This window comes from Agrobacterium sp. CCNWLW155 (genome assembly GCF_036888815.1).
Classification (GTDB): domain Bacteria; phylum Pseudomonadota; class Alphaproteobacteria; order Rhizobiales; family Rhizobiaceae; genus Agrobacterium; species Agrobacterium radiobacter.
In genome coordinates this window covers 1-56951 of record NZ_JBAKFW010000005.1, presented here as the reverse complement: position 1 = coordinate 56951, position 56951 = coordinate 1, and the positions used below count along the sequence as shown (strand labels likewise).

The following is a 56951-nucleotide window of genomic DNA, read 5'->3' as shown; positions in this document are numbered from 1 at the left end:
CGCTGGCGCAGCCAGACATCGAAAACATAATGATAACGCGCACCATAGGGCACAGCCCAATAGTTTCGTTTTGCCGGGCCGTTCTTCTTGAAATCACGCGCCAGTTCCGCCAGCGCCTTCCAGGTGATCTGATCCTGCGGCACGGAAACGCCGGCTTCCTTCAGCGTATCGGCGTCATACATCATGCAGAAGGAATTCAGCCCGAGGCCGACGCCGTAAAGCTTGCCATCGATACGGCAGAGATCGACCTCGCTTTTGCCGAAGGTGGAAAGATCAAGCGACTTGCCGACGAACTGGTCCAGCTCCATGCAGGCGCCACGGCCGGAATAATCGGCAATGGTGGAAGGTTCGAGCTGGAAGATGTCGGCGACGTTCCGTCCCGCCATCGATGTCGCGAGCTTGGTCCAGTAATCGGAACCGGCGATCATTTCACCGCTGATCTCCGTCTGCGGGTTCGCCTTCTGGTAAAGGGCGATCACGTCGTTGGTGCGCTTGCTGCGGTCGGCAGATCCCCACCATACGCAGCGAAGCCTCGTCTCAGCCGCAGCCGCGCGAAAACCGCCCGCCGCCACGCCGAGACCGGCCAGCGCCGCCGTCACCAAAAATCCACGTCTGTCGATAGTTTGCATCTGCTCCTCCCGCGTTTTGCAAATTTTTCACTGACTACTTAAATTCTTGCAAATTTTCTTAGTTTGCAATATTTGCATCATAATAGATTTTTTTGCAAGCGCAGGAGACGATATGAACGATACGCCCGACATCAGCCGCCCGCGCCAGTCGGATATCGCCCAGCGCGCCGGCGTTTCCATCAGCACCGTTTCGCGGGTTCTCGCAGGGGAAAAGGGCATCAGCGCATCCATCCAGACCAAGGTTCTGGGGGTGGCGGCGGAGCTTGGTTATCCATTGCGACCAGTCACGACCCAGACCGGGGGCGTGCCGCTGGAGGGCAAGAAAATCCTTGCGCTCATGTCCGCCGAAAGGGCGACCGGCGATATCGGCGCTTTTTATCACGATATTTTCGACATGCTGCGCAGCCTTGCCCAGACGGATGGCTTCGAACTCGATATCAGGCTTCTGCACCAGAAGCAGATCGACGACGCCCTGACCCAGCGGGTCTGCGAGGTGGACGGTCTTCTCGCCATCGGCCTCGATCCCGAGGACGAAATCATCCACCGCATCACGCAGGGTGTGCTGCAACCGGTTCTGGTCAACAGCGCCGATCCCTCGATGATGCTGGATTGCGTCTCGCCTTCCAATTTTTACGGCGGTGCGCTGGCGGCGCGGCGGCTTCTGGAACTCGGCCATCGCAAGGTCGCCTATATCGGCCCGCATCATCGCCACACCATAAGGGAGCGTATGCGCGGCTTTCGCCATACGATCCTCGAGGAAGGGGGCGCGACCTATGAGGAGTTTCTGCTTTCGACGGCGGATAGCGGTTTCGGACAGGCAGGCGATGCGGTTCGTCAGCTATTGGCCAAAAACCCTGAACTCACCGGCATTTTCTGCATGAATGACGCGATTGCGCTGGGTGCGCTTGGGGCGGCGCAGGAGCTTGGGCTCGGCGTGCCGGATGATCTTTCCATCATCGGCTTCGACGACCTGCCCTTTGCCGAACTCTCCACGCCCCGTCTCAGCACAATCCGGGTCGATCGTCGCGAAATCGCCCGTGAGGCGGTGGAACTGATGCGCCGCCGGCTGACGGAACCTTCCGCCAATGCCCGCCAGGTGCAGCTTGGCGTGCAGCTGGTGGAAGGACAGACGGCCGGCAAAGCGAAAAAGACGGGAAAGGCGACACGCGATGCATGACACCATGACCAGGCTCAATATGGCCAGATTTAATCCGCTGCATGGTAATCCGCTCAAAAGCCGCGCCGATGTCCGGCGGGCGCTGGATGACAGTTTCGCGCCGCTTCTTCCCTATTTTTCGCAGGGCGGCGCAAGAGTGACGCTCAGCGGGGCCGCCGCGCATTTCGACCGGGCGGCGGCGGATCTGGAAGGTTTCGCCCGTCCGCTCTGGGGCATCGCCCCGCTTGCGCTCAGCGGCGATCATTTCGACCATTGGCCGCTTCTGGCGCAGGGAATAGCCAACGGCACCGATCCCTCCCATCCCGAATATTGGGGTGACGTGCGCCAGAAGGACCAGCGGTTGGTGGAGCTTGCCGCAATCGGGTTTGCGCTGCGGCTTGCGCCTCAACACCTGTGGGAACCGCTGTCCGACGTGCAGAAAGACAATGTGCGCCGTTATCTGCTGACGGCGCGCGAACGCAATTACGCCGATAATAACTGGAAGTTTTTCCGGGTGATGGTCGATATGGCCCTTGATCATCTCGGCATCGATTTCGACCGCAGCCTGACCGAGACATTCCAGAAGGAACTGGACGAGTTTTATATCGCTGACGGCTGGTATCGCGATGGCAACTACCGCCGCATCGATCACTACATCGCCTTCGCCATGCATTTTTACGGCCTGATCTACGCGAAGCTCAGCAAGCCTGATGATGCCTATGCCGAACGCTACCGCGAGCGCGCTCGCCTCTTCGCCGGCGATTTCGCCAGCTGGTTCGATGAGGATGGCGGCACACTCGCCTTCGGGCGCTCCATGACCTATCGTTTCGCCTGCGGCGGCTTCTGGGCCGGCCTTGCCTTTGCCGATGAGGAGGCGCTGCCCTGGGGCGAGATCAAGGGGCTTTATCTGCAGCATCTGCGCTGGTGGGCGAAAAAGCCGATTGCCGACCGCGACGGCGTGCTCTCCATCGGTTATGCCTATCCGCAGCTCACCATGTCTGAGAGCTATAATTCGGCGGGCTCGCCCTACTGGGCCTTCAAGGCCTTTCTGCCGCTGGCCCTGCCGGAAAGCCACCCCTTCTGGCAGGCGGAGGAAAAACTGCCTGACACATCCGCAAGACCAAGGCCGCTCGTTCATCCCGGCATGGTGATGATGCGGGCGACAGGCAATGTCACGGCGCTTTCCAGCGGTCAGGAAAACCTTTCCATGCGCGGTGGGCCGGAAAAATATGCCAAATTCGCCTATTCCTCGCGTTATGGTTTCGGCGTGGAAGTGGATGAGCGCGGCTTCCGCACCAATGGTTTCGACAATATGCTGGCCTTTTCCGAAGACGGCCTGCATTACCGCGTGCGCGAGACCAACGAAAAGGTTCTGCTGGCGGGAGAAAGCCTGCGGGCGACATGGAAGCCGTTCCCCGATGTCGACGTTGAAACCACGCTGGTTGCGGCCGGTGACTGGCATGTCAGGCTGCACCGGATCACGTCGACCCGCCCCCTTTCGGTGACCGAAGGCGGCTTCGCCATCAACCGCAACGACGGCGACCGCGACGTCGTGAGCGAAGAGACCGGCCGGGCGACAGCCGATTGCGGCACCGACATATCCGCCATCATCGATATCGGCTCCAGCATGACCCGTCACGGCGTGGCGCTGAAGGCGCTGCCCAACACAAATCTCATCAACGCCAAGACCACGGTGCCGCAATTGCGGGGCGAGATTCCGGCGGGCGAAACCCTGCTTGCCTGCGCGGTCTTTGCCGGGGTGGCCGGGCCAGAAAGCGAAAAAGCGTTGGCGATGGTTCCGGCACTTCCGGATATGGGGGCGCTCGACCGCCTGTTTGCGGAACAGGGTGTTCCGGTCAGCAGCATGGCGGCCACGGGAGAGCCGCAATGACGAGCCCGCTTCCGCGTCTCAGCCTCGCCATGGACCCGGAGCGAACCCAGCATGTGCTGACACCGCAGGCGTTCGAAAGGCTGTCACAGAGCGTCGAGATTCTCGACACAGGGCGAATCTGCGATTTCCACGCCGCTTCAGTAAAGGAGCAGCTGGCGCGGACGGATATTCTTCTGACCGGCTGGGGCTGTCCGGATATCGGCGCGCGGGAACTGGCGCTGATGCCGCGTCTCAGGCTGATCTCCCATGCCGCCGGCACGGTCAAATATTTCCTGTCGCAAGCGGTGTTTGATCGCGGCATTACCGTGTGCAGCGCGGCGGAGGCGAATGCGCAGCCGGTCGCCGAATTTTCGCTGGCAATGATCCTGCTGGCCGGCAAGCGCACTTTCGGCTTCCGACGTCTTTATCTGGAGCATCGCGACCGCGCGCCTGTCGAGCGATTGCAGGCGCAGGCCATCGGCAATCTCGGCCTGACGGTCGGCATCGTCGGCGCATCGCGCATCGGACGCCGCGTCATCAATCTGTTGCAACCGTTCGATCTCAACCTCATCCTTTTCGATCCGCTCCTGAGCGTCGCGGAGGCGGAAAAGCTCGGTGTGCGTCTTGTCTCGCTCGAGGAACTGATGGCGGTGAGTGATGTCATCTCCCTGCATGCGCCCTCCCTGCCGCAGACACGGCATATGATCGGCGCGGCAGCGCTTGCCCGCATGAAGGACGGCGCAACCCTGATCAACACGGCGCGCGGCGCACTGGTGGATGAAGACGCGCTTCTGGCCGAACTGAAAACCGGACGCATCGAAGCCGTCATCGACGTCACCGACCCGGAAGTGCCGCCACCGGAGTCACCCTTTTACAGCCTGCCGAACGTCTTTCTGACGCCGCATATCGCCGGCGCCACCGGCCTTGAACGTGCAAGGCTCGGCGACATGGCAATTGCCGAAATCGAACGCTTCTGCCGCGCAGCGCCATTGCAACAGCAGGTGCGGCCGGAACATCTGGAACTGATCGCATGAGAATGTTTGAGCCGGGCCTCTGCTCCGTCACCTTCCGCTCCCTGTCGGTGCAGGCCGTCATCGACCTTGCCGCCGCAAATGGCATCAGGGCAATCGAATGGGGCGCGGATATCCATGTGCCGTCAGGCGACCTTGCCAATGCAAGGGATGTGGCGGCGCGGACGGCGAAAGCGGGCCTCGTCGTCTCTTCCTACGGCTCCTACATTTTCGCACCCGATTTTTCGCCCGAGGACATGACCGCCGTGCTGGAAACAGCAAAGGCGCTCGGCACCGGCCATATCCGCATCTGGCCGGGCCAGCGCAAACGCCCCTCCACGGATTATTCGCCCTCGGAACGCCGCGCGGCAACGGAGGCGCTGGCGTCAATCGCCCGCCGGGCGGAAGACTATGGCATGACGATCGGCCTCGAATATCACCCCAATTCGCTGACCGACACCCTGCCCTCGGCCCTGCAGCTGGCGCAGGATCTGGCCGCACCCAACCTTTTCTTCTACTGGCAACCCGCACCCGGCCTGCCGCTGGACGATGCACTTGCGGAAATATCCGCACTCGGCTCGCGCATCTGTCATCTTCACGTCTTCGCCTGGCTTGCCGACGCCAGCCGCCTGCCGCTTGCCGAGCGCACGGACTACTGGCGGGCCTGCATTGATGCGCTGCCGGAAAGCGCTTGGAAAAAGACGGGCTATGCGATGCTGGAATTCGTCAAAGGTGACGACGTCGGGCAGTTTTCGGCAGATGCGGTGATGCTGCGGCGAATTCTTGCCGGTTCGTAGAACCGCTTTTTCCCTTATCAAAAACCAATGCGGCGAACTAAAAACTCGCTGTCCGTCACAGAGCGTCCTGCGGTCCTCATCCCTGTGCCCGTCACAGGAATGAGGGGAGGGTTTGCCTCCCCCATCCGGTTCTGCACCTTATATCCGCCGCCCATCCGCCCCGAACAGATGCGTCTTCGAAAGATCAAAGGCAAAGGGAATTGTCTCACCGATGCGGATTTGGCGCTGGCCGTCCAGCAGCACAGTGGCGGGCTGGCCGTCGGGGGTGTTGGTGTAAACCACCGTCGAGCCGCCGAGATGTTCCACGAGCTGGATAGAAGCTTCGCCGAGCGAGGATTGCGCCTGCGGGTTCACATGTTCGGGACGCACACCGAAGGTGAGCGGCTCGCCCTGCGCAGCCGCGACGGGCTTTTCCAGCACGATGCGCTGGCCGGCCACCTCGATGGTGCGGTTGGAACTGTCCCCTGCAGCCACTTTTGCGGAGAGGAAATTCATTTTCGGCGAACCGATGAAGCCTGCCACGAACTGGTTGGCCGGATTGTTGTAGAGATCGAGCGGGCGGCCGACCTGCATGATGCGGCCGTCACGCAGCACCACGATCTTGTCGGCCATGGTCATGGCCTCCACCTGGTCATGCGTCACATAGATCATGGTACTGCCCAGCGTCTGGTGCAACTTGGCGATTTCGACGCGCATCTGCACGCGCAGTTCGGCATCGAGGTTGGACAAAGGCTCGTCGAAGAGGAAGATTTTCGGCTCGCGCACGATGGCGCGGCCGATGGCCACACGCTGGCGCTGACCGCCCGAAAGCGCCTTCGGCTTGCGCTGCAACAGCGGGCCGATCTGCAGGATATCGGCGGCCTTCTGCACCCGCGCCTCGACTTCCGGTTTCTTGTAGCCTGCCGTTTCGAGACCGAAGGCGAGGTTCTTGTAGACGCTCATATGCGGATAGAGCGCATAGGACTGGAAGACCATGGCGATGCCGCGCTTGGAGGCGGCTGTTTCGTTGACCCTTTCGCCGTCGATACGAAGATCACCTTCCGAGATTTCCTCCAGACCGGCGATCATGCGCAGAAGCGTGGACTTGCCGCAGCCCGAGGGGCCGACGAAGACGGTGAACTCACCCGGCTCGATCTTGAGGTCGATGCCGTGAACGACCGGAAAGGCGCCGAACCGCTTGACGATTTTTTCCAGAGTAATGCTGCTTGCCATGCTGTTTCTCCCGACTGCCGCGCCGCATTCAGGGCGGCAGCGACAGTGTTGATTGTCTTAAAATGCGTTCCCGATCCGGGTTCCGTTCAGCGTTTCATGCCCGTGGTGGCGATGCCTTCGATCAGCAGCCTCTGGAAGAACAGGAAGAACAGGAAGACCGGCACCAGTGACAGGTTGGACATAGCGAAAAGCGAGGTCCAGTCCGAGCTGCCGGTGGAATCCACGAAGGATCTGAGACCGAGCTGCACGGTGTAGGTGTTGATGTCGTTCAGATAGATCAGCGGCCCGAAGAAATCGTCCCAGGTCCAGATGAAGGAAAAGATGGCGGCGGTGGCCAGCACCGGCAGCGACAAAGGCAGCATGATCTTCCAGTAGATGCGGAAGGGTGAGCAACCGTCCATGACAGCCGCCTCATCCAGCTCACGCGGGATGCCACGGAAGAACTGCACCATCAGGAAAATGAAGAAGGCGTCCGTCGCCAGATATTTCGGCACGATCAGCGGCAGCGAGGTGTTCACCCAGCCCATTTCCAGAAACAGGATATATTGCGGGATGAGCACGACGTGATAGGGCAGCATAAGCGTGCCGAGCATCAGCGCGAACCAGAAATTGCGCCCGCCGAAGCGGAGGCGGGCGAAAGCGAAGGCGGCAAGCGAGCAGCCGACGACATTACCGATGGTGGCGAGTATCGAGATGAAGAAGGAGTTCCAGAAGAACTGCCCGAAGCTCACCTGCAGCCCCGTCCAGCCGCGAATATAACCGCCGAAATCGACTGCCGAGGGAATGAGCGAGGAAGAGCCGAAAAGCTCGTCCTGCGGCCGGAAGGAACCTGATATCATCCACAGGATCGGATAGAGCATCGCGAAGGACGCGATGATCAGAGCCGTGTGGAGCATCACCGATTTCAGCGGTGAACGTTGCGGGCCTTGTCCCGGCCGGGGGGCGGTAACAGCATCAGTCATCGTAGTGCACCCAGTATTTCGCGCTGAGGAACGAGAAGGCCGTGAACAGCGAGATGATGATCACCAAAATCCAGGCAAGCGCCGAGGCATAACCCATGCGGAAGAAACCGAAGGCTTCCTGGTAGAGATAAAGCGTATAAAACAGCGTCGAGTTGATCGGCCCGCCGGTGCCTTCGGAAATGATGAAGGCGGGGGTGAAGGCCTTGAAGGCGTCGATCGTCTGGATGACCGCGTTAAAGAAGATGACAGGCGTCAAAAGCGGCAGCGTAATGCGGAAGAATTGCCGCACCTTGCTAGCACCGTCGATTTCGGCGGCCTCGTACATATCCTGCGGGATCTGTCTCAGACCCGCGAGAAAGATGATCATCGGAGAACCGAACTGCCAGACGGACAGGATGACCAGCGTGTAGATCGAGTAATCCGGATTGGAAATCCAGCTCGGCCCTTCATAACCGAAAGCCTGCCACAGGATCATGTTGACGAGACCATCAGAGGCGAAAAGCTGGCGCCAGAGCACGGCAATCGCGACGCTCGAACCCAGCAGCGATGGCAGATAGAAGATCGCCCGATAAAGCGTCAGGCCCTTGATGCCGCGATTGAAGGCGAGCGCCACCAGAAGCGCGAAGATCAGCTTCAGCGGCACCGACAGCAGCACATAGGTAAAGGTGACCTGCATGGCGGCGGCGAATTTGGGGTCGGCGGTAGCGATGCGCACATAATTGGCCGCCCCCACCCAGTCCGGCGACTGCAACAGGTCGTAATTGGTGAACGACAGATAAAGCGACGCGAGCGCGGGGCCGAGGGTGAGGCCGAAGAAGCCAATCAGCCAGGGCAGGAGAAACAGATAGGCGTGAACGTTGCGGTCGAAAATCCGCTTCACACCGCCCCGTTTCGGGAGAGCCGCGCCACGGCTCTCCTCTACAAGAGTTTCAGATCGAAAGGCCATAAACCATCACTTCCGTTTGATAACGGTTTCGGATTCCTTGACGAGGCGGTCACCGCCCTCTTCCGGCGTGATCTTGCCGAAACCGACTTCCTCCGCCGTGCGTTTGAGGACAAAGGCGAATTCGCCCGCGCCCGGAGGCGGTGCCGGCGGCAGATCGCCGACGCCGGGGGTAATCTCGGCGATATAGTCCACCATGATCTTGCTGACCTCGTCGAGCTTGCTGCTCAGCTGGTTGCGCATGGATTCCGATGCCGGAACGCCGCGCTCGACGCCGAGAATGTCGATACCCTGCGGTTCCGCAACGAGGAAATTAATGAAGCCGACAGCCTGCTCAATGCCGGGGCTGCCATTGGCGACACTGATGAGCATGGAAGGTTTCAGGTAATGGCCGGAAGGGCCATCCTTCGTGCTCTTCGGATAGGAGCTTATGGCAAGCTTGGACTTGTTGAGCTTCTGATAACCGACAAACTGGTTGGAATGGGCAAATGCGGTTGCCGCCTTGCCCGTCGTCAGCGGGTTCGTTTCGATGTTGAGCTGGTCAAGCGCCTGCACATCGGCGGGCACACAGGCGCCGCTCTTGCGCAGATCCGCCCACAGGGTGAACCACTTGGTCGCATCGGTCGGATCAAAGCCAATGCCGCCATCCTGCGTGTAGAGCGACTTGCCGTTCTGGCGCAGCCAGTTTTCAAAGCTCGGCTCCACGCCGCTGGCGTCGGCCGTCGCGTAATAACCGGGCTTCGGCTTGTTCTTGCTGAGCTTGGCGGCGTTTTCGGCAAACTCTTCCCAGGTCTGGCCGATCGCTGGCGGCGTTGCGCCTGATTTCTCCCAGGCTGCCTTATCGAAGAAGACAGCGCTGGAATTGACACCGAGATTGATGCCGTAGAGCTTGCCATCAACCCGGCCGGAATCGATGTTCATCTTGCCGAAATCTTCGATCTTCAGGTCCTTGCCGATATAGTCATCCAGCGGCGCAAGCGCGCCGCGGCGGCCATATTCGAAGATGTAGCGATAATCCATCTGGATCAGGTCAGGCGCATTGCGGCCGGCAACCTGCGTTGCAAGGCGCGGCCAGTAATCGCTCCAGCCCGCGAATTCACCGGCAATGTCGAGATCCGGCTTGACCTGCTTATAGGCTGCTATCGCCTTGTTGGTGCGATCGGCGCGCTCCTGCGAACCCCACCACAACATGCGAAGGCGCGCGGCCTGAGCCTGCGCCGAACCCCCTCCCAATGTTGCAAGCGACAGGGCCGCAAGCCCTGCTGAAAGCACACCTCTCCTCTGAAGCATCACGGGCATTGGCAACTCCTCCCTATTGACTGCCAATTGATGATGAACGTAAACGACACTTGCCGTTTTATAACTAATTGGTTACATGGGAACACTGATCGCAAACATTGTCAAGCGGGTGCTGAAATGGAAGAAACGACAAAAAACCAGCCGCTCGATCCGGCCGCGGAGAACACACCGTCGCCCAAGCGCAAACGCGCGACGGCACAGGTGCGAAACCCGGAAAGAACGCGCGCCGCCATTCTCGAAGCCGCCCGCCGTGAGGTGGCCGCCAAGGGGCTGGCAGGGGCGCGAATCGATGTTGTCGCCCGGCGTGCCGGCACCAACAAGCGGATGATCTACCATTATTTCGGCGACAAGGATGCGCTTTATCTCGCCGTTCTGGAAGACGCCTATCGCCATATCCGCCATACTGAAAGACGGCTTGACCTGACCCGCAAGGCTCCGTCGGAGGGCTTGCGCGAGCTTGCGCTTTTCACCTGGCACTACTTCCTCGACCATCCCGAATTCCTGAGCATCCTCGCCACGGAAAACCTCAATAAAGCCCGCTATCTCAGGCAATCTCCGACGATTGCGGCGATGCATTCGAATTTTATTTCGGAACTCGAGGACGTGCTGCGGCGGGGCAGCGACGCGGGCGAATTTCGTGATGGCCTCGATCCGATCGACGTCTATCTGACGATCGCCTCGCTTGGCGCCTTTTACCTGTCGAACCGTTTCACGCTGTCGACGATCTTCCAGCGCGACCTCACCGACCCTGCCGAGCTGGAACGCTGGGGCCAGCATATCGTCGATACCCTGCTTGCTGCAGTGCGGCCGGTCTGAGTCGGACGAACCGAATTCCTCTTTAACAACAGCGACGACGCGCCATTCGCATCCGCGAAGCGCGTCGTTTTCTTTTGCGGCGCGGTGGCGATACGTAAACGAGACAGTTCGCACAAGACGAATTTTTCCTGTCGAAAACACCTTGACAGATCGCATCCTTCACGACCACAAATAACCAAATGGTTACAAATTGCCATGTTTGACGGAAGCGGTTTTTCGGGAGAAGGCCGCCTTGGGAGGAAATTCATGAAACGTATCGGCGTCATCATGCACGGCATCACCGGCCGTATGGGTTACAACCAGCATCTCGTGCGCTCCGTTCTCGCCATCCGCGATCAGGGCGGCGTGCTTTTGAAGAACGGTGAAAGGGTCATGCTCGACCCCATTCTGGTCGGCCGCAACGGCGCAAAGATCGAGGAAATCGCCAAAAAGCACAATGTCGCGCGCTGGACGACCGACATCGACGCTGCACTCGCAAACCCCGATGACACACTGTTCTTCGATGCCGGCACGACGCAGATGCGCGGCAGCCTGCTGGAGAAGGCCATCAAGGCCGGCAAGAATGTCTATTGCGAAAAACCGATTTCCGACACGATGGAAGAGGCATTGGCCATTGCCCGGCTCGCCGAAAGCGCTGGCATCAAACATGGAGTGGTGCAGGACAAGCTGTTCCTGCCCGGCCTGCGCAAGCTCGCCATGCTGCGCGACAGCGGCTTTTTCGGCAAAATCCTCTCGGTGCGCGGCGAATTCGGCTACTGGGTTTTTGAAGGCGACTGGCAGCCGGCGCAGCGGCCCTCCTGGAATTACCGCCTGAAAGATGGCGGCGGCATCATTCTCGATATGCTGTGCCACTGGCGTTATGTGCTCGACAATCTGTTCGGGCCGGTGAAGTCCGTAAGCTGCCTCGGCGCCACCCATATCCCTGAACGTTTCGATGAGCATGGCCGCGCCTATAAGGCAGATGCGGACGATGCCGCTTATGCGACCTTCGAGCTGGAAGGCGGCGCCATTGCCCATATCAACTCCTCATGGGCGGTGCGGGTACGCCGCGACGACCTCGTCACCTTCCAGGTGGACGGCACCCATGGTTCGGCGGTGGCGGGCCTGACCAAATGCTTTACCCAGCACCGCACCAATACGCCGAAGCCGGTGTGGAATCCGGACCAGCCGCAGACCATCGATTTCTACAAGACCTGGCAGGAAGTGCCGGACAATGTCGTCTACGACAACGGCTTCAAGGCGCAGTGGGAAATGTTCGTGCGCCACCTCGTCGACAATGATCCTTGGCCCTATGGCCTCATGGAAGGTGTGAAGGGCGTGCAGCTTGCCGAACTTGGGCTGAGATCGTGGAAGGAACGCCGCTGGCTCGACGTTCCCGACCTTTCCTGAGGAGGCTGATGTGAGCGAGCTCAAGCTTCCGAAAGACGACCGCAGCATCGAGGTCTACAAACTCTCAGGCACGCCGGTCGCCGTTGAAAAACGAAGTGCTGCGGATTTCAACCGCGTCGCTTTCGCCGCCGCCCATGTGGTGGCCGATCCGCTTGCCGATAATGATCCGTGGCTTACCCCCGCCATCGACTGGGACGCCACGCTGCGCTTCCGTCACCGCCTGTGGGACCTCGGTCTCGGTGTCGCCGAGGCGATGGATACGGCGCAGCGCGGCATGGGGCTGGCGTGGCCGCAGGCGCAGGAACTCATCTCCCGTTCGCTGAAGGAAGCCGCCAGCCGCAAGGATGCGCTGATTGCCTGCGGGGTGGGCACCGACCATCTCAATGGCAGTGGTTACGACCTCAACAAGATTGTCGACTCTTACCTCGAACAGCTTGATTTTGTTCAGGGAGAAGGTGGACGCGTGATCCTGATGGCCAGCCGTGCGCTGGCCGCTGCCGCCCGCTCGCCGGATGATTATCTGAGGGCTTATGCCAGGGTTCTCTCCCGTGTGGAAGGAAAAGTGGTGATCCACTGGCTGGGCGAAATGTTCGACCCGGCGCTGGAGGGCTATTGGGGTTCGGGCGACCATATGACGGCCATGGAAACCTGCCTTGCCATGATCGAGGAGAATGCCGACAAGATCGACGGCATCAAGATTTCGCTTCTTTCCAAGGAAAAAGAAATCGTCATGCGCCGTCGCCTGCCGGCTGGCGTGCGCATGTATACCGGCGACGATTTCAACTATGCCGAACTGATCGCCGGCGACGAACAGGGCCATTCGGATGCGCTGCTCGGCATTTTCGACGCCATTGCGCCGGCCGCCTCCAAAGCGCTGGCCAGCCTGAAGCGTGGCGCGGACAATGAATTCTTCGACATTCTGGAGCCGACGGTGGCGCTTTCGCGTCATATCTTCAAGGCCCCGACCCGCTTCTACAAGACCGGTGTAGTGTTTCTCGCCTACCTCAACGGGTTACAGGACCATTTCACCATGGTTGGCGGCCAGGAAAGCACCCGCTCCACGCAGCATTTCTCCGAGCTTTTCCGGCTGGCGGACAAGGCCAATGTGCTTGCAGAGCCGGATCTGGCGACGCAGCGCATGAACGCGTTTCTCGCCGTCCGGGGTATCAGCTGAAACAGAATGAGGGGAGATACCGACATGAGCCTTGAAGGCCTTTCCATCAATTTCGCCACCGTGCGGCAGGGTGGCGATTTCGGCGCTATTGTCGATGCCTGCCTTGCGCACGGCATCACCGCCATCTCGCCCTGGCGCGAGCAGGTGCACGGTGTCGGGCTTGCCGAAGCCACCCGCATCGTCGAACGGAACGGGCTGCGTCTCAGCGGCCATTGCCGTGGCGGCTTTTTCCCCGCCCACGATGCCGAAGGCCGCCGCATCGCCATTGAGGACAATAAACGCGCCGTCGATGAAGCCGCCGCAATGAAAGCCGATTGCCTTGTGCTTGTCGTGGGCGGCCTGCCCGCCGGCTCGCGCGATCTGAAAGGTGCGCGGCAGATGGTGGAGGACGGCATGGCCGAACTGCTCCCCTATGCCCGCGCTGCCGGCGTACCGCTGGCCATCGAACCGCTTCATCCCTTCTATGCCGCTGACCGCGCCTGCTTCAACACGCTGAAACAGTCGCTCGATCTCTGCGACAGGTTGGGTTCGGGAACAGGCGTCGCCATCGATGTCTACCACGTCTGGTGGGACCCTGAACTGGAGGAGCAAGTGGCGCGTGCGGGAAAGAACGAGCAAATTCTGGCGCATCACATCTGCGACTGGCTGGTGCCTACCACCGATCCGCTCAATGATCGCGGCATGATGGGCGACGGCGTGATTGACCTCAAGGCATTTCGCGCCATGATCGAGGCAGCCGGCTTCCACGGCCCGCAGGAAGTGGAAATCTTTTCGCATCGCTGGCAGGCGCGGCCGGTAGACGAGGTCCTCGCCACCGTGGTGGAGCGTTTCAAGACTGTTTGTTGATATATCCGGGAGAGAGCAAATGCCTGAAAAGGTGAAACGCAAACGCTATGCGCTGGTCGGCACCGGCAATCGCGGCACCACCATGTGGGGCCGCGAATTGCTGGCCGGCTGGAGCGACTATGTCGAACTGGTCGGCATTTGCGACCTGAACCTGATGCGCGCCGAACGCGCCCGCGCCATGATGGGATCAAGCGCGCCGCTTTACGACGATTTCGACCGGATGATGGAAGAGCAGCGCCCGGAACTCGTCATCGTCTGCACGCCTGACGATACTCACGACGACATCATCATCCGCGCGCTGGAAGGCGGGGCCGATGTCATCAGCGAAAAGCCCATGACCACCACCCCGGAAAAGATTGACCGTATTCGCGCCGCGGAGGCGAAAAGCGGCCGCCGTGTGGATGTCTCCTTCAACTATCGTTTTTCTCCCACCGCCGCACGCATCAAGGAGCTGATCGATGAGGGTGCAATCGGCACCGTCACCTCGGTCGATTTTCACTGGTATCTCGATAACCAGCACGGCGCGGATTATTTCCGCCGCTGGCACGCCTTCACCGAACATTCCGGCAGCCTGTTCGTGCACAAGGCCACGCACCATTTCGATCTTCTGAACTGGTATCTCGATTCCGACCCCGTGGAGGTAAAGGGGTTCGGACAGTTGCTGCATTATGGCAAGAACGGCCCGTTCCGGGGAACACGCTGTCGCACCTGTCCACACAAAAACGAGTGCGATTATTTCATGGATCTGGGCGCCGATCCTTTCCTCGATGCTCTCTATGAGGACCCTTCGGCGGTGGACGGCTATATGCGCGATGCCTGCGTCTTCCGCGAGGAAATCGACATTCCCGACACCATGAGCGCCTCGATCCGCTATGCCAGCGGCGTGCAGGTCTCCTATTCGCTCAACACCTATATGCCGATCGAGGGCCACCATATTGCCTTCAACGGCCATAAAGGCCGTATCGAAATGCGCCAATATGAAAAGCAGCCCTGGACGGAGCCGCCGGCGGACGAAATCCTGCTGGTGAAAAGCTTCGGCGGCGGTGTTGAACGCATATGGGTGCCGCATGAGCCGGGCGGCCACTATGGCGGCGACAACCGCATGCGCGACATGATCTTCAAGCCGGGCTCGAACGACCGGCTGCGGCAGCGGGCGGGTTCGCGCGCCGGCGCCATGTCCGTTCTGACAGGCGTGGCCGCGCTGAAAAGCGCCCGTGAGGGCGGCACAGCGGCGGTGAAATCGCTGCCAGTTTAGCCGCGGCAGCCTGCGGCCTCGTCGACAGATGGGCCGCAGACGGCAATTACCAAAAAAGAACGGACGATATTCCGCAGATTACGCGCTTCTTCCCTGCCGATAAAATGATCGCCGGGGGAAGAAAGAGTGATCATGTCCAGTTTTGAATCCTTCGTTCCGCTCATCATCATCGGCGTCAGCCTCGTCGTATTCTTCAAATGGGTGGGGCGAGATATGAACCGGGAAGAGAAAAAACCGCGTTCCCGCCGCTGATGGCGGAAAAACGCGCCCGCGCGGCGTGGAGGCGGAACCAGTACCTTTTCTCCGGGGTTTTCCCTGCAAGAAGGAGGACGCGATATGACGAAGAAAAAGAAATCGAAAACCGTTGAAAAAGGGCCTTCCAGCCCGAACGACATTCCCCCCGCCGGCCCGCATGCCAAACCCTCCCTCACCGACTATGACAAGACGCCGGGCGCGGGCAGCCTGCCGGATGACCGTGAGAAAGACGTGTCTCCCGGCGCGGGTTGATGCGCACGGGACGGAGGGCCGCGCCAAGCCCGAAGGACTCTGCGGCGATCGGGAAATAGTGTCCTGAACCAGATACTTACCCGCTGGGCAGTGGCTCGCCGGTGCTTTTTTGTTCTCCGCCCATTGCAAAATCAAAAATTGAGCCTATATTTTGGATATCGACCATTGCTTGTGACGTCGTTCTGGAACAGACTGTTCCCCGTCGGATTTCCTCTCAAATAATCGATCTTATCCCGCAAGGTATCGCGGGAACCACAACGATTCTACGAAAGGAAATCGTTATGAACACTGGTACTGTAAAGTGGTTCAACGCCACCAAGGGCTTCGGCTTCATTCAGCCTGACAACGGCGGCACGGACGTTTTCGTTCACATTTCCGCTGTTGAGCGCGCTGGCATGCGTTCGCTGAACGACGGCCAGAAGATCAGCTACGAGATCGTCCAGGACCGTCGGTCCGGCAAGAGCTCGGCTGACAACCTTCAGGCAGCTTGATATTCGTCATTTGACCCCGCAGACCACGGATGTACTGGCTGCAGGTTTAAGTGATTGTGAGAGGTCGGGTCAAAGCCCGGCCTTTTGTTTTTGGGCCATGGAGGTCCTCATGCGTAAAAATCCCTACCGATGCGGCGATGCCATATTCTTGAAGCCAGGCGTGCTGGGCAACAACCAGCCCGACGGTCCTGGCAGGGTCGTATCGATCCTGCCCGAAGCGCAGGGAACTGTTCGCTACAGGGTGCGTTTCCAGCATGAAAATTTCGAGCGCAACATCGCACTCGATGAAATAAGTGCGCCCACCTCGGCGCCATCGCCGTCGCGCAACAGCGAAAGCCCATCGGCGCGCGAAACGGGATCGAGCTGGATCAATCCGGACAGGATTAAAATCAGAAAATAGCAGCTGCGGCTGCATAAAGGAGATATTCGTGCAGGTACTCGTTCGAGACAATAATATAGAGCAGGCCCTTCGCGTTCTGAAAAAGAGAATGCAGCGTGAGGGCATTTTCCGCGAGATGCGGGCCCGGCAGTCCTATGAAAAGCCCTCGGAAAAGCGCGTCCGCGAAGAAGCAGAGGCCGTGCGCCGCCACCGCAAGCTGGCGAAGAAAAAAATGCAGCGCGAAGGGCTGTTGCCCGCCCCCAAAAAGGTTGCCCGCCCCCGCTAGCCGTTCGATACTGCTCTTCCGTAAAGGAGAATGCCATGGCTGCGACAAAAGAAGCTTTTTTCAAACCCGGCAAACTATCCGCGCAGGACAAGGCGTCACTGACGGATAGCGCCGCAAAGCAGATCATAAACGCCGAGGCCGCTCAGCGCGCCCGCAAAACGGAACGCCTTCGCCAGCTTCGCGAAGCCCAGGAAGCGACGATCATAACCGACACGCCCGTTTCCGCAAAAAAACGATCCAGCAAGAAATAGCCGGACGGGATTTCCAGCATCGACGATCGAACGGGTCTTGAACGGATTATCTCATACCCGCTCAAGGCCCCATCAATCCAACAGGAGGAGGACACCATGGCCAAGGGTCAATTGCGCAGTAACAAGGAAGTCCGAAAACCGAAGAAGGACAAGACGGCGAAAGTGGCTGCAGCGCCGCCAGCCGGTTCGCAGGTCAAGTTCGCAAATGCCACGACAGCGGACGGCAAAAAGAAGTAGTGCGACGCGCAGCCGGCAAGCCACGACGAATAAAAACATCGCGATAGGCGCCGGACTTGTTTTGGCCACATTGCCAGTTTAAATAGCTCCCATGGCAACTGCTGGTGAGCGCGAATGAAATCGATGTTCGCAGTTGTTTTAGTCGCTTCAGACTTTTGACCACGGATGTACTGGCACTGGTGTTGAGAGCGATATGAGGAAGGTCGGTGCAATATTGCCCCGGCCTTTTTTGTTGCCTGCGGCAGCGAATGCTGCATCTTCCCTGCGGTAACGGAATTAACTTGCCTATTCCCCATAAACGGCGCACGCTTCGTCATCGGTAATTAAAGGGCGTTGCCACCGTCAGGCCTGCTGCATTTCCAGCCCTGTCCCGCCTGCTGACCACCAGGGAAGCGATTCGGAATTCACGCGACATGCATGACGCCACGGGCCGGCAACGGTTTCCCTGGCGCTGCCCGCGTCTCAAGGCGTTGAAGCGTCCTCGCACCATCTCCGGATGGCAGCGCGACGCTCCGGCTTTTGTGAACCTCACAAGAAAGGAGGACGCCATGTCTTCCGCATATGAAAATTGCATCATCACATCGCAGGACCTCAAAATGCTCCAGTCCGTGCTGGAAGGTCTCGGTTATGATCGCCACACCATGGATGACGAAATCGTTCTCTACAACAATGCCGCCCGCAAGGTGATCCAGCTCTTTCAGGATGGCTTGACCGACCCCGCCGATATCTCGGAGGAAATGCTGTTTCTGTTCGGCGTTCACAAACATGAACGCGTAAGACCGTGGAGACCGCTGCCGCGTTATGCCATTCAGGGTCTGCCGCCTCTTTACCGGTGATACTGTTGCCGCCCTTTTCGTGGCAACCACGCGAAGCGGCCTTCAAAATCACCGATGAAAATAACGGCTTGGCAAAAGCCGTATATCAGGCAACACTGAAATTGAGCGTCCCGCGCGCGATCAGGCGCATCCGGGAAGCTTGGGTATGGAATGTGCATCAGGTGAGTTGCGGGACCATGACCGGCCTGCGCCGGGTCCCGACTGTCCCCATGCCGGTAAGTTTTGCGTCTGCGTGGAGGTGAGTATGACGTATGACTGGAGCGGCCGCAAAATGCGCCGCATGCGAGCGGCGAAACTGACGATCATCAGCCTCGTCGCAGCTTTCGTGCTGACAGCCCCGATTTTCGCCCATTATTGAGGTTCGCAGCCGCAAGGCAGGATCATACCGGCTGGCGGATTTCACTCCGCTTTCTCAACCGGTTCTTCAGCCATTTCTGAACGGGCTGGTCATAATAGACCGTCAGCCACCATGGCAGGCACGTCGTGGCGATGAGAAAAACAATGCCCGCCGGCAGAGCGAGATTTTCCCTGTGCCCCGCCGGGATCAGAAACTCCGTCCAGGCGAGAAGCGGAATATGCAGCACATAGACCGCATAGGACGCCGTGCCGAGAAACACCGACACCATTCCCACCCGGCGACCCGGAACCGTCTTGCTGGCCACGAATAGCAGCAGCGGCCAGACAAACAGGACAACCGCAAGATCGAAGAACGGCCGAAGCTCGCGCGACATGGGCACCGCCAGAATGAAACAGACCAGCAGAAGGCAAAGTGCCGCCTGAAAGGGTTTCAACTGCGGTACGCGATTGCGGAAACGGTAAATCAGCACGCCGGCAAAAAACGAGAAGAACACCCGGCCCATGCCCGCATACATTTCGTGCCAGCGAAACCCCGCATGCAAACGGCCGAACTCGGCGGCCGCCACCATCAGCACAAGCGCGCTGACGGTGAGCACCACAGCGGTCTGTCTCGTCGTGGCCCGAACACCCCAGCGGGCATAAAACGCATTCACCACCAGTTCGTTGAAAAGCGACCATGCCGGGCTGACGAGAAACAACGCGCCGTTCAGGGTCAGTGTGAAGGGCGCCGGCAAAAACAGCAGCCCCGTGAAAAGGGCAAAAGCGAGCTCGCCGGGATCGACAAGACGATGCAAATCGTCGATCGGCGTCGGCACGCCCAGCACGTAGAGGCAGATGAAATAAGCCGCCATCAACGCCAGCGCCAGCGCATAAAGAGGGTAAAGACGCGCAAAGCGCGCCTTCAAAAAAAAGCCCGGTGTAATCGCCCCTTCGCTCAGCTTCCGGCTATAGGCATGCGCCAACACGAAACCGCTGAGCGCAAAGAACAAATCCACGGCGAGATAGCTCGAAGCCGTGCTTTTCCCGAACAGATCCTCGGCATGGCGGTGGACGATGAAAAGGGCAGCCACTCCCCTTATGCCGTCGAGCAATATGAAGCGTTCCGGGGACGACTGGACCATGGCGTGAGGCTCGGTGTGGCTGGCGGATTTAAAAGTTCACAAGCAACCAGCTTTAGCGCGTAGCGGTTTGCCGCTGCCAGTCACAAACTGGTTAACGTGGCAAACATCCCGTATTATTATAGGGTACTAAAGGGTGATCGACACCCTTTCGCGGCTGCGAAAGGCGTGCTACGTCCGGATGTCATCGATCTTTTGACCCTTTGACTCTGCGGCCTGTCCTTTTGAATTCAGCTTGATTTCGCTTGGATATCTTCGGCGCAAATTCAGATCGGGCGGGTTCGGCGGCAAGCAACTTTCTCGGAGTCTCACCATGTCCACCATTGCAGAACGTATCAGAAAAATCATCGTGGACCAGCTTGGCGCCGACCCCGCCAATGTGGTGGACGATGCCAATTTTGCTGACGATCTCGGTGCGGATTCCCTGGAGACGGTTCAGATCGTCATGGAAATCGAGGAGGAATTCGGAGTGGAAATTCCAGATTCCGCCGCAAGCACGATCCTGACCGTCGGCGACGCCATCCGTTTCATCGAAAAAAACAAGGCGTGACCGACGGGGAATTTACCCCGCAGATGACGCCGCTGAAACAGCCTGCGGCTTGGCCAGAAGCAGGCTTTCGGCATAGGCCATCATCAACGGCCCGACACCCTTGGCATCGTCGGACACCACCGGTTCGGTCAGATAATATTCCGGCGTTCCATCGCGATAATTGCCCTCGAAGCCGCCAAGGCCCGCGACATGCACGATGCCAGTGAGGCGCATCACGCCCTCTTCATCGGCTTTCAGCCGCGTTTCCAGAAGCGTCTCAAGCGCGCGGCGGCCCGCCGAAAGGGCGGCAGTCGCCTCTTCGCCCCGCAGGAGCTTCAGCCGCACTGCGTGCAGCAAGGCATAGGCAAACATCGCCGAGGCGGATGTTTCCTCATAATTGCCCGCAAGGCCCGGATTGTCGAGAACCTGCATCCAGAGGCCCGTCTTAGTCTGCCGTGCGATGATGCCGGCCAGAAGACGCCGTGTGCTCTCCCGAAGCTCCGCCGTTGCGCCATCCTCGGGCAGGATGGTCAGTGCGTCCACCAGCGCCATGGCGAGCCAGCCCACCGCACGCGCCCATATGGCGGGAGACTTGCCGCTCTGAGGATCGGCCCAACGCTGGCTGCGGCTGTCGTCGTAACCATGGGCATAAAGCCCGCCACTATCCGCCGTGGCCGCGAGCGCCGCTGAAAACTGCCGCAGCGCATCGTCGATCAGTTCTGTTCGGCCCGTCGCCTGCGCATATTCGATCTGGAAAGGAAGTCCCATATAAAGCCCGTCCAGCCAGACCTGGTGCGGATAACGCTTCTTGTGCCAGTAATTCCCGGAGGCAATACGCGGATGGCTGCGGAGTTGTCCCGCCAGATGTTCCGCCGCAGCGAGGTAACGCGGATCATCCGTTTCCACCGCAAGGGGAAAGAGAATGCGGCCGGCGAGAATATGGTCGATATTATATTCCTGCGGATCGTAACCGGCGAGCGTTCCGTCAGCCGCTATCTGTGCATCGGCCAGACGGTGCAGATGGTCATTCCAGCGCGCCTCTCCGGTCGCCTCGAACAGCTGCTGCAAGCCGCGATAGAGACATCCATCCTCGTAACACCAGCTTCCGCCCTTGTAGTAGCGATAGCGGCTCGAGAATTGATCAAAATATTCAGTGGCTTTCATGGAGTTTCTCAATCGAAATCTGACACAATGGAAACGGAAGCGTCGCTCAGCAGGGCGGGATTATCGCAGACTATATGCGCCTGCTCGAAAACAATCGCCTCATGGCGCATGGGGCGCACCCGGTCGGCCATGATCGGCGGCGTTGCGATGGCCGACGGATCGCGCGAGACGATGGTGAGATTGCGGATGGTGACGTTGCGGATGGGCGCTTCGGCAAGACCGAGAAAAGCGCCGGCAGCATGGGAGAGATTGCGGATTTCGACATCCTCCACGGTAATGCCGTCGATAAAGGGAGTACCGCCATCGACCGGCACGGGGTTTCGCGACTGCACCCAGTCATCATGCCCATCGGCGTCGCAATGGTAGTGGGCATTGGCGGAAAGCGCGGTCTTCACGCCATCCAGCAGCACCCGGCGCATGGCGATGTTGCTGACGGTGCCGCCCCGCCCGCGCCGTGTCTTGAGGCGCAGGCCGCGATCCGTGCCGATCATGTCGCAATCCTCAACCGCCACGTCATGCACGCCGCCGGACATTTCCGAACCGATCACCAGCCCGCCATGGCCGCGCTCCATCAGGCAATGACCTACACGCACGCCGCGTGTTTCCGCAAGATGATCGTCCTCGCCGTCAGGGCCGCGCTTTCCCGCCTTCACCGCGATGCAATCGTCTCCGACGGAGAAGCGCACGCCTGATATCGTGACGTTGCGGCAGCTTTCTGGATTGAAACCATCGGTGTTCGGGCTTTCATGCGGCGCGACGATGCTGAGACCAGCGGCGATCAACTCTTCACAGCCCTGCGGATGGATCGTCCATGAGGCGGCGTTTCGGATCGTGAAACCGAGAAGCTGGGTTTTGCGACAGGAAACGAGATGCAGACCACGCGGCCGGCGCGCGCCATCGCGGGTTTCTTTCGGCCAGCTCCACCAATCGCCCTTGTCGCCGGAGCCATCAAGAATGCCCCTGCCCTCGATGACGAGATTATCTACCCCGATGGCATGAACCGGCGCGGTAAAACAGGCATCCGGCAATCCTTCCCAGCTGCCCAGCATGCGGCCGACCTCATCGCGTGCGGGCAATATCGGCCATCCCCTGCGGGTGGAAGGTGCGCGCAGTACGGCTCCCTGCGCAAGGTGAAAGGTCATGTTGCTTTTGAGGCGCACGGGAAAGGCGGTCCAGACACCGGCTGCAAGTCGCAACGTGCCGCCCTGCGGCACGGCGGCAACCGCCCTTTCCAGCACCTGCGCATTGGCGCGCGCGCCCTCTTCATCATCGAGCGAAACATCCGGCAACAATTGAAATGCCGCGGCATCGACACGCCCGGCACAGGAAAGGGTTCTGAACTCCAGCCTTCCGAACCCTTCCGCTTCGAAGATATAGCGCGTATCCGGGGAGAGATCATGCAGCAGCGCCACCACGGTCGCGGTTTCGCCACTCCGTTCATCGCCATCCGCCGACGTCAGACGCCATTCCGTTTTGGACGGAAGGAAATATCGAGCGCCGGGCGCGGCAAGGCAAAGCGCTGCCGTTCGCGCCGAAGACGCGATGACAAGGGGTTCGTTCATGCTCTCTTCTCGTCTTTCGTGAATGGCCGGCCAAACCCTTGGCGGACATGCTTCATATCATCCGGCGGCCGGATAGAGGGCCCGCCACCAGAGGCGGCGGGCCATTGTCGTCAATCGAACTTGGCAAGAACATCGTTGGTCGTATCGATGATCTGCTCGGCTGCCTGTTCCGCCGTCAGCTGGCCATAGGCATATTCTTCAAGCGTATCGATAAAGCCCGAGCGGATTTCCGGATGTTCGTTGAAGGGGGAAACCACCGGTCCCGATGCCGCCATGACGATGGCATTGGCGGCGCGCACTTCCGGCTCGCCCTTGTCACCCAGACGCGCCGCCGCAGCCTTCGACGCCGGCAGACCGCGCGAGGTGCCAAGCGCGTCGACGCCCTCCGGCTCGTTAAGCAGGCAGTTCAGAATCTGAGCAGCCGCTTCCGGATTTTTGGAGTTTTTCGAGATCGAAAATACCATGGAGGGCTTGCGATAAACGCCTTCCGTCACGGCATCGGCAAGCTTCAGCATCGGCACCGGTTTCAGAACCTGTCCCTCCTTCAGGGGATCGGCATATTTCGAATAGGTCGAGTCCCATTCATAGGAGCCGGCGATGCGGCCTTCGGACCAGGACGGCTTTTCATAGAGATTGACGTTGCCATCGGCCGCCTCCTCTTTCTGGGAGCGGATGGAGCCGGTTTCGACCAGCTTGCCGACGAAGGAGATGCCCTCTGCCAGCTCCTGCGGCGTCCAGGCCACACGGTTGGTCTTGGGGTCGACCAGATCCTTGCCCGTCTTCTGCACGATGGCCAGCGTTACGAGCAACTGGGCGGTCTCTTTCACGGCATTGAAGGTGTAATAGTCCTTGCCGAGCTTTTCCTTGATGGTCTTGGTTGCCGCGAAGAACTCATCCCAGGACTTCGGAATTTCCACGCCCGCCTTCTCGAAGGTGGTGGCGTTAAAGAAGAAGACGCGGCCCGTGGTGGAGACGGAAAGCCCCTGCAGCACGCCGTTCATCGATCCTGCCTCCAGATCGGTCTCGGCCCATTGCGAAAGATCGAGCGGTTTCAGCTGGCGCAGATCGGCAAAACCCTCGCCGTTCTTGGAAAACAGCGGCAGCCATGGCCAGTTGACCTGAACGATATCGGCTTCCGTCTTGCCGGCCATCTGCGTGGTCAGCTTTTCCAGATAGCCGTCGAAGCCGGTGAATTCCCCCTTCACCGTGTGGCCGTATTTCTCGCCGCAGGCGGCAATGGCCTTCTGGGTGGCGACATGGCGGCTTTCACCGCCCCACCACGACATGCGCAGTTCTGCAGCACCCGCCGCGGGGGCCGCCGCCATGGCGGCATAGGCTACACCGGCGAACATCGCCATCATTCTTGTCATCATCTTCATTGTTCTTCTCCTCCTCGAAAAATCAGGCACGCGCGTCCCCTCCTCACAGCGAGACGTTGCGGCCATCGGCCTTGTCGAAAATATGCAGCTTCTCCGGGTCCGGCTTCAGCCGCAGGATACCGTCGCGTCCGAGCGCTTCGAACTCCGCCGCCCCCACCACGCTCACCAGCTTCTGGCCGCCGAGATCGGCGTGCAGATAGACCTCGTGACCCATGAATTCCGCATTGGTGAGTTTCGCCTGCAAGGCCGGACCATCAGCCTCGCCTGCCAGCGAGAGATGCTGCGGGCGAATGCCGATGACGGCATCTACCGGCTTTGCTGAAAGACGCCTTTCAAGATGTTCGCCGATTGGCAGGCGCTGCCCGCCAATGACGAATTCCGCACCGTCGATGGTCACATCCACGAGGTTCATTTCCGGCATACCGATAAAACCGGCCACGAACAGATTGGCGGGATGGTTGTAGAGCTCCTTCGGCGTCGCGACCTGCATGATGCGCCCGGCCTGCATCACGCAGATACGGTCCCCCATGGTCATGGCTTCCGTCTGGTCATGCGTAACGTAAATGACCGTGGAGGACAGACCTTCCGCCTTCAGCTGGCGGTGCAGATCGGTGATGCGTACCCGCATGGAGGCGCGCAGCTTGGCATCGAGATTGGACAGCGGCTCATCGAACAGGAACACGCCAGGTTTCTTGATGAGCGCGCGACCCAGCGCCACACGCTGCGCCTGTCCGCCGGAAAGCTGCTTCGGCAACCGGTCGAGCAGCGGCTCGATTTCGAGAATGCGCGCGACATTGTCGATCGCCTTTTCGATCTCAGGCTTGGCGACACCGGCGATCTTCAGGCCGAAGGCGAGATTGCCGCGCACCTTCATATGCGGATAAAGCGCATAATTCTGGAATACCATGGCGATGGAGCGCTTGCCGGGGGGCAGGTCGTTGACGCGCTGGTCACCGATGAGGATTTCGCCGCCGGTGATTTCCTCCAGCCCCGCCACCATGCGCAGCGTCGTGGATTTGGCGCAGCCGGAAGGGCCGACGAACACCATGAACTCACCATCCTCGACGTCGAGATTGATGCCATGCACGGCCTTGAAGCTGCCGCCATAGATTTTTTCGAGATTTTTAAGTTGAACGCTTGCCATTTTCAGCCCTTGACCCCGCCAGACGAGATCCCTTCAATGAAATACCGTTGCGCCGCAAAGAACACGATCAGCGCAGGCGCGATCGTCAGCACCGACATCGCCAGGATGCGGTTCCATTCAAAGGCTTCGGTGGTGTCGATGGAGAGTTTGAGCGCAAGGCTCACCGGATATTTGTCGACCGAGGACAGGTAGATCAGCGGCCCAAGAAAATCGTTCATCGTCCACATGAACTGGAACAGGCAGACCGAGATCAGCGCCGGCGCCAGCATCGGCACGACGATATAGATGAGCGTCTGCAGGCTGTTGGCGCCATCCACGCGGGCGGCCTCTTCCATGTCCGATGGCAGCGAGCGCAGGAACTGCACCAGCATGAAGACGAAGAAGGCATCACCGGCGAAAGCCGAGGGAACCCAGAGCGGCAGGAAACTATCCAGCCAGCCGAGATCACGGAACAGAATATATTGCGGAATGCGGGTGACGACGTTCGGCAGGAGCAAGATGGCGATGACCGAGCCGAACAGGATTTTCTTCAGCGGAAAATCGAAGCGGGCAAAGGCATAGGCCGCCATGGTGCAGGAAATCGCCGTGCCGATGACCTTCGGCAGGATGATCAGGAACGAATTCCAGAAGAACCGGCCGAACGTATAGGGCGTCGAGGTTTCCCAGCCGCGGATATAGCCATCCAGCGTCGGGTTTTCCGGGATGAAACCGGCGCCGGAGAAGATTTCCGAATTGGTCTTGAAGCTTGCGCCCACCAGCCAGATCAGCGGGTAAAGCATGACAAGGCCGACGGCGAACAGCAGCACGTAGCGGACGGAGGTGGAGAGCAGCCTGAGCCGTGCCCGGCGGGCCGCCTGCATGTCGTTTAGGGTTGCGATATCGGTCATGGCATCAATTCCGCTTGTCGCCGGCGTAATAGACCCACTTCTTCGAGGACCAGAAGGCCACGAGGGTCAGCACGGTGATGATGGTGAAAAGCACCCAGGCGATGGCGGAGGCATAGCCCATGTTGAACTTCTTGAAGGCCTCGTCGTAGATATAAAGTGGCAGGAGGTAAGTGGACTTCAGCGGCCCGCCCTGGGTGATGATGTAAGGTCCGTTGAACTCCTGGAATGCCTGCACCATCTGCATGATGAGGTTGAAGAAGATCACGGGTGTCAAAAGCGGCAGCGTGATGAAGAAGAAGGTCCTGACCTTGCCCGCGCCATCGATGGCGGCCGCCTCGTAAAGCGATTTGTCGATGGATTGCAGGGCGGCGAGAAAGATCACCATAGCAGAGCCGAACTGCCAGCAACGCAGCAGCGTGATGGTGAAAAGCGCGTTGCCGGGATCACCGAACCAATCAACCGGCGACAGGCCGACGGCCGCCAACGCCATATTGGCGAGCCCCTCGCTTGCAAAGATGTAGCGCCACAGCACCGCAATCGCGATCGAGCCGCCGAGGATGGACGGCACGTAAAAGGCCGTGCGGAAGAAGTTGATGAATTGCAGCTTGTAATTGAGTATCGCCGCAATGAAGAGGGCGAAGGCAAGCTTCAGCGGCACCGTCAGAAACACGTAGAACAGGGTAACGTTCAGCGATTTCATGAAGGTGCGGTCGCGGGTGACCAGGCGCTCGTAATTCGCCAGCCCCGCCCAGCTTGGATCGCTCATCAGGTCGTAACGGGTGAAGCTGAGATAGAGTGAGCCAAGAAACGGGATCGCGGTAAAGACCAGCAGCCCGATGATATAAGGCGTCAGATATCCCAGCCCGAGGAAGCGCTGAGATTTCATGCCGCACCTCCCCGCGCCCCAATGGAACGCGACTGACAGAATACAATTTCGTACAAGTGATTCTCCTGGAACGGCCGGCGGCGGGCGCGTGATGGCGCAATTTCTCGCCGCGACCGATCTCCTCCCTCATTGATACGGCGCGTAAAAGCTATTTATGCGGTGACAAGACCAAATTTCCGAGCCAAGGTGAATTAACAAAGACGAGGAAAAAGATGGACGAAATCGAAGGTGGCATTTTGTCATCCGTTCCGCCTGCGGCGCTCAACCTCAACCTGACGCGCGCGACGATCAAGATGGAGCATTCGCGCACCTGGCAGATCGACAAATCCAATCAGGTGGACGATCTCATCATCTGCCTGGAAGGACGCGGGCACTATCTCGTCGATGGCGAGGCGCGGGTGCTGGAGCCCGGTGATGCGATGCTGATTTTGAAGGGGCAGCGCTTTGTCGGCTGGAACGAGCAGGCCTTGACCTATCGCGGCGTGGCGCAGCATTTCACGCTCGACATTTACGGCCGCCACAACCTGATCGCGCAGATGGACCTGAAGCCGAAATTACGGCTGAGCCGCTGGCCGCTTTTGGAGCCGCTCGTGCGTCACTACCGGCAGAGCGCCCCGCCCTCTTCCGTGACACTGGGCCAGCACCATCTTTTCATGGTGCTTCTGATCGCCTTCATCGACGATGCCTTCCTCGGATGGGTTGACCGCCCGAGTTTCCAGCCGGAAGGCACGGAAGGCCTCGACCTTGCGGTGATGAAGGCGATCACCATGATTTCGGCCAATCCGCTGGACCCTGACATTGCCGGTCGGGCGACAGACGCAGCGCCCTATAATCGCGATTATTTCCTGCGCGAATTCCAGAAACGGGTGGGTCGAACGCCGCGGAAATATCAGGAATTCAAGCGCATGGAACGCGCCATGCATTTTCTCGAGGCAGGACTTTCAGTCTCGGCGGCCGCTGCCGAGGTGGGGTATGGCGACCCCTATTATTTCTCACGCATGTTCAAGCGCACACTGGGACTAAGTCCGCGCGAGCATATGAACCGGATACGCCGCAGCCGGCATGGCAATCTGATGGCGTTTGACGAGCATGAACAACAGAGGCTGCTTGCCGCCGAAATGGAAAAGGCCCCGGCATAGCGGGGCCTCCTTGTTTGGAACCTCCGGAGTTACCGGAACAGTGATGGCAACCACAGGGAAAGCGACGGGATATAGGTGACGGCGAGCAGCACGGCGATGCTGGCGCCGAAGAAAGGCCAGATCGTCCGCATCGCTTCCCGTATCGATATGCCGCCCACCGCGCAGCCGACGAAGAGCACCGTTCCGACCGGCGGCGTGTTGAGGCCGATGCCGGCATTCAGGATCATCACGACGCCGAAATGCACGGGGTCGATGCCGAAGGCCTTCACGACAGGCAAAAGCACCGGCGTGGAGATGATGACCATGGGCGCCATGTCCATGAAGGTGCCGAGCAGCAGCAGGATGACGTTGATAACCAGCAGCACGATGATTGGATTGTCCGAAATCGCGCTGATTGCGGCGATCATCAGCGTCTGCACCTGCAGGAAGGCCATCAGCCAGCCGAAGGACGCCGCCGTGCCGATGACGAGCAGCACCATGGCCGTGGTGCGGACGGCACCCATCACCGCTTCCACGAAACCGTTCCAGTCCAGCTCGCGGTAAACCAGCATGGCTACGAGGAAGGCATAGAGCACGGCGATGCAGGAGCTTTCCGTGGCGGTGAAAATGCCCGAGCGCACACCGCCGAAGATGATGCCGATCAGCAGAATGCCGGGGAACGACGCCAGCAGATAATACATCAGCTTCGAAAAACCAGGAAACGGTTCGGATGGATAACCCTTGCGGCGGGCGACGATATAGGCCGTCACCATCAGCGCCGCGGCCAAAAGCAGGCCCGGAATGATGCCGGCGGTGAAAAGATCGGCGACCGAGACGTTGCCGCCCGCTGCAATCGAATAGAGGATCATGTTATGCGAGGGCGGGATCATCAGCGCGATGATGGCGGCATTGACTGTGATATTGACGGCATAATCCCTGTCATAACCGCGTTTGGCCATTTGCGGGATCATCAGCCCGCCGACAGCCGAGGCATCGGCGACGGCCGAACCGGAAATGCCGCCGAACAACGTCGAGGCCACGATATTGACCTGACCGAGGCCGCCGCGCAGGTGCCCGACGAGACCGGCGGCAAAGCGGATGAGGCGATGGGCGATGCCGCCGCGCACCATGAGGTCTCCGGCGAAGATGAAGAACGGGATCGCCATCATCGCAAAGACATTCATGCCGGAATTCATCTGCTGGAACACAACGACGGGTGGCAGGCCGAGATAAAGAACCGTGGCGAAGGAAGCGATGCCGAGGCAGAAGGCGATCGGCGTGCCGATCAGCATCAGCAGGGTGAAGACGCCGAAGAGAATGGTGTAAGCCATTTTACGCAGCCTCCTGCACGATCACGTCAGCCGCGATTTCCTCGCCGATGATAAGATCGATGAAACGTTCGGCGGAAAACAGCGCAATGAGGAAACCGCCGCCGATCAGCGGGAAGAAGTCCGTGCCGCCGGGCCAGCCGAGAACCGGGATCGTCGCCGACCACGTGCCCATGGAAAGCGAGGCACCATACCAGGCCATACCGACGCCGAAGAAAAAGATGAGCGCAAGGCTCGTCAAGTCCATGACTTTCTGCACGCGTGGCGACATCATGTAGCGCAGAATATCAAGCCCAAGATGCACGCTTTCGCGCACGCCGACGGCTGCCCCCAGCATGATGAACCATGACATGAGATGCAGCGACAGCGGCTCCGACCAGCTGGGTGAATCATTCAGGATGTAACGGGCAAAGACCTGCCAGCCGACGATGAGCGTCATGGCGATCATACCGATACTGGCAATATAAAGCGACGCGTGGCTGAGCGCGCCGAGAAAGGGGCGGATTGCCCGCATGAAATTTCGCATTGTCTGTTCCTCCGCATCCACGGCGACAAAAGAAAACCGGCCCTGTGTCCAGGGCCGGTTTTCCGCGCGTTACTTGACCGCTTTCACACGTTCCAGAAGGTCTTTCATCTTCGGATCGGTGACGAATTTGTCGTAGACCGGACCCATCGCCGCAGCGAATTCCTCTTTGTTGACCTTGATGATGTTGGCGCCGCCGGCGCGGACTTTTTCTTCCGACGCCTTTTCGCGCGCGCTCCAGAGTTCGCGCATCTTGGCAACGGAATCCTTGGCGGCCTGGCGCAGCAGCTTCTGGTCTTCCGGCGAGAGCTTGTCATAGGAGATCTTGGAAATGACGAGAATTTCCGGATTGAGGGAATGCTCCGTCAGCGAGTAGTTTTTCGCCACTTCATAGTGGCGGGCGGATTCGTAAGACGGCCAGTTGTTTTCGGCGCCGTCAACGACGCCGGTTTCAAGTGAGGAATAGACCTCACCCATCGGCATCGGCGTTGGGTTGGCGCCAAAGGCCTGCATCATCGAAATCCACAGATCGGACTGCTGCACGCGAATTTTCAGGCCCTTCAGGTCCGCCAGTTTTTCGACGGGCTTTTTGGTGGTGTAGAAGGAACGCGCACCGGAATCGTAAAAGGCAAGGCCGACAAGGCCGTGTGGTTCGAAGGCTGCCAGAACCTCATCGCCGATCGGGCCGTCCACCGTATTGTGCATGTGCTCGGTCGAGCGGAACAGGAACGGCAGGCCGAGAACGGTGGTTTCCTTGACCAGATTGTTGAAGGGGGCGGCGTTGACGCGGTTCATGTCGATGACGCCGAAACGGGTCTGCTCAATAGTGTCTTTCTCGCCGCCGAGAACGGAATTGTTCATGACCTGGATCTTGATGCGGCCATTGCTTCGCTCGGCCAGCAGCTCGCCCATGTATTTCACGGCTTCGACGGTTGGATAACCATCCGGGTGGATATCGGCGGAGCGCAGGGTTATTTCCTGCGCGCCGGCGGCCACACCTGATAGCGCGATCCCCATCGCGACGCACATCATGCTTGCAATCTTTTTCATGCTTTCCTCCTCCATTGTTGAAACGGCCCAGCCCCTCCAAGGCTATCGGACCGATTTTTTCACGCCCATCCGGGCCGGCATGCAAAGACCTCTCATTTGAAAAGGATGATGGGGCCTCCCTTCCCCTCCCATCCCGAATTGACCTATGCCGCCTTGAATGGCGGCATCTTGAACAGCGCTTCCGGATTTTCCACCAATGCACGATGACGGGCCGCCTCATCCGGCAGCCAGCCGAGCGTCAGTTCGGCAAGGCGGGCATCGTCCGGATAGGCAGCCGTTTCGCGCACCGAATTATGCGGCCAGTTGGTGCCCCAGACGATGCGCTCCGGCGCATGGGCGGCGATCACCCGCGAAAAGGCGGCGACATCCTCATAGGGCCAGTTTTCCTGCGAACTTTCATAGACGCCGGCGAACTTGAACCAGAGATTGCCGCGATCGATCAGCTTCAGAAGAGCCGTCATTTCCGGGCCGTCCGTTTTGATGCCCTTGAAGAACTTGCCGTGGTGATCAAACACCCAGCGTGAGCGGATTTTCTGAAGGCGTGGCAGGTGATCGAGAAGACCATTGCCGTCGAATTGCACCGCCACCATCCAGTCAGCCGCCTGCGCTCTCTCATCCACCGCATCAAGCTCGGAAAGGTTCACGGCACCGCCAGGCAGATCCATGATGCGCGCGCCAACGGCGCCGGCGGCGATCAGTCTCTCCATGTCCTTTTCGGTCGTGGCCGCATCGATAATGACCACGGCGCGGGCCGCCTCGCCCATCTCAGCGACACAGGCGAGCGTGTTGCCATTATCGCGCTGGTGGGCGTTGCCCTGAGTGATGATGACCCGGTCGATGCCGAGCCACTGCATGAGCTTGCGATACTCCTCCGGTCCCGGCAAGGCGCCGGGCGGCAGGCCCGGCCCGCCCGGTAAGGCGGGATAACCAGGCAGATACATATGCATCTGCGTGTCGACAGCCCCTTTCGGGAAAGCAGGCTGAGGCGCTGTGCCGCTCAGTTTTCTGACAAGTTCGCTCACGGGTCTGGCATCCTGAATTCAAGCAATGCGTCGCGGTTGATCTCAATTCCAAGACCGGGACCATTGGGAATGGCGACAATGCCGTTCAACGCCTCGATAGGCTCGCGCAGCACGGCCTGACGAAACGGATTATGCGTGCGATCGAACTCCATGATCGGCTCGATCGGATTGACGCGCACCGGATCGGGCGTCATCGCCGCCATGAATTGCAGCGCGGCGGCGATCTGCACGCCGGTCCCCCAGACATGCGGCACGATGCGCACGCCGTGCAGCGTGGCAAGCGTCGCAATCTTCTGTGTTTCGGAAAAGCCGCCGCAGCCGCATAGATCGGGCTGGAGAATATCCACAGCACCGGCGGAAAGCGCCTGCCACATGCCATAACGTCCATGCCAGGTCTCGCCGCCCGCAACCGGGATTGGCTGACCCGCCCGCACCCGGGCATAGGCATCAAGCTGTTCCGGAACCACCGGTTCCTCAAACCAGTCGATACCATAATCGGCAGCGCGCTTGCCGAGCGTGATGGCTTCGGTGACGGTATAACCATGATTGGCGTCGATCATCAGCCGCATATCCGGCCCGATGGCCTCCCGCACCGCAGCGATAACCCTGAGGTCTTCCTCGATACCGAAACCGATCTTGATCTTGCAGGCGTGAAAGCCTTCCGCCCGGCGCTCCGCCATCTCCAAGGCATTGTCGGAGACGCGGTCAACGCCATCGCGCTTGAAACTGCCGGTCGCATAGGCGCGCACGCTTTCACGCCAGCGCCCGCCGAGCAGCATCGAGATGGAAGCACCGTAGTGCTTGCCCTTGATGTCCCAGAGCGCAATGTCGATGCCGGACAATGCGGTGAGGCTGAGGCCGCGCTGACCCTGATCGCGCAGGGCATTATAAAGCACGGCCCAGATTTTTTCGGTCTGGCGCGGGTCCTGGCCGATAAGCCAGCCCGCATAAGCCTGAACCACGGCGGCATTCGGCCGTGCCGGGCCGAGGCATTCACCCCAGCCGACGGTCCCGTCGTCACATTCGATCTCAACCAGAATATGGGCGCGTCGATCAAAGCGCATGGATGCACTTTCAAACGGCGTGTCCAGCCGGTGCTCGAGCAGATGCGTGCGCACCGCCGTGATTTTCATGGCTCCCCTCCCGCTTGTCTCGATCAGGCCCCCTAATCAGGCTTTGCGCTTATGCGTGCCGATCAGGGCATCGAGCATGCCGATTTCCTCATTCGTCAGGTCCTTCAGCGGCGCACGCACCGGACCGGCGTTGAAGCCCTGCAGGCGCACGCCGGCCTTGACGGCGGAGACGGCGTAACCCTTGGCGCGGTTGCGGATCGCCATGAACGGATAGAAGAACTCCGTCAGGATGCGCTCGCAGGTGGCGCGCTCACCGGCACGCAGCGCCGCATAGAACTCATTGGCAAGGCCCGGCACGAAGTTGAAGACCGCCGAGGAATAGGTGGTGAAACCGGCGCCGAGATAGGCTTCGGCAAACAGTTCCGCCGTCGGCATGCCGCCGAGATACATCAGGCGGTCACCCATCTTGGCGGTGATCTGGCGCACAAGGCCGATATCGCCGGTGCCGTCCTTGAAACCGACGAGGTTCGGGCATTCGTCGCAGAGACGCGCCAGCGTATCTGCCTGCAGCACGGAATTGTCGCGGTTATAGACCATGACGCCGATGCCGACCGACTGACACACCTTCTTGATATGGGCGTAAAGCCCTTCCTGCGGCGCATCGATGAGGTAATGCGGCAGAAGCAGGATACCGTCAGCACCGACCTTTTCGACAGAGCGGGCAATATCAACGGCGATCTCGGTGCCGTAACCGCAGCCGGAAACAATGGCGGTTTCGCCGGCAACTTCCTTGGCGGCGGAGACGATGGTGGGGATCTCATCCGGCTTCAGCGAAAAGAACTCACCCGTGCCGCCGGCGGCAAACAGCACCGGCGCCTTGTATCCGGCGAGCCATTCGACATGCGCCCTGTAGCTATCGGCCGCAAAACGACCCTCGGCATCGAAATGGGTGACCGGGAAAGACAACAGACCGGAGCCAAGCGCCGTCTTGATTTGTTCAGGGTTCATCATCGAAATTCCTCTGCAAGTTCACTGACTGAAAGCCACCTAAGCCGCTTGCCGCATCTTTGTCAACAACTCATCATACATCTTGTATGATGAATTTCGAAAATCTGTCACAGATCAACGCGCCAGCCAGCCGCCATCAACATTGAGAATGGCGCCATGCACGTAATCCGCCGCCGGCGAAGCCAGAAAGACCGCTGCACCGGCGATATCTTCGGAATGACCCCAACGGCCGGCCGGAATACGCTCGAGAATGGCTTTGTTGCGGGCGGCATCCGCGCGCAACGCCTCGGTATTGTTGGTTTCGATGTAACCGGGCGCGATGGCATTCACATTGATGCCCTTCGCAGCCCACTCATTCGCCAGAAGCTTGGTGAGACCGGCAACGCCATGTTTCGCCGCCGTGTAGGACGGGACGCGAATGCCGCCCTGAAACGACAGGAGCGAGGCGATATTGACCACCTTGCCGGGCCGACCTTTTGCCAACAGCTCTTTCGCAAAGGCCTGCGTGGTAAAAAACAGCGCCTTGAGATTGACGTCCATGACCTCGTCCCAGTCGAGTTCGGAAAACTCGACTGAATCGGCACGGCGGATGATGCCGGCATTGTTGACGAGAATATCGAAGCCGGCATCGACGAAACTGTCCTTCGCCGCCAGCGGATCGGCGAAATCAATCGACAGGGCGCTCGCCTTGCCGCCATCCTTCGCGATGATATCAAGCGTTTCATCCGGTGCGCGGCGCGCGGCGCAGACCACCTCCGCACCGGCTGCGGCGAGCCCCACCGCAATCGCCTGGCCAAGACCGGTATTCGCGCCTGTCACGAGCGCCTTACGCCCTTGAAGCGAAAAGGGATTTCTCATTTCAGATCCCCCGGCTGGATGAAGTCCATGTCGGTATAGTCGACATTGTCGCCCGCCATGGCCCAGATGAAGGTGTAGGAACCGATGCCCGCACCGGAATGGATGGACCAGGGCGGTGAAATCGCGCCTTCTTCGTTCGAAATGAACAGATGGCGGGTCTCCTGCGGTTCGCCCATCAGATGCAGGACGCGCGACTTTTCATCCATGCCGAAATAGAGATAGGCTTCCATGCGGCGGTCATGAATATGCGAGGGGATGGTGTTCCAGACGGAGCCGTCCTCCAGCGTTGTATAACCCAGCACCAGCTGGCAGCTTTCCATGACAAGCGGATGGATGAACTGGTTGATGGTGCGCTTGTTGGAGGTTTCGGTCGCGCCGAGCTTGACCTCCTTGCTGTCGGCAAGGCTGACGAGCTTTGCCGACAGGCTGCGATGCGCCGGGCAAGACGTGATGTAGAATCGGCCAGCACCATCAAACGTTACCGCGCCGCTGCCCGCACCGAGATAAAGCACGTCACCGCGATTGAGCGTGTAGGTCTCGCCGCCGGCGCTGACGGTGCCCGCCTCGCCGATATTGACGATGCCCATTTCACGCCGGTCGAGGAAGGACGGCGTCTTGGTTTCTTCCACCTTGTCCAGCGTCAGCGGCGCACCATTTGGCACCGCGCCGCCCATGACGAAACGGTCGTAATGGGTATAGATCAGTCTGATTTCACCGGAACGGAACATGTCGTTGGCGAGGAAATGCCGGCGGAGCCCTTCGGTATCCAGCGTTTTTGCATATTCCGGGTTCACGGCCTGCCTTGTTTCGACGGTCAGCATCAAACTCATCCTTCATGATTGTTGCGTATGGCACATAATATATGTTATCCGCTTTTTGTACGATCTGTATGACAAGGTCAAGAGGTGCCGGCATATCTCGACCACGCTGCGGACGTGGAACAGGCTTGGGAGAATTGCAATGAAACGGCTTCTTGTTACCGGTGCGGCGGGCCAGCTTGGCCGCGTGATGCGTGAACGCCTTGCACCGATGGCCGAGATATTGCGTCTTGCCGATCTCGCCCCGCTCGACCCGGCGGGGCCGAACGAGGAATGTGTGCAATGCGACCTTGCGGATGAAAATGCCGTGGATGCGATGGTCGCCGGTTGCGACGGCATCGTTCATCTCGGCGGCATTTCGGTGGAGAAGCCCTTCGAACAAATCCTTCAGGGCAATATCATCGGGCTTTATAATCTCTACGAGGCCGCCCGCGCCCATGGCCGGCCGCGCATCGTCTTTGCCAGCTCAAACCATACAATTGGCTATTATTCCCAGACCGAGAGGCTCGGTCCCGACGTGCCCGTCCGGCCGGACGGGCTTTACGGCGTTTCCAAATGTTTCGGCGAAAGCCTTGCCCGCATGTATTTCGAGAAGTTCGGGCAGGAGACGGCGCTGGTGCGCATCGGCTCCTGCACGCCGGAACCCACCAATTACCGCATGCTTTCCACATGGTTCTCATACGATGATTTTGTGTCGCTGATCCAAGCGGTGTTTCGCGCACCGGTGCTCGGCTGCCCGGTCGTCTGGGGCGCATCGGCCAATGATGCCGGCTGGTGGGACAATTCGCATCTCGGTTATCTCGGCTGGAAACCGAAGGACAATGCCGAGACCTTCCGGCAGCATATATCAGCGACAACGCAAAAGCCTGCCCCGGAAGATGCGCTGGTGCGGTTTCAGGGGGGTGTGTTCGTCGACAATCCGATCTTCAGGGAAAGCTGAGATGCCGCATGAAACATTCCCGGCGCGAGCGACGGGATTGCAAGCCGGGCAGCGAATGACGTATCGAGGACCGGTGCACGCAACCGACATTTTTTAGAACGGCGACCAAGATGACAAAAGCGACAACCTCCGAACCGGGCGCTCCACAGGGCAGAACGCTTGTGGTGAAGGTTTCCGAGGAACTCCGCAGCCAGATCGCCAAGGGCCGTTACAAGACGGGCGACCGCCTGCCCTCCGAAGCGCAGATGACGCAGGAATTCGGCGTCAGCCGCACGGTGGTGCGCGAAGCGATCGCTTCGCTGCGATCCGACGGTCTGGTCGAACCCCGTCAGGGCGCCGGCGTCTTCGTGCTGGAACCCGCGCCCGCAGAGCGGCGGCCCTTCCACAATGTTGATCTCGCACGCGTCTCCTCGCTGATCGAGATGCTGGAGCTACGCACGGCCGTGGAAGGCGATGCCGCCGGCCTTGCCGCAATTCGCCGTTCGCCGGCGCAGGAAGAAAAGATCATCGAGGCCTTCGATGCCTTCCGCGCCAGCGCCGCCAAGGGCAGCCCGACGGCCGAAGCCGATTTCGCCTTTCATCTCGCCGTGGCCGAGGCGACCAACAATCCCCGCTTCAGCGAGTTCCTGCAGGTGCTGGGGCCGACCGTCATTCCACGCCGCGCCGTGGCCGAAAACGGCTCGGAAACCGTGCTTTCACCTGCCGATCTCAGCCGTCTCGTCGGCGAACACGAAGCGATCCTGATCGCCATACAGGACGGCAACGAGGATGCGGCGCGAAGCGCCATGCGCAACCACCTGAAAAGCAGCCAGACGCGGTATCGCGCCATGCTGCGCGCACCACGCTGAAACGGCCGGCTTAAATCGCATTACATGATTGAGGAGAACGACATGCAGCAGCTACCGACATTCCCCACCGTTTCACCCGACGATGGTGTCGAACGCACCGTGCTTTCCGAAGCGCCGGAGCTGATGGTGGTTTCGTTCCGTTTCAAGACCGGTGCCGAAGGAAAGCTGCACAGCCATCCGCATGTGCAATCCACCTATGTCGCCAGCGGCAGTTTCCGTTTTTACCGCGATGGTGAAGCCTATGACCTGCAGAAGGGCGACAGCCTTATTGTGCCCGGCCATATCGAGCATGGTTGCCTGTGCCTGGAAGAGGGCGAGCTGATCGACTGCTTCACCCCGCGCCGCGACGACTTTCTCTGAGGCGGAGCCCGCGGCAGGTCGTCACTCCAGTGACAAATCCCGCAGGGTGCGTGGCAGGCTGTTCATGCACTCCACCCCTGAAGGTGTGACCAGAAACTGGTCCTCGATCATCAAAGCCCCCAGCCCTTCGCCATAAAAAGGTGCTTCGAGCGCAACCACCATGCCCGGAAGAATGATTTCCGGGTTGTCGTGGGAAAAGAATGGCCATTCCTCGATACCCACACCGCCGCCGACGGAATGGCCGAAATGGCCGCGATAATATTCGCTGAAACCGTCCTTGCGCATCGAGGCGAGCATGGCGGCGTGCACCGCACCGAAGCTGTTGCCGGGGCGAAGCGCTTCCAGCCCGCAGGCGAAGGCCGCTTCAAGCGCTTTGAAGATATCGGACGCCAAAGGCGAGACCGGTCCCCATGAAAAGGTTCTCGCACCATCTGACGAATAACCGTCGACCAGCGTGCCGACATCGGCCTTGATGAGCGCACCCGGCGTCACAGCCGCCACCATATCCGACAAGGCAGGCCCCACGGATATGTAGTCCCAATGGCCGCTCAGCGAAAACCCGGATTTCGCGGCATGGGCCTGTGCACCAGCCTTCCAGGCGGCGGAAAGCCCGCCGAGCGGCGCGCCAGGCCTGACGGCAGCGGCCATCGCGACCAGCCCAGCCTCAGCCGCCGCTGCCGCGCGCCTTAGAAGCTTTATCTCGCGCTCGGATTTCACGGCGCGCAGACGGCGCAGCACGGCCGATCCGTCAACCCAATCGACATCGGGCAGCGCCTGACGCAGCGCCAGAAAATCGGCGGCGGGCATGAATTCGAGGTCTGCGCCAATGCGCGCCGCCGACAGCCCACGCTCCCCCAGCAGGTCGGCCAGCAGGCCGAAACAGGCGGCGCGATCGAATGTCTCCGGCCTCGGGCCACCGGAATTGTTGCGGCGATAGGCATCGTCCACCTGCGCGATGGTTTCGGCGCCCAACAGATCGACTATGTCGATCCAGATGCGATGGCAGCGCAGATCGACATCAGGCGCGGCCTTCCTGACAAGCGGGGCGGCGTGATCGCTGACGACGGCGGCAATCCCCGCCCCCGTATCGGCCGGCACCAGCGCAATCGCCGAACCCGCCCTGCCCCACATGGTTGCCACACCGGCATGCGCGCCGACCGCATATCGAAAGGCTTCGGGCTGGAAAAGCACCAGCGCATCCATGCCCGCTTCCCGCATCAGCTGCTGGGCACGGCTTCGGTCGATATCGCTCATGGGAACCCCGGTGACTGTTTAGCTGCGGTGTTTCGCTGCAGGTTTATGAACCTACGCTTTAGCAGTCACCGTGAGAGGAAAGAAGGTGGAAGATGATGTCTCCACCCCGAAGATCGTCAGTTGGAGCGAGCGGATGCCCCTTGTTTCTTCTCCCCACCGGGGAGAAGTCCGCGGCAGCGGGATGAGGGGGCAAGCGTCGAGATATGCGGAGAGCTTGCCCCCTCATCCGACCCTTCGGGCCACCTTCTCCCCGGCGGGGAGAAGAAATATGCCGCAATGCCTTGCCCTATCCGAACGAGCGGCGGATAAATCCACCGCTCGTTGTCTTTCACGCCTCCAGCCACTTCACCTGCTCGGCCGTCAGCCTGATATCCAGCGCCGAAAGACTATCCTCCAGCTCCGCAATCGTGCGCGGTCCGATCAGCGGGATGACCGGGAAAGGCTGGGCGATGACATAAGCGAGCGCGATATGGATCGGGTGCCGCTCAAGTTTCTGCGCAAGCTCGATCGCCCTGTCGCGGCGGACGAAATTGCGGTCGGAATACCAGACGCGGACGATTTCCTCATCGTCCTGCTTGTCGCGCCCTGCCCGGTCGGTGAAGAAACCGCGCCCCTGGCTGGACCAGGCAAAATTGGGTATCTGGCGAGATTTCAGCCATTCCTTCCACTCGTCATCCGATGCCGCCACGCATCCCGCCCAGATCGGATCGAGCATTTCGGCGAGCGAGAAATTGTTGGAAAGCGCGCCCGGGGCCTGTTTGCCGTTCTTCTGAGCATAGGCGGCCGCCTCGTCCATGCGCTCGCGCGTCCAGTTCGAACCACCGAAAATGCCGCGAATGCGGCCGCGCCGAACCTCGGCATCCATGGCATCGACGAACTCGCCGACCGGAATATCCAGATTATCGCGATGCATGAAATAGGCATCGACATAATCCGTCTTCAGACGTTCCAGCGACTGATCGAGTTGCTTGGCGATCATATCAGGGTAGCAGAGCGGCGAATGCGCACCCTTGCCGATCAGCACGATCTCCTCGCGCGGCACATTGCGGCTGGTGTGCCAGTCACCGAAAATCGCCTCGGTCCTGCCTGCGCCATAGACATAAGCCGTATCGAACAGATTGCCGCCCGCCTCGTAGAAGGCATCGAGCGTCAGGGACGCGGAGGCAAAATTGGGGAAAAATTCGAAACCGAGCGCGACCACAGAAGCGGGCTTGGCAAGGCCCGGCACCTGCCGCTTCGGAACCGCGTTTCCGGCCACGACCTTGCCGCCGGTAATATTGGCAACGCGCGAGGTTGCCTTTTCGACGCTGTATTCAAGGCCGACCGAGGCGCGCCATTGATCCATGACACGCAGATTGCCGAGACTGTCACCCCAGCCCATGCCCGGTGCGTCGAATTCCTTTTTGCCCTCACGGATCGCCTCACCCGCTGCATCGACCTCAAAGGAATAAAGCCAACGATCCTCCGGCAGCTCGATGGTTTCCACCTTGTCGCCACTGAAGATATCAATCCGGCCGGTGCCGCCCTTATGGCCGGAAGCGTACCAGAAATCCCTGACCTCGATCCGCCCTTCCGAACCGATGATGCGCAGCACATTGTCCTGCCCCGCCATGATCGAGCAGGACACTTCGGCGACGATGCCGTTGGAAAACTTCAGCACGGCCGAGGCCCATTCGTCGACACCCGACTGGCCGAGATGGGCCGCACCCGCCACCTTTTCCGGCTCGGCAAAGGGTTTGCCATCCACCGCGCCGGCAATCAGCCGCACCATCGAGACCGGATAACCGCCGACATCGAGAATGCCGCCGCCCGCCATCTCATTGGCGAAGAGCCGGTGATCGGCCCGGAACGAACCCATGTTGAAACCGAAGCTGGAACGGATGATGCGGATATCGCCAACCGCGCGGCTCTTGACCAGTTCGAGCAATTTCGCCGTCTGCGGGTGCAGGCGATACATATAGGCCTCGCCGACAAAGACGCCGGCCTTCTTCGCCTCGTGGAAAATGGCGTCGGCATCATAGGCAGAAAGAGCGATGGGTTTTTCTACCAGTACATTCTTGCCGGCGCGGATTGCCTTGATCGCCCATTCGGCATGGCCGGTATGGGGTGTGGCGATATAGACGGCATCGATATCGGGATCGGAAAGCAGCGCATCGTACCCATGAATGATGCGCGCACCGGCGAAGGCCTCGGCCAGGCCGGGCTTGTCCGGATTGCGGGTGGCGATGGCCTCTAACCTGCCGGTACGGGAATGGGCGATGCCGTCAGCGAATGTTTTCGCGATAGTACCCGGGCCGATGATGCCCCAGCGGATCGGTTGTTCGGTCGTCATGAAATCCTCGTCTTATGTAGGTGCTTGGGAAAAGGTTCAGCGCAGGCGTTCGCCCTTGCTGTCGAAAAGGAAGGCCCGGCGGGCGGAAAGACCGACCGTCAGCCGGTCGCGATTGCCGACGTCGCGCGATTCCGGCCTCTCGATGATGAGCTGCTCGCCGCCTTCGGTACGGGCATACACGTAGCTGGTATTGCCGAGATGTTCGGCGACATCGACATGCACGGTGAGATCGGCATCGCCCTGCCCCGCATCGGAAAAATGTTCGGGCCGGATGCCGAGCGAAACACGGGCTCCGTCGTTCAAGCGGGCCTTTGTCGGCAGGGTCAGCCGCACCGCAGGATCGCTGTCGAGCGAGAGCGTCACGCTCTCCGCGCCGCTGCAGATGATGGTGGCGTCGAGAAAATTCATCTTCGGCGAACCGACGAAACCGGCAACGAAACGGTTGGCGGGATCATCGTAAAGATCGAGCGGCGCGCCGACCTGTTCGATATTGCCCGCGCGCAGGACGACGATCTTGTCGGCCAGCGTCATCGCCTCGGTCTGGTCATGGGTCACATAGATCATCGTTGTCCCGAGCTGCTTGTGCAGCCGCGATATCTCGACGCGCATCTGCACCCGCAGCTCCGCATCGAGGTTGGAGAGCGGCTCGTCGAACAGGAAAACCTGCGGTTCACGCACGATGGCGCGGCCGATGGCGACACGCTGCCTCTGGCCGCCGGAAAGCTGCTTCGGCCGGCGCTCCATCAACTCGTTGATCTGCAGGATTTCGGCGGCGCGGTTGACCCGCTTTTGCGTATCGGCCTTGGGATTGCCATTCATTCGAAGGCCGAAGGACAGGTTTTCGGCAACCGTCATATGCGGATAAAGCGCATAGGACTGGAACACCATGGCGATGCCGCGATCCGCCGGATCGGCATCATTGACCGTCCTGCCGCCGATGCTGACATCGCCATCCGATATGTCTTCCAGCCCGGCAATCATGCGCAGCAGCGTGGATTTGCCGCATCCGGAGGGGCCAACGAAGACGACGAATTCGCCGTCGGCAATATCCAGATCGGCACCGTGGATGACTTCGAGCGCGCCGTAACGCTTGACCACGTTCTTGAGCGAAAGTTCCGCCATGCGGCCTCCCCTTACTTGACTGCCCCGGCGGAAATGCCGGCGATGAAGTGACGCTGCAAGGCCACGAAAACCACGAGGATGGGTGCGGTGAGCAGCACCGCGCCGGCCATGATGCCGCCCCATGACACTTTGGTGAGCCCGATGAGGGTGCCAAGCGCCACGGGTGCGGTCATCATTCCTGGGCGGGAATTGATGAGAAGCGGCCAGAGGTAGTTGTTCCACGAGGCCAGGAAGAGGATGATCGACAGCGCCGCCATGGTGGGACGCGCCAGCGGCAGGGCGATGCGCAGAAATATCTGCCACTCCTTGACGCCCTCCACCCGTGCCGCATCGAAGAGTTCCGTCGGCATCATCGAGAAGGATTGCCGCATGAACAGCACGCCGAGCGAATTGAACAGCGGCGGCACGATCAGCGCCACCCAGGTATTGGCGAGCTTGAATTCGCGCGCCACCATGATGAACTGCGGGATGACGACGACCGCAAAAGGCAGGGTGATGGTGCCGAGAATGATGGCGATCACCACCCCGCGTCCCGCAAAGCGGTACCGCGCCAGCGCCCAGCCCGCCATCGAGGTCAGGAACACCGAAAGGACAGTGTAGATGACAGCGACGGTGATCGAGATGAACATGGCCCGCAGGAAATTCGTATCCGCCTGAAGGTTCTCGAAATTCTCGATGAAGTTGGTGGACGGCACCAGAACAATATCAGGGCTGAAAATGCCGTAATCCGGCATCGTCGAGAATACGAACATCATCCACAACGGAAACAGCCAGATGATGGCGAGCGGCGTCAGCGCCGCATGCAGCGCGATCTTCTGCCAGAAAAGCGATCTCGATTTCGATCTCATTTCGGCTCCCTCCCGACCCATAGATTGAGCAGCGAAATGGCGATGGCGAGCGCCGCCATGGTGTAGGCAATGGCCGAGGCATAACCGAAATTGAGCGAGGTGAAGCCCTGCCGGTAAAGGAACAGACCCAGCGTTTCCGTGCCGCCGCCTGGCCCGCCCCTGTTGGTGATGAGGAAGGGTTCAGCGAAAAGCTGCATGGTGCCGATGACCGACAGGACGACGCAGAAGAGGATGATGGGTTTGAGGAGCGGCAGGGTTATGTAGAAGAACTGCTGCCGTTTGCTCACCTTGTCCAGCGTCGCCGCCTCATAGACATCACCCGGGATGGATTGCAGCCCGGCCAGAATGATGATGGCGTTATACCCCGCCCAGCGCCAGGTAACCGCGATGATGACGAGCGCCATGGCGGCATTGGCATTGTCGAACCACGAAATGGGCGAAAGGCCGACGGAGGTGATGAGCTTGTTGATGATGCCGAAATCGGCGCTGAACATCAGCCGGAAAACGGCGGCATAGGCAACCTCGCCGACAACAACAGGCGCGAAAAAGGCAAAGCGGTAGAGTGGCCGCGCCTTTAGGAGCGGCGAATTCAGGAGCACCGCCATGACGGTGGCGAGCGCGATCATGACGGGCACCTGAATGACCAGAATGATCAGCGTATTGTAGAGCGCATTATAAAAAGCCGGGTCGGAGACGAGCCGCCCCCAGTTCATGGAGGGGGCGAACCGCCACGGATTGATGCGTGTATTCTGGAACGACAGCATGAACGAGCTGATGATCGGCCAGACCCAGAAGGTGGCGAAAATCAGGAGATAGGGCGCAAGGAACGCATAAGCGATCCTGTTCCTTGACGGCATGACGACCTCCAGATGCCGGCGGTTTTGCCGGGTAAATGGAAAAGTTTGAAAGAGGCCTGCCCCCGTTTGAGGGCGAGACCATTGCAAGGCGGTGCGGCGTATTTCTTCTCCCCGAGGGGGAGAAGGTGGCCCGAAGGGTCGGATGAGGGGGCTAGCTCGCGATCTATCGCTACCCTCGCCCCCTCATCCCGCTGCCGCGGACTTCTCCCCCTCGGGGAGAAGAAACGTGCGGCACCCACTCGGCCATAAACAGCCGCCGGCTTACTCCGCGACCGGCAGCCCCGTCGCCGTTTCGATCTGCTTGGCCGCATCATCGAGCGCAGCCTTCGCATCCGGATATCCGCCCGCGAAATATTTCGTCTGCGTCGCCTTGTAGATCGCGTCCGCATCCGACTGGAACGCCGTGCCGCGGCTCGGCACGATCTTCGGCAGGGTGGCGAGAATATCGGTCCACACAGCCTGCCCGCCCCAATAGGGCTGCTTTTCCTTGACGAAAGGATCGTCAATGGCTGACAGCAAGGAGGGAACGAGGCCGAAAGATTTCAGCATCGTCACCTGACCTTCATTGGTGGTCAGCGCGTAGTCGATATATTTCCAGGCGGCTTCCTTGTGCTCGGACGTCGAGCTGATCGCCAGCGAAGACCCGCCGAGATTGGCGGCATGCGGGCCATCCGGCGTCAGGCTCGGCATCAGATAGACGCCCCATTTGCCGGAAAGATCAGGAGAGCCGGAACGCACCGTGCCTTCATACCAGGCGCCATACATCTGGCTTGCGGCCTTTCCTGCCGTATTGGCCTGGATCTTTTCATCCCAGATCGCGGCCGTGATGATGCCGGCGTCTTTCATCTCCTTGACCTTTTCAAGGGTCGCGACACAGGCGGGCTTGTTGATGGTGATGCTCTGGCCATCGGTCGAAAAGTAACCGCATCCCTGTTCATTGGCGATCATGCGGAACCATTCGCTGTCGCCGTTGAAATCGGCTTGCGCCATCACCGTGCCGGGATTGGCAGCCATGACCTTTTTGCCCGCAGCGATGAAATCATCCCAGCTTTTGATGGTGGCGGGATCTACACCCGCCTTTTCATAGAAGTCCCGGCGATAGAACACCGCCACCGGACCCGAGTCCCACGGAACCGCATAGGCGACGCCGTCAACCTCTAGTTCCGTGCGCTTGAAATCAGGGAAAAGCGCCTGTTTCTCAGGCGTGTAGCCAAGCTCGGTCAGATTGGCGAAACAATCGGGGAAGCGGCTCCAGAACAGCTCCGCCTCGAAATTCTCTATGGTGACAATGTCCGGAAGACCATCACCACCGGCTGCGCAGGCGGCAAGCGTCTTGTCAAAAACCTGATTGTTTCCAAGGTCTTCAACGACGATCTTGATATCCGGATTCTGTTTATTGAAACCTTCCACCGTGGATTTCAGCGCGGAAGCCGCGACATTCCAGCTCCAGATGGTGACGGTCTCGGTTTGCGCGAAAGCCGGGGCTGCAAGAAGCAGCATAGCGGTAGACGCGCCTAGAAATTTCAAGCACATTGAAAACCTCCCTTTTTCAATTGCCGTTCTTAAGCGAACATGGGCACATTAGCGGCGGCAGGAAATCTGTCTCGTAAAAAGGGAACACCGATTTGGCGGAAAGTAAGATTGCCGAAAGAGCCTTCTACCAGCCGGGTGCGAGCAGCATCGAAGGCATGCCGACAACGCTTCAGCTCTTTCATAATCACCCGCCCATCATGCTCCGCCCCCACTGGCACGCGCAGGTGGAGGTGAATTATGTGATGTCGGGATCGGTGCATTACCGCATGGGCGATCATGAACTCTCGCTCGAGGCCGGCCAGATGTGCATTTTCTGGGGTGGCCAGCCGCACCAGATGGACCGCTCCTCCGACGATTCCTTTTATGCGGGCGCGCATCTGCCGCTCGTGCATTTCTTCCGAATGCGCCTGCCTGCCGCCGTCTCCAGCCAGTTGATGGGTGGCGCCACAATGGTGAGCGCCGAAACTGACCTGGCGGATAAGGAGAATTTCGGCCGCTGGTTCCGCTATGTCGCCTCGGGTGATCCGGCCAGAGCGCAACATGCGGTGGAGGAATTGCTGCTGCGGGTGGAACGGATGTTTCTCGAACCCTATTCCGTCGTATCGTCCGCCGCCGATGCAAAACACAGAGAGGATGAGGAAGGCATGGCGCCATCCATCGGCGTGGTGCGCATGTGCGATTTCATCGCCGCCAATTTCCTCGACGATATCGACGCGACCGATATTGCCCGCGCCGCATCATTGCATCCGAAATATGCGATGAACCTGTTCCGCAAGTCCACAGGCATGACGCTGATCAAATATCTGACCCTGCTACGCCTTTCGCGTGCACAGGCAATGCTGATGACCGGCAAGGACAATATTCTGCAGATCGCCATGGAAAGCGGCTTCGGCTCCGTCAGCGCCTTCAACAAGGCGTTTCGCCAGATCGCCGGCATGTCACCTTCCGATTTCCGCCGCGACATGCGGGCGACGGCGGCTTAGGGCACCTCCCTCATTCCTGTGCTTGTCACCGGAATCCAGTCGACGCGCGTCTACGCGGCGAGAGGACTCTTTTCAGCTCAAGACTTTGGCGGGCTGTATCCCTGTGACAATCACAGGGATGAGGAGGAGCGTGAAGCCTAGTCCCCAATTTCTTCCGGTTTCGGAAAAGCTCCGCCGCGCTGCCGCGCCGCTTGCCGATAAGCCCGGGGCGAACTGCCGAGCATCCGCCGGAACATGGTGGTGAAGGCGGGAATGTTTTCATAACCGGCATCCAACGCCACATTGGTCACCGCCTCGCCGGCCGCCAGCCTCGGCAGTGAAGCGAAAATGCAGGCCTGCTGGCGCCAGGTGACGAAACTCACCCCGAGTTCCCGGCGGAACAGGCGCGTGAAAGAGCGGCGGCTGATTCCCATGGCTGCCGCCCAGTCGTCGATCTCCACCCGTGCTACGGGCTTCTTGAGGAAATCGCGGCAGAGCGCAGCCAGACGCTGATTATCGGGAAAAGGCAATCCGAGCGGCCTTTCCGGCAGGCGGTTGACCTCGTCCAGCAAAAGCGCGCGCACGAGGCCCTGCCGATGAAATGCCGACGGCTGGTGTTCCTCAGCCAGCAGTTCCGAAATCAGGCTGGAGGCGAGATCGGTTATTTCCACCACCCGCGGCGCGCCGGCATGGAAGAGATCGGGATGAACGTAGATCGAGTGCATCTCCACCGTGGAAATGGTCTCGGCCTCGTGCTGCAGCCCGGCAGGAATGAGGAGCCCGTGACCGGGCGGTATCATCCAGCGCCCATCGGCGGTGCTGACCAGCACCACACCCTGACGTGCACACCAGATCTGTACCCGGCTGTGGCTGTGGGGCGGGGTTCGGTGCCCCGTGGGATAGACGCGGCAAAGCGCGAGCACCGGTTCATTGGTGCCGTCGATCAATTTCAGACTGCGTTCATGCTCGTCCTGCGTCAGCCCTGCAGGCGGCCGCGATTTGATTTTTGCCATTTGGCCCACTCACAAAGAAACTCGTCCAGAACACAAATGCAGGCCAGAAACAATATGAATAAAAGCGGGAAGAAATAAAGACACGTTTCCCGCCCTTCCATCGGGAATCTGGAGAGGATACATCATGGCCACCGTCACCAGCGCCGGGTTCAACCCGCAACGCACGGCGTTTACAATCATCGCTGCCGCGAGCTTCTGCCATATGCTCAACGACATCATGCAATCGCTGCTGACGTCGCTTTACCCGCTGCTGAAGGCCAATTACGCGCTCGATTTCATGCAGATCGGGCTGCTGACCTTCGCCTTTCAGGTCACCGCATCGCTGTTGCAGCCGGTCGTCGGCATGGTGACCGATCGCTGGCCCATGCCCTTCTCCCTGCCCGTCGCCATGCTGTCCACCTGCGCCGGCCTCATCACGCTCGCCTTCGCCCACAGTTTCGAGGTTCTGGTGATCGGCGCCTGCCTCATCGGCATCGGCTCGGCGATCTTCCATCCGGAAGCCTCGCGCGTTGCGCGCCTGGCATCCGGCGGCCGTCACGGCCTTGCACAGTCCTTCTTCCAGGTCGGCGGCAATACCGGAACGGCCATCGGCCCGCTGCTCGCCGCTTTCATCGTCATACCGCTCGGCCAGTCGAGCCTCAGCCGGTTCTCGCTGATTGCGCTCGTCGGTTTTGGCGTGCTTTCGTGGGTCGGCGTCTGGTATACCCGCCATCGCCGCGCCACCGTCGGCAAGGCCCCTGTCAGCCGCGCCCTGCCGCTGGCACGCGGCACGGTTATGATGACGCTTCTCGTTCTGGTGGTCCTGACCGCAACCAAGAACGCCTATCTCGCCAGCCTGTCCAGCTACTTCACCTTCTACACGATCGACCGGTTCGGTCTTGGTGTGCAGGACGCGCAGGTTCTGCTGTTCCTCTTCCTCGGGGCTTCAGCACTCGGCGTGTTCTTCGGCGGCCCGATCGGTGACCGTTTCGGCTCCCGCGTGGTCATCTGGTTCTCGATCCTCGGCGTCATTCCCTTCGCGCTGATGCTGCCCTATGCCAACCTGTTCTGGACGGCGGTTCTGGTCGTCGTGATCGGCTTCGTCTTCTCGTCGGCCTTCTCGGCCATCGTGGTGTTCGCACAGGAACTGGTGCCGGGCCGTGTCGGCCTCATCGCCGGCATGTTCTTCGGTTTCGCCTTCGGTTTCGGCGGTATCGGGGCGGCGGTTCTGGGCGTCTATGCGGACAAGGAAGGCATTGAATTCGTCTATCGCATCTGCTCCTACATGCCGCTGCTCGGCCTTTTGACAGTGTTCCTGCCGAAGCTGCCAAGCCACCGCTAAAAGCCTTGCGTTCAACGCTTTTCATCACGGCGATCACCTGCGATACTCAGGTGAACGCCGTGATCCGTTAAGCGAAGACCCCACTCTGCGCCAAAAACCGTCAGGCCGATTTACGCAACATCAGATCGGCGCTGAGGAGAATGCGCTCGCGCATCCGGGTTGCGTCATCCGCCTCTTCATCCAGCTTCTGCAACAGAAGCTCGATCGAGAGCCTGCCGATCTCGTTATAGTTCTGCGCCACCGTGGTAATCGGCGGGCAGGCGTAACGCGACAGCGGATGATCATCATGGCCGGCGACCCGGAGATCGTAATCCGCACCGTGACCAACCTTGATTCCTTTCTGGAAGGCGGCGGCGATGACGCCGAAGGCGATACGGTCGTTGGCGCACAGAATGGTGCGCGATGGCAAATGCCCTGCCCCATCAAGCAGCCGGGACGCTTCATCAAAGGCGAAACGTTCGAAATCCCAGGTGACGATATCAGGGACATCGATCACATGCGGCTCGAAACCGAGACGCTGCATGGCCTCCACGTAAGCCGTGCGGCGCGTCGCAGCATTGGTGTTGACCTGCGGCATGTCGAAGAAACAGGGCGGCTCGCCCGAACGGCAGAGATAATCCACCATCAGCCCGACACTCTGGCGGTTGTCGGTGCCGACAAAGGCCGAGGTCTCGTCGAGGGGCGAATCCACATAAACGATTGGAATACTGGCCGCGAGCTGCTCCAGCGTGGCGCGGTGGGATTTGACACCGAGCGGGGCGATGATGGCGCCCGCGACATTCATCGACTTGAAGGTGCGGATGGCGCGGTCTTCAATCTCCGCCTTGCCGTCTGATGACAGCACGAAGGCAAGGAATCCCGCCTCATTGGCGATGAGTTCGATACGGCTCGTCAGCGCCATATAGAACGGGTCCGTCGAGTTCGGGATGATGATGCCGATGATATTGGAACGGCGGCGGTTGAGGTTCACGGCAAAGATATTGGGCCTGAAGCCCGATTTCTTCAGCGCGTCCTCGATGGCATCCCGGGTCTTCTTGCGGACCGAGGCCGGATCATTGAAGTATTTCGAAACGGTCGGGCGGGAAAGGCCGACGAATTCCGAAAACTCTTCCATCGTCCTGATAGATTTGGCCAAAGTGCTTGCCCCCATGAAATATTACATGTGGTATTCTATATCGACCGGCCTTCGCACGAAAAGCCGGTCGAATGTGGTTATCAACGGCCAAAAGATCATTCGGCCGCAAATTGCACTTTCATTGTAGCCGGATCGGACGGCTTTTTCGTAAAGAACGGCAGCATCTCCGAAAGCGGCAGTCGGTGCGACACCAGCCGCGCCATGACATCACCATCCGTCTCCAGAATAGCTAACGCCTGCGGAATGTTACGGTTCAGCGAATGTGAACCGACAAGCTTCAACTGACGCCTGAAGATTTCGAAGGGCGAGACAGCAATGCGGGCATCCGGCGCGCAGACGCCAAAGAACAGCGCCGTACCGCCATCGGCAACCAGCGGGATCATCGCTTCCGCAACAGCGGCGATGCCGGTCGCATCGGCCACGAAATCGAACGATTTCTGTTGCCGCAGGAGCGCTTCCGAGCCGGACACCGCCACCTCAAGCCCGAGATTTTCGGCGAAGGCCAGCCTGCTTTCATTGATATCGGCAATCGTCACCGTCCTGATGCCGCGCGATTTCAGCGACAAGGCAAGCAGCAGGCCGATAGGGCCGGCACCAAAAACCAGCGCGTTTTCCGGTACGATACCACTCTCGCCGATGCCCGCGCTCTGCATGCCATTGACGACGCAGGCGAGCGGTTCTGCCAATGCCGCGACATGATAGGGCATGGAACCGATGCGGTGCAGGTGATCGGCATGCACCACGCTGAACTCCGCAAAGCCGCCATTATGGGAGACGCCATAGGCCTTCAGTGTGCTGCAGAGGTTGGTAAGGCCCTTCCTGCAACTCGCGCAGACGCCACAGGGCAGATTGGGATCGACCGCCACCCGTTCGCCAACCTTGATGCCAGTCACATCAGCGGCCACGGCCGCGACTTCACCGGCATATTCATGGCCCGGGATGACGGGAAAGGCACCGTCGCCATAACGTGCATGGAGTACATCGATATCGGTGTGGCAAAGCCCCGAAGCCTTGACCCGCACGAGGGCGTGGCCGGGCGGCAGATCGGCGACCGTAACCTCCGCCAGCACGGCGCGTCCCTTCTCGACGAATTGAATGGCATGCATGGTCATCTCCGGCTTTTCAGCTCATCCAGTTGCCGCCATCGACATTGTATGTCTGGGCGAGAATATAGTCGCTGTCGGAAGAGGCGAGGAAAACCGCCAGCCCCTTGATGTCGTCGGGCGTGGCAAAACGGCCGATCGGCACGGATTTCGCCACCGCCGCCTTTTTTTCACCCGGCTTCAGGCCTTCCCATTTGGCGAAATGTGCATCGACCACTTCCCAGTGCTCACCATCCACGACACCGGGCGCGATGGCGTTGACATTGATGCCGTGCTTGACGAGCGCCAGCGCCGCCGATTGCGTGGCGGAAATGATCGCGGCCTTGGAAGCGCAATAAAGCGTGACGAGCGCCTCACCGCGACGGCCGGCCTGGCTCGCCATATTGATGATCTTGCCACCCCGTGCACGGGCAATCATGACATTGGAGACGGCCTTCATCATGAAAAGCGGTCCCTTGAGATTGATGTCGAAAACCCGCTCATAGCTCTCTTCGGTAATACCGTTGATCGGCGCCATATCGAAGATAGCGGCATTGTTGACAAGGATATCAATGCCGCCGAATTCCTCATCCACCGCCTTCACCACCGCATCGATCTGACTAAGGTCAGTCACATCCAGCTTTACGGCCTTGGCAGAAGGGCCGATGGCGGCGGCAGACGCCGTCGCACGGGCGATATCGATGTCAGCGATGATGACCTTTGCACCCTCATCTGCAAAAGCCTGCGCAAAACCAAGGCCGATACCGCGGGCGGCGCCTGTAATCAGCGCGACCTTGTTGTTCAATCTCATGTCGATCTCCGTGATGCATGGCGGACAACTCGGCCATGCTCGCTTGTTGTTAGATGCAATTTTCTCAACCCCTCATTCCTGTGCTTGTCACAGGAATCCAGTCGACGTGGCTTTCACGCGGCTGAGAGAGTTCTTTCAGCCCAAGGACTCGGGCTGGCTGGTTTCCTGTGACAAGCACAGGAATGAGGGCGGCGGGTGTGGGGCCACCCATGCCGCCCGCCGCCAAAGTGACGAACGGGCGGCACGCCGGGAGGACGCGGCTACTTGATGTAGCCCGCGCGGGTCATGTCACGCTCGACCTGTTTCTGTGCGCCCTCAAGCGCCGCATCGACGGTCTGCTGGCCGGAAAGGGCTGCCGCGATCTGCTGGCCGACAACCGTACCAATGGACTGGAATTCCGGTATGGCGACGAACTGCACGCCGGTATAGGGAACCGGATCCTTGGTTGGTTTCGACGGATCGGCCGACATGATGGCCTTCAGCACCGTATCCGCAAAGGGTGCCGCCTTCTTGTATTCCGGCAGCTCATAGGTGGATTTGCGCGTGCCCGGCGGCACGGCAACCCAGCCTTCGCTTTCACCGACCGTCTTCACATAGGACTTCGAGGTCGCCCATTTGACGAAGGACTTGGCGGTTTCGAGCTTCTTCGTGCTGTTCGGAATTGCAAGGTTCCACGACCAGGACCAGCTCGACCCGTTCGGCGTCGCCTCGACCGGAGCCCGCGTGAAGGCGGTCTTGTCGGCGACCTGGCTCTGTTTGGGATCATAGACCCGGCCTGCCGCCGAGGTGGCGTCGATCCACATGGCGCAGCGGCCGGATGAAAACAGCGTCTGGTTCTCGTTGAAGCCGTTGGCTGCCGCACCGGGCGGGCCGTAAGAGGTCATCAGCGCGACGTAATCCGAGATCGCCTTTTTCCACGGCTCGCTCGTCAGCTGCGGCTTCCAGTCCATATCGAACCAGCGTCCGCCATAGGTGTTGATCATGGTCCCGAGGAAAGCCATGTTCTCGCCCCAGCCCGGCTTGCCGCGCAGGCAGATGCCATATTGCTGCTTCGACTTGTCGGTCAGCTTGGCGGCAAAATCCTTGATCTGGTCGTAGCTCGGATTATCAGGCATCTTCAGGCCGGCGGCGTCGAACAGGTCCTTGCGGTAAAGCGTAAACGAGCTTTCGGTGTAGAACGGCACCGCGTAAAGCTTGCCGTCCACCGTCAGGCCTTTCTTGATCGGATCGAGCAGATCGGCGTAATCGTAATCGTCGCCGAGATCATCAACCGGCGCCAGCCAGCCCTGCTTGCCCCAGATCGGCGCTTCGTAACCGCCGATGGTCATGATGTCGAACTGGCCGCCATTGGTGGCGATATCGGTCGTCACGCGCTCACGCAGGACATTCTCTTCCAGCACGATCCAGTTGATCTTGTTTCCAGTTTCCTTCTCCCAGGCGCTGGAAAGCTTCTGCATGATGATCATGTCGCCATTGTTGACGGTGGCGATGTTGATTTCTTCCGCTTGCGCAAGCCCGGCCAATAGGCCGACGCCGACCACGGACGATGACAGAATTCCAATAAATTTGCTCATGATACCCGCTCCTCCTTTACGGATGTCCACGCATAACAATACATGCGTAAATTTTTATCTCTCAAAATATGCTCCCTTGTCAACATACGAAAATAAGACCGAGCACGGTCGCATCGCTGAATATACCAATATGTAGTTGTTTTAACGCAAATAATATCCTCGGAAATTATTTCATCGCGCAAACTTCCTGCTGCGATGCAGCAAAATTTTCATCACTCCATATATTGACGCGCGTAAATTTTTGAACGATACCCGAAAACAAGAGTCCACAGAATGACGGCTTTTGATCCGCCCGAAAGCTGGGGCCGAACGTATAAGGAGGAGACGATGAGACAGACATCCGCACTGGCGCCGCACACGAATGGTCCGACCATCACGGCAGGTGAAATCCTCGTGGAGATCATGGCGACGACGGTGGGAAACGGCTTTCTCGAGCCGCAAACGCTGATCGGCCCTTTCCCGAGCGGCGCACCGGCCATCTTCATCGATCAGGTGGCGCGTTGCGGCGGAACCGCCGGCATCATCGCTGCAGTCGGTGACGACGATTTCGGCCGTCTCAATGTCGAAAGACTGCGCAGTGACGGCGTCGATGTCTCGGCAATCGCCACTATTCCAGATCGCCCGACCGGCAGCGCCTTCGTGCGCTACCGTGAGAACGGCGCGCGCGACTTCGTTTTCAACATCGCCCATTCGGCGGCCAGCGAAACGCAGATGACCGATGAAGCGCAGGCGCTCATCGAAAAAGCCGGCCATGTACACGTCATGGGATCGGCCTTCGCGATTGCCGGCATTGGCGACATCATTCTGGCGGCGATCAGGAGTGTCGGAGCACGCGGCGGTTCGGTGTCTTTCGATCCGAACATCCGCAAGGAACTGGCGCAGGGTGACGAAGGCCGCAGGCTGATCGACGATCTGCTTGCCGTGACAGATCTCCTGCTGCCATCAGGCGAAGAACTTCAGGCAGCCTCCGGTCTCGATGATGAGGATGCCGCGATAGAAAAGCTGCTCGCCTCCGGTGTCGGCGAAATCGTGCTGAAACGCGGCGCGAAGGGCGCAAGCCATTTCAGCCGCGCCCATGGGCGCATCGACGCCCCCGGCCTGAAGGTGGAGGAAATCGACCCGACCGGTGCCGGCGACTGTTTCGGCGCAACCTACCTCACCTGCCGCCGCCTCGGCATGCACCCGGCAAAAGCGCTCGCTTACGCCAATGCATCGGGTGCCCACAACGTCATCAGGCGCGGCCCGATGGAGGGCGCTGCCAGCCTTGCCGAACTCGATGCCTTCATGGCCGCGCAATTGTCGGAGGAAGTCCTATGACCGCCATTCTGGAAAATCTCGCCGCCGCCCGCCGCGCCGGCAAACCCGCGGGCATCACGTCCGTCTGTTCGGCCCACCCCGTCGTCCTGCGCGCCGCGATCCGCCGCGCCGCCGCCAGCAAGACAGCCGTGCTGATCGAGGCGACCTGCAATCAGGTCAACCATCTCGGTGGTTATACCGGCATGACACCCCGTGATTTTGTTGCCTTCGTCAACAGCATCGCTGCGGAAGAAGGATTACCCGGCGAGCTCCTGATTTTCGGCGGCGATCATCTCGGGCCCAACCCCTGGCGCAGGGAGAAGGCCGAAGAGGCGCTGATAAAAGCCGCCGCCATGGTTGAGGCCTATGTGGCATCGGGTTTTCGCAAGATTCACCTTGATGCATCGATGGGCTGCGCCGGTGAGCCGGCGGCGCTGGATGACGTCACCATCGCCAACCGCGCCGCCAAACTTGCCGCCGTTGCCGAAAAGGCGGCCACCGATGCCGGCCTGCCCAAACCGCTTTATATTCTCGGCACCGAAGTGCCGGTGCCTGGCGGCGCCGACCATGTGCTCGACACCGTCGCGCCGACACTGCCGCAGGCGGCGCGCAACACCATCGACCTTCACCGCGAGATATTCGCGCAGCACGGTCTTTCGCAAGCCTTCGAACGGGTCATCGCTTTCGTCGTGCAGCCCGGCGTGGAATTCGGCAGCGACAATGTCGTTGCTTATGATCCGCAGGCCGCGGAAGCGCTGAGCGCCGTTCTGGACGGCGAACCGCAGCTGGTGTTCGAGGCCCATTCCACCGATTACCAGACCAAGCCTGCCCTTGCCGCACTGGTGCGCGACGGATATCCAATCCTCAAAGTTGGTCCGGGCCTCACCTTCGCTTACCGGGAAGCGCTTTATGCGCTTGATATGATCGCATCCGAAATGGTCGGCACCTATGGCGACCGGCCGCTGGCGCGGACCATGGAAAAACTGATGTTGAGCGCGCCGGGCGACTGGCAGGGCCATTACCATGGCGACGACATCACGCTGCGATTGCAGCGCCACTATAGTTACAGCGACCGCATCCGTTATTACTGGGCACGGCCGGAAGCGTTGCAGGCCGTTTCCGCCTTGCATAAGGCGCTGGATGGGAAGACAATTCCCGAAACCCTGCTGCGCCAGTATCTCGGAGAATTGCCGCTCGCAACAGTTGCGGGCGAGGACGCGGAAGAGATTTTGATCGCCGCTGTGGATCAGGTTCTGGCGACCTATCACGCAGCGACGGGCGAAGGCCGCCACTGACGGCAATCATAAATCCGGATGCCCCTGCGGCAGAGGCCGCCGGAGCGAAATGGGGGAAGTGCGAGCGGTTTCATCTGAAGTCCCGCTCAAACTCATAACTGTATCCGTGAGGGAGGACGACTAATGGCAACACGGAACACGAGCGGTCTGGCGCGGGTTATGCTTGCGCCTTCGGTGCTGCTTTTGCTGGTGTGGATGA

The 56951-nt window shown here is 59.9% G+C and carries 56 protein-coding genes (1 of these 56 running past the window's edge); 25 read left to right on the top strand and 31 right to left on the bottom strand.

Going from position 1 to position 56951, the window contains the following annotated elements; translation table 11 throughout:
- Nucleotides 1-629, bottom strand: partial view of an ABC transporter substrate-binding protein gene (locus tag V6S97_RS17875; protein WP_026372429.1) — the start only. The gene continues 664 nt to the left of window position 1, outside the view; 629 of the gene's 1293 nt are visible here — the first part of the coding sequence; it begins with the start codon at nt 627-629; its stop codon lies off the left edge, out of view.
- A gap of 112 nt (nt 630-741) precedes the next feature.
- Between V6S97_RS17875 and V6S97_RS17880 the strand changes: the two genes are divergently transcribed.
- The 4 genes from V6S97_RS17880 to V6S97_RS17895 are packed head-to-tail and all read left to right on the top strand — an operon-like array spanning nt 742 to nt 5462.
- Nucleotides 742-1806: a LacI family DNA-binding transcriptional regulator gene (locus V6S97_RS17880; protein WP_112278166.1), complete on the top strand. Its 1065-nt coding sequence runs from the start codon at nt 742-744 to the stop codon at nt 1804-1806.
- Nucleotides 1799-3676 carry a DUF2264 domain-containing protein gene (locus V6S97_RS17885; RefSeq protein ID WP_112278165.1) on the top strand — a complete coding sequence of 626 codons (1878 nt, stop codon included), beginning with the start codon at nt 1799-1801 and terminating at the stop codon, nt 3674-3676. Before V6S97_RS17880 ends, V6S97_RS17885 begins: the two co-directional genes overlap by 8 nt.
- Nucleotides 3673-4689: a hydroxyacid dehydrogenase gene (locus V6S97_RS17890; protein WP_003508173.1), complete on the top strand. Its 1017-nt coding sequence runs from the start codon at nt 3673-3675 to the stop codon at nt 4687-4689. The genes V6S97_RS17885 and V6S97_RS17890 overlap by 4 nt, the downstream gene beginning before the upstream one ends.
- Nucleotides 4686-5462: a sugar phosphate isomerase/epimerase family protein gene (locus V6S97_RS17895; protein ID WP_099086915.1), complete on the top strand. Its 777-nt coding sequence runs from the start codon at nt 4686-4688 to the stop codon at nt 5460-5462. Before V6S97_RS17890 ends, V6S97_RS17895 begins: the two co-directional genes overlap by 4 nt.
- A gap of 138 nt (nt 5463-5600) precedes the next feature.
- Here the strand turns inward: V6S97_RS17895 and V6S97_RS17900 are convergent, their stop codons facing one another.
- The 4 genes from V6S97_RS17900 to V6S97_RS17915 all read right to left on the bottom strand — a co-directional run bounded on the left by V6S97_RS17900 (nt 5601) and on the right by V6S97_RS17915 (nt 9878).
- Nucleotides 5601-6674 (bottom strand): ABC transporter ATP-binding protein, encoded by a 1074-nt coding sequence (locus tag V6S97_RS17900; protein ID WP_003508161.1) that lies wholly within the window; start codon nt 6672-6674, stop codon nt 5601-5603.
- Nucleotides 6675-6760: 86 nt separating this feature from the next.
- Nucleotides 6761-7636, bottom strand: a complete 876-nt coding sequence (locus tag V6S97_RS17905) for a carbohydrate ABC transporter permease (RefSeq protein WP_020810285.1) — start codon at nt 7634-7636, stop codon at nt 6761-6763.
- On the bottom strand, nt 7629-8582 hold the full coding sequence (locus tag V6S97_RS17910) for a carbohydrate ABC transporter permease (RefSeq protein ID WP_003508157.1): 954 nt from the start codon (nt 8580-8582) through the stop codon (nt 7629-7631). Before V6S97_RS17910 ends, V6S97_RS17905 begins: the two co-directional genes overlap by 8 nt.
- Before the next feature lie 6 nt (nt 8583-8588).
- Nucleotides 8589-9878 (bottom strand): ABC transporter substrate-binding protein, encoded by a 1290-nt coding sequence (locus V6S97_RS17915; RefSeq protein ID WP_111821050.1) that lies wholly within the window; start codon nt 9876-9878, stop codon nt 8589-8591.
- Nucleotides 9879-9995: 117 nt separating this feature from the next.
- On the opposite strand from V6S97_RS17915, the gene V6S97_RS17920 reads away from it, so the two are divergent.
- The 12 genes from V6S97_RS17920 (at nt 9996) to V6S97_RS17975 (ending at nt 18345) form a co-directional block, all read left to right on the top strand.
- A complete protein-coding gene (locus V6S97_RS17920; RefSeq protein WP_111821051.1) occupies nt 9996-10694 on the top strand; it encodes a TetR/AcrR family transcriptional regulator in 699 nt (232 codons plus the stop codon).
- Nucleotides 10695-10940: 246 nt separating this feature from the next.
- The gene (locus V6S97_RS17925) at nt 10941-12083 is read left to right on the top strand and encodes a Gfo/Idh/MocA family protein (protein WP_162691921.1); all 1143 of its coding nucleotides are present in this window, start codon (nt 10941-10943) and stop codon (nt 12081-12083) included.
- A 10-nt stretch (nt 12084-12093) separates the two neighbouring features.
- Nucleotides 12094-13257, top strand: a complete 1164-nt coding sequence (locus tag V6S97_RS17930; RefSeq protein ID WP_111821052.1) for a dihydrodipicolinate synthase family protein — start codon at nt 12094-12096, stop codon at nt 13255-13257.
- A gap of 24 nt (nt 13258-13281) precedes the next feature.
- A complete protein-coding gene (locus V6S97_RS17935; RefSeq protein WP_111821053.1) occupies nt 13282-14103 on the top strand; it encodes a sugar phosphate isomerase/epimerase family protein in 822 nt (273 codons plus the stop codon).
- Between the two features lie 19 nt (nt 14104-14122).
- Entirely contained in the window at nt 14123-15358 is a 1236-nt protein-coding gene (locus V6S97_RS17940; RefSeq protein ID WP_003508149.1) for a Gfo/Idh/MocA family protein, read from the top strand.
- Between the two features lie 336 nt (nt 15359-15694).
- Complete coding sequence (locus tag V6S97_RS17945; RefSeq protein ID WP_003508147.1) at nt 15695-15865, top strand: hypothetical protein; 171 nt, start codon at nt 15695-15697, stop codon at nt 15863-15865.
- A 281-nt stretch (nt 15866-16146) separates the two neighbouring features.
- A complete protein-coding gene (locus tag V6S97_RS17950) occupies nt 16147-16356 on the top strand; it encodes a cold-shock protein (RefSeq protein WP_003508146.1) in 210 nt (69 codons plus the stop codon).
- Between the two features lie 109 nt (nt 16357-16465).
- Nucleotides 16466-16756 carry a hypothetical protein gene (locus tag V6S97_RS17955; protein WP_003508143.1) on the top strand — a complete coding sequence of 97 codons (291 nt, stop codon included), beginning with the start codon at nt 16466-16468 and terminating at the stop codon, nt 16754-16756.
- Between the two features lie 28 nt (nt 16757-16784).
- Nucleotides 16785-17021, top strand: a complete 237-nt coding sequence (rpsU, locus tag V6S97_RS17960) for a 30S ribosomal protein S21 (protein WP_020810479.1) — start codon at nt 16785-16787, stop codon at nt 17019-17021.
- A 35-nt stretch (nt 17022-17056) separates the two neighbouring features.
- Nucleotides 17057-17272 carry a hypothetical protein gene (locus V6S97_RS17965; protein WP_111821055.1) on the top strand — a complete coding sequence of 72 codons (216 nt, stop codon included), beginning with the start codon at nt 17057-17059 and terminating at the stop codon, nt 17270-17272.
- A gap of 96 nt (nt 17273-17368) precedes the next feature.
- Nucleotides 17369-17509, top strand: a complete 141-nt coding sequence (locus V6S97_RS17970) for a hypothetical protein (protein WP_003508140.1) — start codon at nt 17369-17371, stop codon at nt 17507-17509.
- A gap of 548 nt (nt 17510-18057) precedes the next feature.
- Complete coding sequence (locus V6S97_RS17975) at nt 18058-18345, top strand: hypothetical protein (protein ID WP_020810478.1); 288 nt, start codon at nt 18058-18060, stop codon at nt 18343-18345.
- Between the two features lie 380 nt (nt 18346-18725).
- Here V6S97_RS17975 and V6S97_RS17980 read toward each other — a convergent pair whose 3' ends face one another.
- Nucleotides 18726-19823: an acyltransferase family protein gene (locus V6S97_RS17980; RefSeq protein WP_334427553.1), complete on the bottom strand. Its 1098-nt coding sequence runs from the start codon at nt 19821-19823 to the stop codon at nt 18726-18728.
- Nucleotides 19824-20133: 310 nt separating this feature from the next.
- Here V6S97_RS17980 and V6S97_RS17985 point away from each other — a divergent pair, with 310 nt between their 5' ends.
- Nucleotides 20134-20370, top strand: a complete 237-nt coding sequence (locus V6S97_RS17985; protein WP_020810476.1) for an acyl carrier protein — start codon at nt 20134-20136, stop codon at nt 20368-20370.
- A gap of 12 nt (nt 20371-20382) precedes the next feature.
- On the opposite strand, the gene V6S97_RS17990 is transcribed toward V6S97_RS17985, so the two are convergent.
- The 6 genes from V6S97_RS17990 to V6S97_RS18015 all read right to left on the bottom strand — a co-directional run bounded on the left by V6S97_RS17990 (nt 20383) and on the right by V6S97_RS18015 (nt 27371).
- Nucleotides 20383-21513 carry a glycoside hydrolase family 88/105 protein gene (locus tag V6S97_RS17990; RefSeq protein ID WP_111821057.1) on the bottom strand — a complete coding sequence of 377 codons (1131 nt, stop codon included), beginning with the start codon at nt 21511-21513 and terminating at the stop codon, nt 20383-20385.
- An 8-nt stretch (nt 21514-21521) separates the two neighbouring features.
- Nucleotides 21522-23075: a polygalacturonase PglA gene (gene pglA / locus V6S97_RS17995; RefSeq protein WP_111821058.1), complete on the bottom strand. Its 1554-nt coding sequence runs from the start codon at nt 23073-23075 to the stop codon at nt 21522-21524.
- Between the two features lie 110 nt (nt 23076-23185).
- Nucleotides 23186-24454 (bottom strand): ABC transporter substrate-binding protein, encoded by a 1269-nt coding sequence (locus V6S97_RS18000; protein WP_111821059.1) that lies wholly within the window; start codon nt 24452-24454, stop codon nt 23186-23188.
- A 43-nt stretch (nt 24455-24497) separates the two neighbouring features.
- The gene (locus tag V6S97_RS18005; protein WP_003508132.1) at nt 24498-25598 is read right to left on the bottom strand and encodes an ABC transporter ATP-binding protein; all 1101 of its coding nucleotides are present in this window, start codon (nt 25596-25598) and stop codon (nt 24498-24500) included.
- A 2-nt stretch (nt 25599-25600) separates the two neighbouring features.
- Nucleotides 25601-26485: a carbohydrate ABC transporter permease gene (locus V6S97_RS18010; RefSeq protein WP_003508131.1), complete on the bottom strand. Its 885-nt coding sequence runs from the start codon at nt 26483-26485 to the stop codon at nt 25601-25603.
- 4 nt (nt 26486-26489) lie between these two features.
- The gene (locus V6S97_RS18015) at nt 26490-27371 is read right to left on the bottom strand and encodes a carbohydrate ABC transporter permease (protein ID WP_111821060.1); all 882 of its coding nucleotides are present in this window, start codon (nt 27369-27371) and stop codon (nt 26490-26492) included.
- Between the two features lie 212 nt (nt 27372-27583).
- Between V6S97_RS18015 and V6S97_RS18020 the strand changes: the two genes are divergently transcribed.
- Nucleotides 27584-28510: a helix-turn-helix transcriptional regulator gene (locus V6S97_RS18020; RefSeq protein WP_020812559.1), complete on the top strand. Its 927-nt coding sequence runs from the start codon at nt 27584-27586 to the stop codon at nt 28508-28510.
- Between the two features lie 29 nt (nt 28511-28539).
- Here the strand turns inward: V6S97_RS18020 and V6S97_RS18025 are convergent, their stop codons facing one another.
- The 8 genes from V6S97_RS18025 to kduI all read right to left on the bottom strand — a co-directional run bounded on the left by V6S97_RS18025 (nt 28540) and on the right by kduI (nt 36172).
- Nucleotides 28540-29820 carry a TRAP transporter large permease gene (locus tag V6S97_RS18025; RefSeq protein WP_020812560.1) on the bottom strand — a complete coding sequence of 427 codons (1281 nt, stop codon included), beginning with the start codon at nt 29818-29820 and terminating at the stop codon, nt 28540-28542.
- Between the two features lies 1 nt (nt 29821).
- The gene (locus tag V6S97_RS18030) at nt 29822-30343 is read right to left on the bottom strand and encodes a TRAP transporter small permease (protein ID WP_020812561.1); all 522 of its coding nucleotides are present in this window, start codon (nt 30341-30343) and stop codon (nt 29822-29824) included.
- Between the two features lie 69 nt (nt 30344-30412).
- Nucleotides 30413-31390, bottom strand: a complete 978-nt coding sequence (locus V6S97_RS18035; RefSeq protein ID WP_026372454.1) for a TRAP transporter substrate-binding protein — start codon at nt 31388-31390, stop codon at nt 30413-30415.
- Nucleotides 31391-31533: 143 nt separating this feature from the next.
- Complete coding sequence (locus V6S97_RS18040) at nt 31534-32412, bottom strand: amidohydrolase family protein (RefSeq protein ID WP_087745502.1); 879 nt, start codon at nt 32410-32412, stop codon at nt 31534-31536.
- Nucleotides 32409-33545, bottom strand: a complete 1137-nt coding sequence (locus V6S97_RS18045; protein ID WP_111821061.1) for a D-galactarolactone cycloisomerase — start codon at nt 33543-33545, stop codon at nt 32409-32411. The genes V6S97_RS18040 and V6S97_RS18045 overlap by 4 nt, the downstream gene beginning before the upstream one ends.
- Before the next feature lie 36 nt (nt 33546-33581).
- A complete protein-coding gene (kdgD, locus tag V6S97_RS18050; protein WP_080867429.1) occupies nt 33582-34493 on the bottom strand; it encodes a 5-dehydro-4-deoxyglucarate dehydratase in 912 nt (303 codons plus the stop codon).
- 114 nt (nt 34494-34607) lie between these two features.
- On the bottom strand, nt 34608-35351 hold the full coding sequence (kduD, locus tag V6S97_RS18055; protein WP_020812566.1) for a 2-dehydro-3-deoxy-D-gluconate 5-dehydrogenase KduD: 744 nt from the start codon (nt 35349-35351) through the stop codon (nt 34608-34610).
- A complete protein-coding gene (kduI, locus tag V6S97_RS18060) occupies nt 35348-36172 on the bottom strand; it encodes a 5-dehydro-4-deoxy-D-glucuronate isomerase (protein ID WP_080866738.1) in 825 nt (274 codons plus the stop codon). The genes kduD and kduI overlap by 4 nt, the downstream gene beginning before the upstream one ends.
- Before the next feature lie 139 nt (nt 36173-36311).
- Between kduI and V6S97_RS18065 the strand changes: the two genes are divergently transcribed.
- The 3 genes from V6S97_RS18065 (at nt 36312) to V6S97_RS18075 (ending at nt 38317) form a co-directional block, all read left to right on the top strand.
- Nucleotides 36312-37109, top strand: coding sequence for an NAD-dependent epimerase/dehydratase family protein (locus tag V6S97_RS18065; protein WP_111821062.1), 798 nt, complete (start codon nt 36312-36314; stop codon nt 37107-37109).
- Between the two features lie 110 nt (nt 37110-37219).
- On the top strand, nt 37220-37957 hold the full coding sequence (locus tag V6S97_RS18070) for a FadR/GntR family transcriptional regulator (RefSeq protein ID WP_003508113.1): 738 nt from the start codon (nt 37220-37222) through the stop codon (nt 37955-37957).
- Between the two features lie 42 nt (nt 37958-37999).
- Nucleotides 38000-38317, top strand: a complete 318-nt coding sequence (locus V6S97_RS18075; RefSeq protein WP_020812569.1) for a cupin domain-containing protein — start codon at nt 38000-38002, stop codon at nt 38315-38317.
- Between the two features lie 21 nt (nt 38318-38338).
- On the opposite strand, the gene V6S97_RS18080 is transcribed toward V6S97_RS18075, so the two are convergent.
- From V6S97_RS18080 to V6S97_RS18105, 6 genes are all read right to left on the bottom strand, one after another.
- Entirely contained in the window at nt 38339-39571 is a 1233-nt protein-coding gene (locus V6S97_RS18080) for a M24 family metallopeptidase (RefSeq protein ID WP_111821064.1), read from the bottom strand.
- A gap of 328 nt (nt 39572-39899) precedes the next feature.
- The gene (locus V6S97_RS18085; RefSeq protein ID WP_112356727.1) at nt 39900-41903 is read right to left on the bottom strand and encodes an aldo/keto reductase; all 2004 of its coding nucleotides are present in this window, start codon (nt 41901-41903) and stop codon (nt 39900-39902) included.
- Nucleotides 41904-41939: 36 nt separating this feature from the next.
- Nucleotides 41940-43025, bottom strand: a complete 1086-nt coding sequence (locus tag V6S97_RS18090) for an ABC transporter ATP-binding protein (protein WP_060723521.1) — start codon at nt 43023-43025, stop codon at nt 41940-41942.
- 11 nt (nt 43026-43036) lie between these two features.
- Complete coding sequence (locus V6S97_RS18095) at nt 43037-43873, bottom strand: carbohydrate ABC transporter permease (protein WP_026372464.1); 837 nt, start codon at nt 43871-43873, stop codon at nt 43037-43039.
- On the bottom strand, nt 43870-44730 hold the full coding sequence (locus V6S97_RS18100; protein ID WP_003523586.1) for a carbohydrate ABC transporter permease: 861 nt from the start codon (nt 44728-44730) through the stop codon (nt 43870-43872). Before V6S97_RS18100 ends, V6S97_RS18095 begins: the two co-directional genes overlap by 4 nt.
- Before the next feature lie 261 nt (nt 44731-44991).
- A complete protein-coding gene (locus V6S97_RS18105; RefSeq protein ID WP_080864962.1) occupies nt 44992-46263 on the bottom strand; it encodes an ABC transporter substrate-binding protein in 1272 nt (423 codons plus the stop codon).
- Between the two features lie 92 nt (nt 46264-46355).
- Between V6S97_RS18105 and V6S97_RS18110 the strand changes: the two genes are divergently transcribed.
- On the top strand, nt 46356-47246 hold the full coding sequence (locus V6S97_RS18110; RefSeq protein WP_003510385.1) for a helix-turn-helix domain-containing protein: 891 nt from the start codon (nt 46356-46358) through the stop codon (nt 47244-47246).
- Nucleotides 47247-47383: 137 nt separating this feature from the next.
- Here V6S97_RS18110 and V6S97_RS18115 read toward each other — a convergent pair whose 3' ends face one another.
- Nucleotides 47384-48238 (bottom strand): AraC family transcriptional regulator, encoded by an 855-nt coding sequence (locus V6S97_RS18115; RefSeq protein WP_003510382.1) that lies wholly within the window; start codon nt 48236-48238, stop codon nt 47384-47386.
- 124 nt (nt 48239-48362) lie between these two features.
- On the opposite strand from V6S97_RS18115, the gene V6S97_RS18120 reads away from it, so the two are divergent.
- Nucleotides 48363-49559, top strand: a complete 1197-nt coding sequence (locus V6S97_RS18120) for an MFS transporter (protein WP_334427552.1) — start codon at nt 48363-48365, stop codon at nt 49557-49559.
- 100 nt (nt 49560-49659) lie between these two features.
- Here V6S97_RS18120 and V6S97_RS18125 read toward each other — a convergent pair whose 3' ends face one another.
- From V6S97_RS18125 to V6S97_RS18140, 4 genes are all read right to left on the bottom strand, one after another.
- Nucleotides 49660-50673: a LacI family DNA-binding transcriptional regulator gene (locus V6S97_RS18125; protein ID WP_031234375.1), complete on the bottom strand. Its 1014-nt coding sequence runs from the start codon at nt 50671-50673 to the stop codon at nt 49660-49662.
- Between the two features lie 116 nt (nt 50674-50789).
- Complete coding sequence (locus tag V6S97_RS18130; protein WP_099086895.1) at nt 50790-51800, bottom strand: D-altritol 5-dehydrogenase; 1011 nt, start codon at nt 51798-51800, stop codon at nt 50790-50792.
- A gap of 16 nt (nt 51801-51816) precedes the next feature.
- Complete coding sequence (locus tag V6S97_RS18135) at nt 51817-52587, bottom strand: galactitol 2-dehydrogenase (RefSeq protein ID WP_020812578.1); 771 nt, start codon at nt 52585-52587, stop codon at nt 51817-51819.
- A 260-nt stretch (nt 52588-52847) separates the two neighbouring features.
- The gene (locus tag V6S97_RS18140) at nt 52848-54161 is read right to left on the bottom strand and encodes an ABC transporter substrate-binding protein (RefSeq protein ID WP_113040502.1); all 1314 of its coding nucleotides are present in this window, start codon (nt 54159-54161) and stop codon (nt 52848-52850) included.
- Between the two features lie 327 nt (nt 54162-54488).
- Here V6S97_RS18140 and V6S97_RS18145 point away from each other — a divergent pair, with 327 nt between their 5' ends.
- Both V6S97_RS18145 and V6S97_RS18150 read left to right on the top strand, forming a co-directional pair.
- On the top strand, nt 54489-55478 hold the full coding sequence (locus V6S97_RS18145; protein WP_035213651.1) for a tagatose kinase: 990 nt from the start codon (nt 54489-54491) through the stop codon (nt 55476-55478).
- Complete coding sequence (locus V6S97_RS18150) at nt 55475-56752, top strand: D-tagatose-bisphosphate aldolase, class II, non-catalytic subunit (RefSeq protein ID WP_334427551.1); 1278 nt, start codon at nt 55475-55477, stop codon at nt 56750-56752. Before V6S97_RS18145 ends, V6S97_RS18150 begins: the two co-directional genes overlap by 4 nt.
- Nucleotides 56753-56951: the final 199 nt, after the last annotated feature.

Bases quoted from the DNA above. Each gene is read 5' to 3' on its own strand.
- V6S97_RS17950 (WP_003508146.1), top strand. From the start codon at position 16,147: ATGAACACTGGTACTGTAAAGTGGTTCAACGCCACCAAGGGCTTCGGC.
- V6S97_RS18045 (WP_111821061.1), bottom strand. From the start codon at position 33,545: ATGAAAATCACGGCGGTGCGCACGCATCTGCTCGAGCACCGGCTGGAC.
- V6S97_RS18020 (WP_020812559.1), top strand. From the start codon at position 27,584: ATGGACGAAATCGAAGGTGGCATTTTGTCATCCGTTCCGCCTGCGGCG.
- V6S97_RS17980 (WP_334427553.1), bottom strand. From the start codon at position 19,823: ATGGTCCAGTCGTCCCCGGAACGCTTCATATTGCTCGACGGCATAAGG.
- V6S97_RS17945 (WP_003508147.1), top strand. From the start codon at position 15,695: ATGACGAAGAAAAAGAAATCGAAAACCGTTGAAAAAGGGCCTTCCAGC.
- V6S97_RS18085 (WP_112356727.1), bottom strand. From the start codon at position 41,903: ATGACGACCGAACAACCGATCCGCTGGGGCATCATCGGCCCGGGTACT.
- V6S97_RS18035 (WP_026372454.1), bottom strand. From the start codon at position 31,390: ATGAAAAAGATTGCAAGCATGATGTGCGTCGCGATGGGGATCGCGCTA.
- V6S97_RS18090 (WP_060723521.1), bottom strand. From the start codon at position 43,025: ATGGCGGAACTTTCGCTCAAGAACGTGGTCAAGCGTTACGGCGCGCTC.
- V6S97_RS18025 (WP_020812560.1), bottom strand. From the start codon at position 29,820: ATGGCTTACACCATTCTCTTCGGCGTCTTCACCCTGCTGATGCTGATC.
- V6S97_RS18100 (WP_003523586.1), bottom strand. From the start codon at position 44,730: ATGCCGTCAAGGAACAGGATCGCTTATGCGTTCCTTGCGCCCTATCTC.
- pglA (WP_111821058.1), bottom strand. From the start codon at position 23,075: ATGAACGAACCCCTTGTCATCGCGTCTTCGGCGCGAACGGCAGCGCTT.
- V6S97_RS18125 (WP_031234375.1), bottom strand. From the start codon at position 50,673: ATGGAAGAGTTTTCGGAATTCGTCGGCCTTTCCCGCCCGACCGTTTCG.
- V6S97_RS17910 (WP_003508157.1), bottom strand. From the start codon at position 8,582: ATGGCCTTTCGATCTGAAACTCTTGTAGAGGAGAGCCGTGGCGCGGCT.
- kduD (WP_020812566.1), bottom strand. From the start codon at position 35,351: ATGAGAAATCCCTTTTCGCTTCAAGGGCGTAAGGCGCTCGTGACAGGC.
- V6S97_RS17985 (WP_020810476.1), top strand. From the start codon at position 20,134: ATGTCCACCATTGCAGAACGTATCAGAAAAATCATCGTGGACCAGCTT.
- V6S97_RS17975 (WP_020810478.1), top strand. From the start codon at position 18,058: ATGTCTTCCGCATATGAAAATTGCATCATCACATCGCAGGACCTCAAA.
- kduI (WP_080866738.1), bottom strand. From the start codon at position 36,172: ATGCTGACCGTCGAAACAAGGCAGGCCGTGAACCCGGAATATGCAAAA.
- V6S97_RS18010 (WP_003508131.1), bottom strand. From the start codon at position 26,485: ATGACCGATATCGCAACCCTAAACGACATGCAGGCGGCCCGCCGGGCA.
- V6S97_RS18140 (WP_113040502.1), bottom strand. From the start codon at position 54,161: ATGAGCAAATTTATTGGAATTCTGTCATCGTCCGTGGTCGGCGTCGGC.
- V6S97_RS17970 (WP_003508140.1), top strand. From the start codon at position 17,369: ATGGCCAAGGGTCAATTGCGCAGTAACAAGGAAGTCCGAAAACCGAAG.
- V6S97_RS18015 (WP_111821060.1), bottom strand. From the start codon at position 27,371: ATGAAATCTCAGCGCTTCCTCGGGCTGGGATATCTGACGCCTTATATC.
- V6S97_RS18070 (WP_003508113.1), top strand. From the start codon at position 37,220: ATGACAAAAGCGACAACCTCCGAACCGGGCGCTCCACAGGGCAGAACG.
- V6S97_RS18115 (WP_003510382.1), bottom strand. From the start codon at position 48,238: ATGGCAAAAATCAAATCGCGGCCGCCTGCAGGGCTGACGCAGGACGAG.
- V6S97_RS17895 (WP_099086915.1), top strand. From the start codon at position 4,686: ATGAGAATGTTTGAGCCGGGCCTCTGCTCCGTCACCTTCCGCTCCCTG.
- V6S97_RS18105 (WP_080864962.1), bottom strand. From the start codon at position 46,263: ATGTGCTTGAAATTTCTAGGCGCGTCTACCGCTATGCTGCTTCTTGCA.
- V6S97_RS17920 (WP_111821051.1), top strand. From the start codon at position 9,996: ATGGAAGAAACGACAAAAAACCAGCCGCTCGATCCGGCCGCGGAGAAC.
- V6S97_RS17955 (WP_003508143.1), top strand. From the start codon at position 16,466: ATGCGTAAAAATCCCTACCGATGCGGCGATGCCATATTCTTGAAGCCA.
- V6S97_RS17900 (WP_003508161.1), bottom strand. From the start codon at position 6,674: ATGGCAAGCAGCATTACTCTGGAAAAAATCGTCAAGCGGTTCGGCGCC.
- V6S97_RS17905 (WP_020810285.1), bottom strand. From the start codon at position 7,636: ATGACTGATGCTGTTACCGCCCCCCGGCCGGGACAAGGCCCGCAACGT.
- V6S97_RS18065 (WP_111821062.1), top strand. From the start codon at position 36,312: ATGAAACGGCTTCTTGTTACCGGTGCGGCGGGCCAGCTTGGCCGCGTG.
- V6S97_RS17925 (WP_162691921.1), top strand. From the start codon at position 10,941: ATGAAACGTATCGGCGTCATCATGCACGGCATCACCGGCCGTATGGGT.
- V6S97_RS17940 (WP_003508149.1), top strand. From the start codon at position 14,123: ATGCCTGAAAAGGTGAAACGCAAACGCTATGCGCTGGTCGGCACCGGC.
- V6S97_RS17880 (WP_112278166.1), top strand. From the start codon at position 742: ATGAACGATACGCCCGACATCAGCCGCCCGCGCCAGTCGGATATCGCC.
- V6S97_RS18145 (WP_035213651.1), top strand. From the start codon at position 54,489: ATGAGACAGACATCCGCACTGGCGCCGCACACGAATGGTCCGACCATC.
- V6S97_RS18130 (WP_099086895.1), bottom strand. From the start codon at position 51,800: ATGCATGCCATTCAATTCGTCGAGAAGGGACGCGCCGTGCTGGCGGAG.
- V6S97_RS17935 (WP_111821053.1), top strand. From the start codon at position 13,282: ATGAGCCTTGAAGGCCTTTCCATCAATTTCGCCACCGTGCGGCAGGGT.
- V6S97_RS18120 (WP_334427552.1), top strand. From the start codon at position 48,363: ATGGCCACCGTCACCAGCGCCGGGTTCAACCCGCAACGCACGGCGTTT.
- V6S97_RS18075 (WP_020812569.1), top strand. From the start codon at position 38,000: ATGCAGCAGCTACCGACATTCCCCACCGTTTCACCCGACGATGGTGTC.
- V6S97_RS17890 (WP_003508173.1), top strand. From the start codon at position 3,673: ATGACGAGCCCGCTTCCGCGTCTCAGCCTCGCCATGGACCCGGAGCGA.
- V6S97_RS18005 (WP_003508132.1), bottom strand. From the start codon at position 25,598: ATGGCAAGCGTTCAACTTAAAAATCTCGAAAAAATCTATGGCGGCAGC.
- V6S97_RS17915 (WP_111821050.1), bottom strand. From the start codon at position 9,878: ATGCCCGTGATGCTTCAGAGGAGAGGTGTGCTTTCAGCAGGGCTTGCG.
- V6S97_RS17965 (WP_111821055.1), top strand. From the start codon at position 17,057: ATGGCTGCGACAAAAGAAGCTTTTTTCAAACCCGGCAAACTATCCGCG.
- V6S97_RS18095 (WP_026372464.1), bottom strand. From the start codon at position 43,873: ATGAGATCGAAATCGAGATCGCTTTTCTGGCAGAAGATCGCGCTGCAT.
- V6S97_RS18000 (WP_111821059.1), bottom strand. From the start codon at position 24,454: ATGAAGATGATGACAAGAATGATGGCGATGTTCGCCGGTGTAGCCTAT.
- V6S97_RS17990 (WP_111821057.1), bottom strand. From the start codon at position 21,513: ATGAAAGCCACTGAATATTTTGATCAATTCTCGAGCCGCTATCGCTAC.
- kdgD (WP_080867429.1), bottom strand. From the start codon at position 34,493: ATGAACCCTGAACAAATCAAGACGGCGCTTGGCTCCGGTCTGTTGTCT.
- V6S97_RS18030 (WP_020812561.1), bottom strand. From the start codon at position 30,343: ATGCGAAATTTCATGCGGGCAATCCGCCCCTTTCTCGGCGCGCTCAGC.
- V6S97_RS18135 (WP_020812578.1), bottom strand. From the start codon at position 52,587: ATGAGATTGAACAACAAGGTCGCGCTGATTACAGGCGCCGCCCGCGGT.
- V6S97_RS17885 (WP_112278165.1), top strand. From the start codon at position 1,799: ATGCATGACACCATGACCAGGCTCAATATGGCCAGATTTAATCCGCTG.
- V6S97_RS18080 (WP_111821064.1), bottom strand. From the start codon at position 39,571: ATGAGCGATATCGACCGAAGCCGTGCCCAGCAGCTGATGCGGGAAGCG.
- V6S97_RS18150 (WP_334427551.1), top strand. From the start codon at position 55,475: ATGACCGCCATTCTGGAAAATCTCGCCGCCGCCCGCCGCGCCGGCAAA.